Here is a 40,561-nt window from a genome sequence, read left to right on the forward strand (position 1 = left end):
ACGCCCTAACGGGCGCTAAAGGGGCCTATCCATCCCATGACTAAAGTCACGGGATTTCCGGCCAAACATCATTAAATTGGCTCCATTAATTTAATTATCACGTTATTTGAGATAACTGGATAATATTATAATTTATTAACGTTGTTTGCAACAAGCATTTCGGAACTTTTTTCGTTAAGTAAGACATTTTGCCCTTAGAGTTTGACCCGCTGGTTGACCTCTTCCGCTCCCGGATCGATCTCAGCCAGGTGACTGCGGGTTCCCCACCAGTAGAAAAGCAGGGAGCAGACGATGATCACCACGAAGTCCCACGGGTACTTGATCCAGTTCCGGCCACCGAAGCCCTCGCTGCCCACATAGGACATGAGCGAGATGAAGACCAGGTAGCACAGCAGCCAGGCACTGCTCTTCAGCTGCGGGCCCCAGGCGGTGTGGTGGTAACGGGCCTCATAGTAAAGGTAGATTGGCAGGCCCAACGCAATTACCAGAATCACCTGAATCGTCGTCGGCCACATCGTCCAGTAAATAGCCAGGCTGGTCAGGACAAAGGCGACCGGCGCCAGCCATGACATGTAGGCGGGTGCAAACGGCCGCTTGAGGTCCGGCCGCATCTTCCTCAGGGCGATCACGGTCACCGGACCGGTCAGGTAGGCGATCAGGGTCGAACCAGTAATGACGGTTGCCAGCAAGCTCCAGTTCCGGAAGGTATTGACCAGAATGACAGCCAGAATGAAGTCGGTCACCATGGCAAAACGCGGAATCATGTACCGCCGGGCGAGCCGGCCCAGCCATTGCGGCAAGTGTTTGGTATAGGTCATTGCCGCCAGGGCCCGGGAAGCGGTGGCCACAAACGCCACCCCAGTTCCGAATGGCGAGACAAAGGCGTCCATGTAGAGCAGGATGGCCAGCCAGTTCATGCCGAGCAGGATGGCAATGTCGGCAAACGGTGAGGTGAAGTTGATCCCGTGCCAGCCGTCCTTGGCCAGCATTGCCGGATCAATAGCACCGATAAAGGCCACCTGCAGCATGATGTAGATTGCGGCGGTGATGATCATGGAGATCAGGACCCCGCGGACGATGTTCTTGTGCGGATTGACCATCTCACCACCCATGTTGATGATCGTCTGGAAGGCATCGTAGGACATGATGATCCCAGAAACTGCGGCGGCTTCAAAGATTGACCGACTCCCGTAAGGCATAAAGGTCCCAACGCTGTGACCAAAGTTGGCCGGGTGGAAACCGCTGATGATTAGCATCAGGATGGTCAGCGTTGGCAGGACAATCTTGAAGACCGAAATCAGGTTGGTAAACCGGGTCATCAGCTTAACGGACCAGAAGTTGATCAGGGTAAAGACCAGCATGAAGAGGACCACCACCCACATTCCGTTGGCCGTGATGTTGCCATCTTTCATGAAATGATGAGTCCAGTTGGCCCAGGACCACGGCCAGGAACTCATGTACTGAACCGAGGCCACCGCCTCCATCGGGACCAGGGTGATCAAGGAGATCCAGTTGGCCCAGGCGGCAATGAAGCCCAACAACTGCCCATGGCTGTACTGGGCATACCGGCTCATGCCCCCGCTCTCGGGAAACATTGCTCCCAGTTCAACATAGGTCAGGGCAATGCTGATGATGATCACGGCCCCGAGAATCCAGGAAATGATGGCGGCCGGACCGGCAACCTTTGCGGCGGTCCCGGCACCAAACAGCCAGCCGGAGCCGATCAAGGAGTTCAGCGCCAGCATGATTCCCGAAAAGAGACTTATCTTCTGTACTTTTAATTTATTCATCGTTACTCCCCTCTGCCAAGGTATTTTAAGTAATACATATTCTACTTTACCACATCGCAGTCGCCGCGCGTTGCTAAAATGATTGGCTGAAAATAATATTCCCCGGGAAATATTTCTCGCCACAAGGGCCAATAGCAAAAAGGGGCTGTGACATAAGTCCCCAAAAATAAGCGGAGTTAGATGAAATCTTCGGATTTCATTTAACTCCGTTTTCCTTTAAAATTAGTAAAGGAAGAAAACCATTCAGAATTTCTTTGGAAATTCCGCATGGTTCTTTTATTTCAAGGGACTTTTGTCACAGCCCTCAATAGCAAAAAAATAACCATGAAGGAAATTCCCTCATGGTTATTTTTTTACTTTAATATATCTCAGTTATTCAGCTGGGCAGATTACATCATGCCGCCCATGCCGGCGCCACCTTGTGGAGCAGCAGGAGCGTTGTTCTTGCTGTCATCTGGCTTGTCAGCAACAACTGCTTCAGTGGTGAGCAGCAGTGCTGATACAGAAGCGGCGTTTTGCAGAGCAGAACGGGTAACCTTGGTTGGGTCAACGATTCCGGCCTTAACCATGTCTTCGAACTTGCCGTCAGCTGCGTTGTAACCAATACCAGGCTTTTCGCTCTTCAATTGGTTAACAATGACGGAGCCTTCAACACCGGCGTTTTCAGCGATTTGACGTACAGGTGCTTCCAGGGCGTCCTTAACGATGTTAACACCAGTAGCTTCGTCGCCAGTAGCTTCAACGTCGTCCAGAGCAGGCAGAACGTTAACTAATGCCGTACCACCACCAGGAACGAATCCTTCTTGGACAGCAGCCCGGGTAGCGTTCAGGGCATCTTCAATCCGGTACTTCTTTTCCTTCATTTCAGTTTCGGTAGCAGCACCAACCCGAACAACGGCAACACCGCCAGAAAGCTTTGCCAGACGTTCTTGGAGCTTCTCCTTGTCAAAGTCAGAAGTTGCCTTGGAGATAGCTTGCTTGATTTGGTCAACCCGTTCAGCAATGGCTTCCTTAGCACCGGCACCGTCAACGATCGTGGTGGAGTCCTTCGTAACCGTTACCTTGTTAGCTTGACCAAGTTGTTCAACCGTAGCATCCTTCAGGTTCATGCCCAGGTCGTCAGAAATGACGGTACCACCAGTCAATACGGCGATGTCTTGGAGTTGAGCCTTACGACGGTCACCGAAGCCAGGGGCCTTAACAGCAACCACGTTGAAGGTACCACGAATCTTGTTCAGAACAAGGGTTGGCAGAGCTTCACCAGTGATGTCATCAGCGATGATCAACAGAGCCCGGCCTTCCTGAACAACACTTTGCAGCAATGGCAGAATGTCTTGGATGTTGCTGATCTTCTTGTCAGTGATCAGGATGTATGGGTTGTCGAGGTCGGCTTCCATCTTGTCGTTGTCAGTTACCATGTATTGTGACATGTAACCACGGTCAAAGCTCATCCCTTCAACAACGTCAACACTAGTGTCAACACCACGGGAGTCTTCCAAAGTGATAACCCCATCGTTGCCAACCTTTTCCATAGCGTCGGCGATCAGCTTACCAACTTCCTTGTTGTCAGCAGAAATGGAAGCAATTTGGGCAATGTCATCCTTGGTCTTAACGTCGTGTGACATCTTCTTCAATGCTTCAACAGCGGCCCGGGTAGCCTTGTCGATCCCACGACGGATACCAACGGGGTTAGCACCGGCAGTAACGTTCTTCATCCCGGCGTTAACAATTGCTTGCGTCAAAACAGTGGCAGTCGTCGTACCGTCACCGGCAATGTCGTTGGTCTTGGAAGCAACTTCGGAAACCAGCTTAGCACCCATGTTTTCAAAGTGGTTTTCCAATTCAATGCTCTTAGCAATCGTAACCCCATCGTTAGTGATGGTTGGGTTGCCGTAGCTTTGTTCAAGGACAACGTTGCGACCCTTAGGACCCATCGTCGTCTTAACAGTGTCAGCTAACTTGTCAACACCACGGAGCATTTCGTTCCGTGCATCTTCAGAAAACTTAATTTCCTTTGCCATTTATTGTCACCTCATTAAATGAAAGTAATGATTTTTAACGTTTGATTTCTTAATTGGTTAAGCTTAGTCGATTACCGCAACTAAGTCCTTTTCGTGGACAACCAGGTACTTTTCACCGTTGTATTCCACTTCGTTGCCGGCGTACTTGTCAAAGAGTACCCGGTCACCTTCCTTAACAGCTGGAGTAAGCTTTTGTCCGTTGTCTAAGGTCCGTCCTTCACCAACAGCAATAACCTTTCCAGTAGTTGGCTTTTCCTTCACATTGGAAGCAAGGACAATCCCACCAACCGTCTTTTCTTCTTCAGTCTCAGCCTTAAGAACAACGCGATCTCCTAATGGTTTTAACACGTTAATCCCTCCATCTTGTTAAAATTAGTTTGTCATTTTAGCACTCAGTGTTCCTAAGTGCTAACCACATTTATTACTATAACATCTTTTTACTGAATTGCAACAAGAAAGTTTGACCAACTTTGACTATTTTTTATTCTTCATTTATTTAAAACGAAAACGAGCCGAAAAGGCATGCGTCTTTCTGGCTCATTTATCATTACTTATTATCTTCTGAGTAGTTCTTGATGAAGTAGATCAAGGTCTGCAGTTCGTTTGTCAGATCAATGTTTTGGACCTGAACATCCTTCGGCACGGACAGCCGCACGGGCGTGAAGTTCAGGATCCCCTTCACACCAGCCTCCACCAGCTGGTCGGTGACCTTCTGGGCCTTGTCACCTGGCACCGTCAGGATAACGACATCGATCTGCTGCTCCTTGAGCTGGGTCGTCATCTCTTCAGCTGGATAGATCGGGATACCGCTTTTGACCGTATTGGCGAATTCCGGCTTCGTGTCGAAGGCCGCACTGATCCGCAGGTTAGTGTCCTGGTGGAAGTTGTAGTTCAAAAGGGCGCTCCCCAGACTACCGACACCGACGAGGGCCACGCTGACCAGGGAGTCCTGGTGCAGGATTCCCTTGAAGAACTTCAAGAGGTTGGCAACATCGTAACCGTAACCCCGCTTCCCTAGTTCACCGAAGTAAGAGAAGTCCCGCCGAATAGTGGCGGAGTCGACCTGGACGGCTTCAGATAATTCCGTGGATGAAACCCGCTGCTTGTTGGCGCTCAGCAGCACCGTCAGGTAACGGTAATAGATTGGCAACCGCCGGGCAGTAGCGCGTGGAATCTTTTTGCTTAGCATACATATTCCTCCTAATATTACTTTAACAATTGCTTGTTTTAACGCTCACGCTTATTATTGAGCAAATTATTAATTTCAATTTTTCAATGCTTGTGAAGTTCACATTACAATATATTCTAGCAACTTTACCTGTTTTTGTGAACCAATATACAATAAAAATCTCATTTTTTATAATTTAACCAAAATCTGCTAAAATGGAAAATGATTTAACAACAATTATCAATGAGGTTTCGTTTATGATACTTTTACAAACCAATGACGTCATGCGCCGTTTTGGGGCTGACGTCTTATTTCACAATATTGATCTCCAGATCCAGGACCACGGACGGACGGCCCTCGTCGGTCGGAACGGGGCCGGGAAGACGACCCTACTGAAGATGATCGCTGGGATCACCCAGCCGGATGAGGGAACCATCAGCAAGGTCAAGGACCTGACCATCGGCTACCTGGCCCAGGATCAGGGGCTTGATAGTCAAAATAACATCTGGGCAGAGCTCGACCTGGTCTTTGCGCCCCTCCACGAGATGGAGAAGGAAATCCACCAGTTAGAGGACCAGCTCGGCGACCTTGATTCAGATAGCGACCAGTACCAGCAAATGCTTAACAAGTATGACCGGCTCCAGGATGAATATAAGAAGCAAGGCGGCTTTGAATACGAATCCCGGATGCGGGGAATCCTGCACGGCTTCGGCTTTGGTGAGGAATACTACGACACCCCCGTCGATGCCCTCTCCGGTGGTCAGAAAACTAAGCTGGCGCTCGCCAAGATCCTTCTGCAGGAACCCAACCTCTTGATCCTAGACGAACCGACCAACCACCTCGACATGAACGTCCTGGCCTGGCTCGAAGACTACCTCAAGAGTTACCGGGGCGCCCTGCTCGTTGTCTCCCACGACCGTTACTTCCTCGACCACGTCGTCAAGGATGTCTATGACCTCGACAACCGGACCCTGACCCACTACACAGGCAACTACACCCAGTTCGTTGCCCACAAGCAGGAACGGCTCAAGGCCGAATGGAAGCACTACGACCAGCAACAGAAGAAGATCGCCAAGCTGGAAGACTTTGTCAACCGTAACATCGTCCGGGCCTCGACGACCAAACGTGCCCAAGCCCGGCGCAAGCAGCTGGAGAAGATGGACCGACTGGAGCGGCCCGAAACCGATGACCGGTCCATCCACTTCCAGTTCCACAGTGACAAGGATAGTGGGACCGAGGTGCTCGACGTGGAAAATGCCAAGGTCGGCTATGACGAACAGGTTCTGGCCGGTCCCCTCTCCTTTACCGTCCGCAAGCCCCAACGGATCGGGATCATCGGACCCAACGGGATTGGGAAGTCGACTCTGCTGAAGTCCCTGCTCCACCAGATTCCCCTGGTCAGTGGGACCGTCAAGTTCGGGGCTAACCTCGAGATCGGTTACTACGATCAGGAGCAGCAACAGCTCCACCCTGAAAAGACCGTCCTCGATGAAGTGTGGGATGACCACCCCGAGGTTCCCGAAAAGGACATCCGGTCCCTGCTCGGCAGTTTCCTCTTCGTCGGCGATGACGTCTACAAGCCCGTTCACGACCTCTCTGGTGGTGAAAAAGCCCGGCTGGAATTAACCAAGCTTTCCTTCAAGCCGATCAACTTCCTGATCTTGGATGAACCGACCAACCACCTTGACATTGACAGCCGGGAAGTCCTGGAAAATGCCATCAACGAGTTCACGGGCACGGTCCTCTTCGTTTCACACGACCGTTACTTCATCAACCAGGTGGCTACCGACGTCCTCGATATGCATAAGGATGGAATTACCCACTACGAAGGAAATTACGATGACTTCCTTGCCGAGCAGACAAAACGCCAGTCCAGCATCCCAAGTGATAATACGGACAAGCAGGCAACGCCTTCGACCGGTAAGCAATCTTACCAGCAGAGCAAAGAACAGCAGAAGGCCCGGCGGAAGCTCCAGCGGCAGGTTGACAAGCTGGAACAGGAGATGAGTGAGCTGGAGGACCAGCAGACCCAGCTCCAGGAAAAGATGAGTCAGCCGGAGATCGCTACCGACATTGGTAAGCTCACCGACCTGCAAAAGGACCTTGATGCTACCAAAGATAAGGCCGAAGAAGTCGAGCTCGCCTGGACTGAGGCTGCTGAAAAGCTTGAGGAATTTGACCAGCAGAACTAACCCGACTGGTGCTTGACAAACAATTCACCGTGAAGTTAAACTTAAGGTATGGTCATAGTAGGTCAGTTCAGAGAACGGGGTCACCGGCTGCAAGCCCCGCCGTAAGACCGAATCCAAGCCAGTTTAACCTAACATCTAAATATAATTGATAAAAAGAGTAAAGCACGTCTTTAAACGAGAATGGTAACGCCGTAACGGGTGTCTCGATTAAAGACGTGCTTTTGTTTAAGGAGGGATCTGCGTTATGGCAGCAAAGAAACAACGAATTGTCGTCAAGGTCGGGACCAGTAGTCTGATCCTCCCCAACGGGCAAACCAACCTGCACGCAATCGATAGGTTGGCATTTACCCTAGCCACGCTTAACCACCAAGGCTACGAGATGGTGCTCGTTTCATCCGGGGCCATGGGGGTCGGCCTGGCGAGTTTAGGGTTGAAGAAACGGCCGAGTGAGATTGCCAAGCAACAGGCACTGGCAGCCATCGGGCAGACCGAACTGATGCGGATCTACTCCCAGCGCTTTCTCGACTACCAGACCAAGGTCGGCCAGCTCCTCTTAACCCGGGACGTCCTGCACTTCCCGGTCAGCCGTCAGCACGTTCTCAACACCATCACCACCCTACTGGCAGATGGCGTTGTCCCGATCATTAACGAAAACGACCCCGTCTCGGTTGACGAATTAGACCACCACACCACCTTCAGTGACAACGATGAGCTATCCGCCCTGGTGGCTACCCGGATCCACGCTGACCTGCTCGTGGTCCTCTCCGACATCGACGCCTTCTATGATAAGGACCCCCACAAGTTCCCGGATGCCCAGCCGATTCGCCGGGTTGCCGAAATGACCCCTGAATTAGAGGCCGCCGCCAGCGGGTCCAGTACCCGTTTCGGTACCGGGGGAATGGTCACCAAGCTCCACGCCGCCACCACGGTGATGAAGGCCCATCAGAAGATGATCCTCTGCAACGGTGCCGACCCCAAGATCATCTTCCGGATCATTAACGGTGAGGAAGTTGGTACCCAGTTTGGTAAGTAATATATAAGGAGGAAACACTATGAATGAAGCATTAATCAAGATCGGTCAACGGGCCCAAACTGCTGCGGACCAGGTTGCCCTACTCGACACCACCACTAAGAATCAGGCGCTGGTCGCCATGGCCGACGCCTTAGAAGCTCACCAGAAAGACATTGTCAACGCCAACAAGGCAGACCTCGCGAATGCGGTGGACATGCCAAAGAAATTCACTGACCGCCTGATGGTCGATCAACAACGAATCACCGACATGGCCAACGGGCTGCGGGCCATTGCTAACCTGGCCGACCCGACCGCCCGGATCGACCGGGGCTGGATCAACGCCGACAGGCTTCAGATCCTGCAACGACGGGTTCCGTTGGGCGTCATCGGCATCATCTTCGAAGCCCGGCCAAACGTCACCGTCGATGCCACTGGCCTGACCTTCAAGAGTGGCAATGCGGTGATCCTCCGCGGGGGGAAGGAAGCCATTCGAACCAACACCACGCTTGCCGACGTCCTGCGGTCCGCACTAGAGGAGCAAGGGCTACCGGCCGATGCCGTTCAACTAATCAGGGACACCAGTCATGAGCTCGCCCAGGAGATGATGAACCTCACGGACTACATCGACGTCCTCATCCCCCGAGGTGGCCAGGGCCTCATCCAACGGGTTGTCAAGACGGCCACCGTCCCGGTAATCGAGACCGGGGCCGGCAATTGCCACGTCTATATTGACAAGGATGCCGACCTCAAGATGGCTACCGACATCACCGTCAACGCCAAGGTCCAGCGGCCGTCCGTCTGCAACGCGGCCGAAAAGCTCCTGATTCATCAGGACGTGGCGGCCAAGTACCTGCCAACCATTGCCCAGGCTCTAATCGATCACGGCGTTCAGCTCCGGGGAGATGACCGGGCCCGAGCAATCGTGCCGCAGATTCAGGCCGCAACCACGGAAGATTGGGATACCGAGTACAACGACCTGATCATGGCGGTCAGGGTGGTTGACTCCCTCGATGATGCCATCCACCACATCAACCATCACAGTACTCACCACTCTGAGGTCATCATCACCGATAACATTGAGCGCGGCCGGGCCTTCCAGCAACGGATCAATTCCGCCTGCGTCTACGTCAACGCCTCCACCCGGTTTACCGATGGCGGGATCTTCGGCTTCGGCGCCGAGATCGGCATCAGCACGCAAAAGCTGCACGCCCGCGGACCGATGGGACTCGATCAGTTGACAACAATTAAGTACGAGATCACCGGTAACGGTCAGGTCCGTCACTAGGATTTATAAACAAGGAGGAAACTAATATGAAAATTACAGTTGTAGGTGTCGGCAGCATGGGCGGCGCTATCATTAAGGGACTTGCTAGCAGCAGTGCTGATGAGGTCAGCGGCCTTAACCCCACCAATCCCCGGGTCAGCAGGCTGGCGGACTACCTCCACTTCAAGCTGTTCAACACGGCTAGTGAGGTCGTTGAATATCAGCCAGATGTTGTAATCCTGACCACCCCGGCCAACATCACCGTGGCGGTTGCCAAGGAACTCGACGGGCTGCAACCGAATACGATCATCATCTCGGCAGCCGCCGGGGTTCGGCAATGCGAGCTCAAGGCGGTCCTACCAAATAATCCGGTGGTGACAATAATTCCCAACACCCCGGTTGCCGTCAACGATGGGACGATTGGCCTGGCCCTCCCCGCCGATGTTACGGGCGCTACCAGAGACAACATCATTTACGTTCTCAACCAGCTTGGCGACATCATCACGGTCAGTGAAGACCAGCTTGACATTGTGGGCGTCATTGGCGGTTGTGGTCCCGCCTTTGTTGATATCTTCATGGATGCCATGAGTGACGCGGCCGTCAAGCACGGTCTCGACCGCCAGACCGCTTACCAACTGATTGCTAGCATGGTCAAGGGAACCGGGGCCCTGGCTTACGACACCGAGAAGAGTCCATCTGCCCTTCGTGACGAGGTAACCTCCCCGGCTGGCACGACGATCAAGGGAGTCGAAGCCCTGGAGAAGCACGGTTTCCGCTTTGGCGTAATCGATGCAGTAAACAAAGCCAACGGCGAAGACTAAATCATATTAAATTATATACCAGAAAGGGTAGCGACACTGTGTTGCTACCCTTTCTTTAACCTATTATGACTTTCTTTACCACCGTAATCGTTAACCCCATGTTATAATTTAAACAGTAAGTAAGCGGATTCAAAATCATTAAGGAGAAGGAAGATGAGAAGAAAAAATCACCGCCGCCGTTGGGGATGGTGGCTAATCGGTACTCTGGCCGTCCTCACCCTGGTCTTGGGAACATGGGGTGTCATGCGATCAAGCACCAACAGTGAAGACGTGGCCGAACCAAAGACCGCCGCTCCCAAGAAAGCCAAGAAGAAAACTACCGATAAGAAAGATAAAAGGAGCGCCGACCGTGCCGAAAAGGCGAATACCAAGTCTGCGGATCCCGGTACGTCGCCAGCAACCAATACCCAAGGGAACCCGGGGACCCCTGCTGATAGTACTGACAATCCGTCAACTGGTTCTATCACCACGACCACTCCTGATCAGGGGACAACGAACGGCAACACTGAGAACCAGGCCGATAATGATTTGTCCTACGATGACCCTGCCAGCACGGCCACCGGAACCACGGTGGGCGCCGAGCTCAATTACCTGGTGGCCAACAAGCTGGCCGGCCAGTACACGGAATACCAGGACGTTGCTGCCTTCAACAGCGGCCTCGCCAGCGTTCAGGCGCGCAATAATCAGCTGATGGCCCAATCAACGACGTGGGCCGACCGCAACCTGGCCACCAAGATCAACGGGACCATTGAGCGGATGCGGGCCGATCCGGAAAATACAAAGAAGCCGTCATGAAATCACCCTATGAAGTGAACCCATGACGGCTTTTTAAGTATCAATTAATTATTCGACTTCCATCCGCTTGAACATCAGGCTCGGTACCGCGTTAAGGTCCCAGCCGCCCCGATCGCCATTCTGGTAGTCAATGTAACCGGCGGCGCCGATCATGGCGGCATTGTCACCACACAACTTCAGTGGCGCCTGAAGCATCCCCACTTCTGGATGGTACTTGGTCATATCGTGGTCCAACCGGGTCCGCAGGCCGTGGTTGGCGGCAACCCCACCAGCCAGAATCAGTTGCTTAACTGGGTAACGATCCAGGGCCCGCATTGTCTTCTCCGCCAGGACGTCAACAACGCTCTGTTGGAAGCTGGCTGCCAGGTCATACTTGTCCAGCTTCTCCCCCCGCTGGTCGGCATTGTGAACAGTGTTGATGAAGGCACTCTTCAGCCCACTAAAACTGAAGTCGTAGTTGGCCTCCTTCTCCATGGCGCGGGGGAACTTAAAGGTATCGTGACCCTTCGCTGCCCACTCGTCGATCGTCTTACCAGCCGGGTAGTTGACCCCTAAAACTCGACCGATCTTGTCGTAGGCTTCACCAGCCGCGTCGTCCCGGGTCTCACCGATGATTTCATACTCGTGTTCCTTTGGCATGTAGACCAACTCGGTGTGGCCGCCGGAAACCAACAGGGCCATCTGCGGATACATGAACTCGCCGACGTAGCGGGCCGCGTACAGGTGGCCCGCCATATGGTTGACCGGAACCAGTGGTAAGTGATGGGCCCAGGCGATGACCTTGGCTGCGGTTACCCCAACTAGTAGGGAACCGACAAGGCCTGGGCCGTAGGTGACGGCCACGGCCGCGATGTCATCATAACCAACCCCGGATTCATCCAGGGCCTGGTCCACACACCGGGTAATCCATTCAATGTGGTGCCGACTGGCCACTTCGGGGACGACCCCACCAAAACGCTGGTGGCTGTCAATCTGGGTGGCCACCACGTTGCTAAGGATCTTGGTGCCGTTTTCGACCACGGCCACACTGGTTTCATCACAACTGGTTTCAAACGCTAAAATGAGCGTACGTTCTGCCATAACTATTTCTGCTCTCCTTTATTTAATAGGTCCGCCGCCATGTCGATTGCATCCTCGTGATTATCGAGGTAGTAGCGGTGTTTTATCTCCCGTTCCCGGAAGCCAAGATGTTCATATAATTTTCGGGCCACCAGGTTATGGACCCGGACCTCCAGACTGACCGACCGCAACTGGGTATGACGGGCATAATTAAGGGCGGTACTAATCAGATAGGTGCCAATCCCCTTCTTCTGATAGCCGGGGGTGATCCCAATATTGGTAATATGCAGGTCGAGCTGGTACCAATCGACGGCCATCCCGATAAAGCCGACAACCTGACCATCATCGACGATCACCAGGTAGAGACGGTCGTGGGGCCGCCGCAGTTCAATCTGAAAGGCCGCATAGCTCCATGGTGCGTCACCATAGATGGCCCGCTCAATGTCTACCATTGCCTTGATGTCCTGCTCTGTTGCCATCCGCACCACATATTGGTGGCGCTTGATCATCACGACACGGCGCGCAAAATCAAGCAGCGGCCACTTGCGGCCATTGATGTTGATCCGGCACCAACTCTTAAACTTCTCGAACATAGTTCTTTCTGGTAACTCCGGGGTGCAGCTTCTGCCAGTTGGCTTCCGCCTCGGTAATCCGCAGATAGTGCGGTACGAATGGGTCAATTTCCTTGACCGCTGGCCGCTTTTCACCCGCCAAGGCCAGCTGATAAGTCGAAGGAATCCCATAGGCCCGTGGTGCCAAAGTAACATTGTCCGGTAACTTTTCAAACTGGTCGGCAATCTTCTTCGTCATGTGACCAACCAAAACCACGGGTTGCTCGATCTTTGCCAGCTGGGTAAGGAGGTCCTTCATCGCCAGGTGTTGGTCAGCGATCTGGTTCTTCAGCTGACCATCCTGCCACTGGTAGGCACCGGCGAAAACGTTCCCCCGCCGGGCATCGAAAAGTGGCACAATGATAGCCGTCGTTGTCGGCAGGACGTTGTAGGCTACCACTTCCAAGCTCGATACCCCGACCAGGTCGATGCCCAGTGTATCAGCCAGGACTTTAGCCGTCGTTGCCGCAATCCGAATTCCCGTGTACGAACCCGGTCCCTGGGCCACTACAACCCGGTCAAGGTCACTCGGTTGCCACTTAACCAGCTGACAGAGCCGGTCGATCGTTGGCATCAGGTAGATACTGTGGTTCCGCACCATGTTAAGCGTGGTCGTTGCCAGTAGCTGGTCATCTTCGACCAGGGCCACACTCATTGGGTGGTTCGATGTATCAATTGCTAATACTTTCATTCTTTCGTCCATCCTTTCAAATCACACCTAACATCTTATCACAACCGGCACCATTAGTCCCAGTACCAGGACTTATTGGTCCAGATCCTGGACATTCAACAGCTGTCCCAAGGCCTGGTAGTCAATTGGTCCATCCTGGTTAAAACCCGCAACCAATTTATCCTGGTGTCGTGGGAAGTTGAGATACTGGTGGTGCTGCAATGCCAGTAACTGCAAGAAGACCTTGGTGCTGCGTCCGTTTCCCTCGCGGAAGGGGTGGTACTCGTTAATGTTGTCCAACAGTTCGGCATAGGCACTGGCGGCAATCTGGTCGTTTTGATTGGCATTATCCAGCAGACTATTAATCCAACTGGCGGCCTCCCGGAAGGTTTGAAAGTCCTGGAAGAAGTGGTTTCCCTTGGTCAGGTTGTAGTCACGCACCTCTCCCGCCCACTCATAGACCTCATCGAATAGGAAGCGGTGGACCCGATTGAGCTGGTCAATCTCCCGAATCTTGGGCAACTCATTGGCATGCCGCAAGAGGGCAATCGCATTCTCGTTGACGATTTGAAACTCCCGCCGCGCCAGGTCAGTGGCGTCGGTAATCCCCAACTTATTTTTGAGGGTGCCATTTGGGTAGTTAAAACGGTCAGCTAGTTCTTGATCAGTCATCAGAATTCCTCCTTAAATTTCTGGTTACCGTGACTATTGGGATCCTTGGCCTTGGCAATTGCCTGCTGGACATCGGCAACGGTCGGCTGCCAGCCCTCATAGACGTTAAAAAGCATTGCATCCCGAACACAGCGGTAAAGCTGGCGGTCGGAAACAGCGACCCCCATGGTCGTTTGCCGTTGATTATCAAAGTTAAACTGCATATTAATCTCCCCCAATTTTAAAACACTCTCAATTATAAGCGCATCTACAAGCAATAAAAAACCTACCAGCTAATAATATCAGCACGGTAGGTTTTCCAATTTATTATTCGTATTAACTAGTCGCGGTCATCATAGCCCTTTGGGTGGGTTGAGTGCCACTTCCAGGCCGTGGCGATGATGTCATGAACGTCATCGTACTTTGGCTTCCAGCCCAGGATCGTCCGCGCCTTATCACTAGCGGCAACCAGTGAGTCAGGGTCCCCAGGACGGCGTGGTGCCATCTTGGCCGGAATTGGCTTGCCAGTAACTTCCCGAGCAGCTTCCAGCATCTGCTTGTTGGAGAAGCCAGTTGAGGAACCAAGGTTGAAGGCGTTGGACTTGTTGCCGGCTTCCAGGTACTTGATGGCCAGGATGTGGGCATCGGCCAGGTCCATGACATGAACGTAGTCACGAACGTTAGTACCATCTGGGGTGTTGTAGTCGTCACCGAAGATGCTCAATTCCTTACGCTTGCCTTGGGCAACTTGCAGGATGATTGGTACCAGGTGGGTTTCTGGACCGTGGTCTTCACCGATCGTGCCGTCAGGAGCAGCCCCGGCAACGTTGAAGTAACGCAGCGCTACGAACTTGATGCCGTAAGCCTTATCCGCCCAGGCCATCATCTTTTCCATCATCAGCTTGCTCAGGCCGTATGGGTTGATTGGGTTTTGCGGATCAGTTTCCTTGATTGGCATGTGTTCAGGAACACCATAAGTAGCGGCGGTTGAACTGAAGACGATGTACTTGATGTTGTGGTCACGCATGGCCTCCAAGAGGGTGATCATACCACCAGTGTTGTTGTCAAAGTACTTGAGCGGCTTGCTCATTGATTCTGGAACAATTGAGAAGGCCGCAAAGTGAACAACGGCAGTGATGTCTTCATTATCGAAGACCTTGTCCAAGAACTTCCGGTCCCGGATGTCCCCTTCATAGAATTTTGCTTTAGGGTTAATTGCGTCCCGGTGACCCGTTGAAAGGTTATCGGCAACGACCACGTCTTCACCGTGTTCAATTAAATCCTTAACCATGTGTGAACCGATGTATCCGGCACCACCAGCAACTAAAATTGCCATACCAAATTCCTCCTTGTGTCAACTAGCTAAGCACATAATCGGCTTATCTGATTTATCCTTCAATTGGCATTGTAGCACAGTTTACCCACCAGGGCGAGTAAATTTTAGTAAAAATTACGTAAAATTGTAATCGCTTTATTTACCGCCTTTTCCCGGGGTCAGGTCAGGCAGGTCCTTGGCATGTTCGAGGTACTTGACCAGGACCCCCTCCCGCAGGCCGCTGTTGCTGAAGCAGACCTCGTCGATGGCCAGCTGACGCATCAAGGCTAAGAGCGGCAGGAGCCCGCCAATCACTACATCGGCCCGTTCCTTCATGACGCCCCGGATTTTGGCCCGGGTCGCCTGGTCGACCTCCAGGAGCTGGTGCATGATCGCAAAGGCGGTTTCTGAACGCAGCGTCAGCCCTTGGACCGGCGCGGCCTTGCCGTCAACCGCATTCCGCCAGCGGTAGATCTTGGCCAGGGCTCGGTTACTCCCGCCGAGGGCAATGATCTTGGTCCGCCGGAACCGATTCAGCCAGCGCTGGTGGGACAGGACCTCGTCGACCTCCACCATGGCATCAAACAGGTCGGCCGCGTTCACCCGGTCGCCCAGGTGGTAACGCTGGGACAGGGTTACGGAGCCGAAGGGAATGCTGACGGTTTCCTCGGCTGCCCCGTCTTCAACGGCAATCAGCTCCATGCTGGCCCCACCGGTGTCAATAATGATTCCCCGCTTCAGGGGCAGGGCATTGGTAACCCCGACATAGTCCAGGTAGGCCTCCTGCTCACCGGAGATTACCTGAATATCGAAGCCGCTGGCCGCCTTGGCCCGCTTCAAGAAGTCCTGCTGGTTCTTGGCCTGGCGAACCGCGGCCGTAGCCACCGCCACGACCTTCTTGTCCTGGTACTGGTCGCAGATCTGACGAAAGTCACGCAGGGCTTCCAGGGTCCGCTCAATCGGTTCCGCTTTCAGAATCTTCTCCGACCCCATCTGCGAGGACAGCCGGACGTAGCGCTTCTCGTAGTGCTTGGTCACCGCCTGGCCGTCCTTTTGCAGCTCACTGATCTTGAGACGGATCGAATTGGATCCCAGATCAATCACCACGAGGTACTTATTCATCGGCATCACCTTTTTCATTATTGAGGTGCAGGGATGGAACGTGCTTAGACAGGGTCTCAAAGACCGAAGTAAAGTGCCGCTGGTTCTTGTGCTGGTGGAGTTCCTGTTTGTTCATCTTCTCCGCTTCTTCCACGAAGTATTCCTGGGAGTTGAACGGTGCCGCGTCTCCACGGTCGATCCGCTCGTAGTGGTCGCCTTCCAGGATCCGGGCCTTAGTGTTGTCCTTCCACATGATGTTGAAGATCTGAATAGCCCGGGCTTTGGTATCAGCCTGCTTGACTGGGTAGAGCTCCTCGACCCGCCGGTTAAGATTCCGGGTCATCATGTCGGCACTGGCCAGGTAGATCTCTTCATTCCCGTTGCTCTTAAAGTAGTAGATCCGGGAGTGCTCCAGGAAACGACCGACGATCGAGTGCACCTCGATGTTGTCGTGCAGCTCCAGCAGGTCGTTACGCAGGCAGGTAATCCCCCGCACGAGCAGCTGGATCTTGACCCCATTGGCGGCCGCGTCGTACAGCCGGGCAATGATCTGCTTGTCAGACAGGGAATTCATCTTCATCCGAATCAGGGCTGAGCCGCCGCTCTTGGCAACCTCAATCTGCTCATCAATCTTCTTGTTGATGAACTCCCGGATACCATCTGGAGAAACCCGCAACTGGTGGAAGTACGGCGGTCGGGCGAACCCAGACAGCATGTTGAAGAGGTTCGTCATGTCAATGCCGAGCTCATGGTCGCAGGTGAAGAGCCCCATGTCGGTGTAGAAGTGGGCCGTGACATCGTTGTAGTTCCCGGTTCCCAGGTGCATGTAGCGGCGCAGGCCGTCTTCGTCCCGCCGGATGACCAGGGCCACCTTACAGTGGGTCTTCAGGCCAACCAGTCCGTAGATAACGTGGCAGCCCATCCGTTCGAGCCGTTGAGCCCAGCGGACGTTGTTCTGCTCATCGAACCGGGCCTTGACTTCGACCAAGACCGTGACCTGCTTGCCGCGCTGGGCCGCCATCCCCAGATACTTGATGATCGGCGAATTGCCGGAAACCCGGTAGAGGGTCATCTTGATCGCCAGGACTTCTGGATCCAGAGCTGCCTGATGGATGAAGTTGACCACGGCGTCGAAGTTATCGTACGGGTGCTGGACCAGGTAGTCCTTCTTCCGGATCGACTGAAAGATGTTGTGGTCCATGTCCAGGGCCGGGTTGAGGTACGGCTTGAACGGCTTGTAACGCAGGTCGTCGTGACCATCGACCATTCCCGAGAGCTTCTTCAAGAAGGTCAGGTCGACCGGCCCGTCCACCCGGTAGAGGGAACGCTCGGTGACGTGGAGGTTATCGATCAGCTGGTCCTCCAGCCAGGGGTCGATGTCGTGCTCAACCTCGAGCCGCATCACCTGCCCGTGTTCACGTTCCCGGAGCTGGTGCTTGACTGCCCGCAAGAGGTCGGAGGTATCTTCCTCGGCCACATCGAGGTCCATGTCCCGCATTACCCGGTAGGTCGCCGTCTTGATGATCTGGTAGCCAGGGAACAGCAGGGACAGGAACTCCTTGATCAGGTCATCGATCAGGATGAAGTTGTTCTCACCCGGCAGCCGGACCAGGCGCTTGTAGATCTCCGGTACCCGGACCGTGGCGAACTTGATGTCAGCTTCCTTGGAATCATCGTGCGGCTCGTTCTGGTGCCGTTCGACTTCCTGGTCCCCTTCCAGGATCTCCTTGGTCTTCATCGACATCGCACGCTGAGCGGGGTCCCGCCGCAGCTGTACGGCAATGTTTAAGGAGTTGTTGGAGATAAACGGGAACGGCCGGGAACTGTCATCGGCCATCGGGGTCAGGACCGGCATCAGTTCATCGTTGAAGTACCGGCGGATGAACTCGTACTGTTTGTCGTCGAGGTCCTTGACGTGAAGGATGTTGATCCCCTGCTTGGCCAGTTCGGGGATGATCTGCTGGTTGTAGACCGTGTAGCGTTCCTCAACCATCCGGTGTTCCTTGGCGTTGACTGCATCCAACTGTTCCTGGGGAGTCAGTCCCGAGGCGTCCGTCGTGGTAACGTTGGCCGCGGCCAGCTTATGCAGCGAAGCCACCCGGACCATGAAGAATTCGTCAACGTTACTCTGGGTGATTCCCAAGAAGTTGGCCCGTTCCAGCAACGGGTTATTGACATCCGTTGCTTCGCCGAGGACCCGGCCGTTGAAGTCAATCCAGCTGAGCTCCCGGTTCACATAATTTTCTGGTTTGTAAAAATCCTTATACATAATTAGTGTCCGCCCCTTTCAATCAATACTGGCTTAACGCCGAATACATAGTTAAACAACTGTGACTTCTTACTGAAGGACCACTTCTCCAAAACGAGGTCATCATTGGCGGTGGCCTTGATCTTCAAGAGATTATCATTAGTCAGCTTGAGCTTGATAGCCGAAATCTTCTGCTGACGTGAATCATCCAGGGAATCAACCAGCCGCAAGATCGCTGCCAGCTTGGCCACCACCAGCTGAATGTCGTCATCCATGTGCCGGTAGTGCTCCTGGGTTGCCGATGGGCTCTCCGCACTGTGGTAACGGGCTACCTCGGCAATGATCTGATTATCGGCATCGGAAAGGCCGATCAGCGGGTTGGACTCCAGAATGTAGGCCGAGTGCCGGTAGTGGCTCTCCTGATTGATGAAGTTCCCAATGTCGTCCACCTTGCTGGCGATCTCCAGCAGCAGCCGGGCATGGTTGTCCAGCCGGTGGAGGGGTCGCAGCTGGTCAAAGAACTGGCAGGCAAACTTCGTCACGAAGTCCTTGTGGGCCGCATCGACGCCATAACGCTGGGCGATGTCGTCCGCTGACGTCCGGATCATCGTGTTGATCTGGCTCTGGGCCTGGCTGTCCGCAAAGCCGTTGACCAGCCCGTCCATCATTGAGATGTCGGTTACGTAGATGTTCAGCGGGTGAACCAGGTAAGCCGTCCGGGCAATAATCAGGTAGTTTGGCATAAGCAGCCGCCGTTCCTGCTCGTTGGTAACACTCTGGGCCCAGGGATGCTGGTCATAAATTTCCGGTCCCATTTCCCGGTTGGCCTGTTTCAGCGGCTCCAGCGGGACCTTGGCCAGGTGCTCGCCCTGCTTGATGTAATGATTGCTCAGGACCGGGGCGTTTTGGATCAGCAGGACGGTCTTCTTCTTCCGCTTGAGTTCGGGCGCAATGTACTCCAGCTTGCTGCTGATGTAGTCCTGGATGATTTCCTGCGGGTTCGTGGTTGTCTGCCGCAGCCGCTGAACCAGCCGGCTGATCTTGACCCCACCGAGGTCGATCTCCCACTGTTTCTCGAAGTTGCCGTGGTGGAAGAAAGCCAGGGTCATCGAATCCAGCCCCAAGGTCAACAGGTACAGGCAGTGCTTGCTCAGGGTCTTGAACTCTGCCAGGTGGGTCACAACACAGCCCATCGTCTTGGCCATCAGCTGGTTGTTGTTCAGCCACTGAATCTTCAGTCCGGTCCGGACCTCCAGCTGGTCGGCAACGTAGCGAGCATCAATCGGCGCCAGGTCCTCGATGGCCCCGTAGAAGTGCACGTCAGTAACCTGGTAGTCCTTCAGCTGCTGCTTGAAGCCCTCCAGGTTATTAACAATCGTTCCCATGTTCTGAGCATAATTAGCGATCTTCCCATCACCGAGCGCCAGGACACCAGAGCGGACATCATTGATCACCCGACCCTTGGGCAGCTCAATTATTCGCAGGCTGACTTGATCAGGCTCCAAATAGATCACTGCAGTCAATGAATTTTTCACACTAACCACTCCTCTTCTTCATAAAATGTTTACTCTATTTATAATTATAAGACATTTCGCTTAGCGCCCAATGGATAAATGCCGTTAATTTTATAAAAAAGGAGTGTAATGGACGATTTATGGTTCTACAATTTTAAGTACTGATAGATTTAACATCAGTACTTATTTTGGTTTAAATTTAAAATAAAAAACGAAAGATGGCTTGACCCCCGTCTTCGTTTAAGAAAGGACCATCTTTCATGGATCATTCTATCAAAACTGCTCTTGGAATTAAAGACGTTCATCTCGAACTTGATACCAATACCAAAGAAGACCCAATTACCGACCACGGCGACTATATCGTGGTCCATCTTATTCAATCCTACCCTATGCATTGTCCTCACTGCGGTCATTTAATGTACAAGAATGGTTTTAGAATCGTTAACTATCATGGGGCAGACCTTCACTACAAGCCAACTATTTGGTCGATTAAAAAGCAGAAATATCTCTATCCGGCTACACCTCAGTGCCCACAAACAGTGACGAAACTAGCTCCGGTCAAGGATGTCCAATATCGTCACCACATTGCCACGAGTATTAAGCAACGGATTATGATGCAGCTAGCTAAGAATGAATCTCAAACTGATATCGCCGATGATTTCTCCGTTTCGGACTGGACTGTCAGACGTGTAATTAATCATCTTGATCATGTCTTTAAACCTAACTATCATTGGCTTCCCCGTCACATTGCCTTTGATGACTTTCGCTCTGGCCGCTTTGCGCCCAGTGGAATGAGTATGATCCTCGTAAATATTGAGAACCATCGAACCCCTTGGCATCATTCTTTCACGCCGGAGTAGTTTTCTTCGTAACTACTTCCTGCGTTATAGTCATAACGCTCGTTTAGCGGTTCAAACCGTCACGGTGGATCTTTATACTCCTTATCGCCATTTTATTCAGGAAATGTTTCCACGTGCCCTAATTATCGCGGACCACTTTCATGTCGTGGCCCAGGCTTATCGTGCCCTAAACCAAACTAGAATCAAGGTGATGAACCGTGCCGGAAAAGGTACTAGACGTTGGCGCACTCTTAAGCATTTTGGGAAGCTGCTTCTAACCCCAAGTGCGCTTCTTCAATACGACAATTTCTGGGCTTGTCGTAATTTTGGTTATGCCCAACTAACTGTTATTGAGGTCATTCACCGGTTATTAGATTTCGATGATGAGCTTAAGCAGGCCTATCAATATTATCAAAGCCTTATTCTAGCAGTTAATCATCGTAGTAAGTCAGCCTTCAACCAACTATTAGCCATCAAATGGACTGTGCTTCCCCAAGCATTCCAAAAGGTTCAACGCACTCTGCGAACCCACCACTAAGAAATCATTACCAGTTTTAAATATGACCATTATACAAATGGTCCCGTTGAAGGTACGAATAACAAGATTAAAGTTATTAAACGGACTGCCTATGACTTTCGCAATTTCTTCTACTTCCGCGTTCGTATCCTAATTGCCCTGCCTAATTCCTATATTGCCATTAATTGGCATAATAAAACAGCTCATGCCCAAAGTCAGGTAAGAGCTGCTTAGAAATCATTCAATTTTTCTTTTCAGTACTTCTTGACAAAGAACCTGAATAGTAGTGAGGTGTTTCTCTTTAATCGCGTTAGGCCTATACGCCGTGCCAACCGATCTCAGCCGTGGCACAGACCTGACCGCTCACCAGAAGCGCATGCCGACTGGATAGGCCGCCCGTGTCCTCCACCAGCTGATATTGGCTGGTGACCGTGGCGCCTTCACGAACCTCGTGCTGGTACCTGATCACGAGGCTAACGGGACGATGGGTCCGCAAGAATTCCCCGCCCAGCGGATCCAGCAGCCAATCCAGGTAGCGGGCATTATTGACGTGGTGGTTGACGTCAATGTCGAAGTACCGCACCTGGTACTCCTTGCTGGCCGGATCATCACTGGTAATCGTCGCCGGATTGGCCAGGCGCGGCAGGCGTTTTTGTTCCGGCGAATCAAACGGTTCGATCAGCTGCTTGGGGATCGACATCAATCGCCGCTTTTCCAGGTTCATGAACACGAAGGTGGCCCGCAGGTGAAGGTAGCGTTTCTCATGACTGGCATCCGTCATCCAGAACTCCCGCAAGGCAAAGAAACGGTTGTACGCCAGGGCCCGGGTTCCCAGGATGACCTGGTCGCCAAAGGTCGGCTGGTCGGCCGCCACTTCCCCGTCATATTCGGTGATTACCCACGCGCCGCCGGTCTGCTGGATCGTCGCCGTGTCCATCCCCAGTGAGATGCAGTGGGCATCCGACACCATCGTCATCATACTCAGCATCATGCTCATGGTGGGGTGGCCGGTGTCGTCACATTCATAATATGTCAGCTGGTACGGCATCTCATATGCCTGTTTCTCTTGCTTGAGCTCCATCTGCTGTCTCCTATAGGTTATGGTACTGCTTGTACAAATCTTGACGTTTGAAGTGATTGCGCTTGGCCACCAGCTTGATCGCCGCGTTGGTCGAAAGGCCGCCGACAATCTCACGGTCCACCTGTTCGGTCAGGGAAAGATCCTGGGCATCATCATGCTCTGCGGCCGCTGGGTCCGGATTTCCGGCAACCAGAACCACAAACTCTCCCCGGGCCTGGTGGTCATCAAACCAGTCCCGCAATTCGCCCAGGCGGCCCCGGCTGAATTCTTCGTAACGCTTCGTCAGTTCCCGGGCCAGGACGGCGGGACGATCATCGCCAAAGACCTCGGCCATCGTCGCCAGGGTCTTCTTCAACCGGTGCGGGGCCTCGTAGAAGATCATTGTCTCCGCCCGGTTTTGCAGCTCTTCAAGCGCCGTTACCTGCTGCTGGTGCTTTCGTTCCAAGAAACCATAGAAGTAGAAGGGCTGGGGAACCAGTCCCGAGGCGATCAGCGCGGTCAGTCCTGCATTGGCCCCGGGCAATGGAATTACCGGAATCCCGGCCTGAACCGCCGCGGCGACCAGTTCCTTCCCCGGGTCGGAAATAGAGGGCATCCCCGCGTCGCTGCACTGGGCAATATCCATTCCGGCTTGCAGCTTCTCCAGCAGCTCAGGGATCCGCTGCTCAGTGTTGTGCTCATGAAAGCTGATCTGACGGGTATCGATCTCAAAATGGTTCAGAAGCTGCTGGGTGTGGCGCGTATCCTCGGCCGCGATCAGGTCAACATCACGGAGGGTCTTGATCGCCCGAAAGGTCATGTCATCGAGGTTGCCAATCGGGGTCGGCACCAGGTAGAGGTGGCCTGTCTCCTGATTATTAAAACTGCTAATCTGTTGCATCTCTTCACCTACTTTGCTTTGTCCGGATCATGACCGAAGATGACGTCTGTACAGAAGGCACAGGACTCCCCTGGGGCCAGCCGCTTGCCGAAGTATTCGCTGCAAACGTGAAAGCCCTGCTGGTAGAGCTCCTTGAGGTTCTGCCGCGAACCCGACAGCTTCGATTCGCCATTCTTGTCCTTCATCTTCTTGATTACCCGCCGCAAGTGGTCATTTTCAATGGACAGCTCAGCATTCTGCTCCAGCAGTTCCGTCACCTGGTTTTGCAACTGCTCCATGTTGTCAACCAGGTCGCGGGTTTGCTTGGTCACCTGGGCAAAGCGGTCATAAATATTTTCGTTTGCTTGTTTCTCACTCATTTATTCTGCCCCCACTGCATGCAATGTCTGCACAATTCGAATGGTCAGCTGTTCGACAATATTCTGAAAGTTGATGTTCTGGCCAAGCAGGTGCCGGATCTCCAGGGTCAGCTGACTAACTGCCAGCAGCTGCTCCATCGAATATTGACCGGCCAGAGCTTGCATCTGTCCCTGCTCGCTGACGAAGTGCAGCCGAGCAGGATCCGTGACCCCGTTGGCAACCAGGAGGGCGTCGCGCCAGATCAGGGTGATCAGGTCAAGCAGAACCTGCTGCTTGCCGCGATCGGTAGCCAGCTTGACCAGCTTGGTCTGGACCTCGACAAAGGCCAGCATGTTCCCCTGGCTGACGTTGTTGAACCACTGACAGACACCGGTGATTGCCTGCTTGAACCAGTCATCGGCGCACCAGTCTTGGACCTCCTGAACAGAATCGGTGAGACCGACTGCCACGTTGCCCAGCCCCTTGGGAACATCCGCCTGGGCCAGCTGCTCCAGCAATTTTACCCGGTTGAGCGGCTGCATCTCAATGACCTGCGTCCGTGACCGAATTGTCGGCAGGACGGCACTCTTATTGGTGGTCAACATCAGGATGTAGACCCCCGGCCCCGGTTCCTCGATAAACTTCAGCAGGCTGTTTGCTGCCCCCGTGGTCATCTTGTCAGCGTCCTGGATGATGAAGAACTTCTGGCTCCCCTCCATGGCGCTCTTGGTAAACTCGGCCTTCAGGTGGCGAATCTCATCCACCTTGATCTGCCGTCCCTGCGCGGAGGCCGTCACAATATCCGGGTGGTTGCCGGACAGAATCCGCTGACACTCTGCACAGGTCAGGTCCGGTTCCCCATTCTGCGGGTGCAGGCAGAAGAGACGGAGGGCCAGCCAACGGGCAATTTCCAGCTTGCCGGATCCGGTGGGCCCGACGAGCAGGTAGGCATGGGCCAATTCATGGTTATTAAGGATTCGCTTCAGCCGTTCAATAATCTGCGGCTGAAGCTCCTCAGCTCGTTCTCGTGCTTCCTCTGCCAAATTAATCCCCCGCTTGCTTAGAACTTGATAAAGTCGTCAACGGGCAGGACAAAGACCGTCGCCCCGCCGACCTTGACGTTGACTGGAAAGGCTGAACCGCCCTCGACATCCATATGCATCTGAGAAGTAATGTATTGCTCACGCGACTTGGCATTCTTCTTGATGACATCCAAAACGTCCTGAACCCGTTCGTCCTGGATCCCAATCAGAAAGGTAGCGTTCCCTTCGCGCAAGAAGCCTCCGGTAGTGGAGAGCTGGGTCACCTGAATATTGGCAGCCGTAAATGCCTTCCGCAGGCGGCTGCTGTCTTTTACTTGAACAATGGCCACAATCATCTTCATTATAATCACCTCTGCAATTAGTTAAAAAGTTCTGGATAACGGGCGTTGATTACCTGCTTGACGTCGGCCACCACTTTGGCGAGCGGCTGGCTGGCATCCACCAGCTTGATCCGGTCCGGATGGGCCTGCTGCAGGCGCAAAAAGGAGTGACGAACCAGGTGGTGGAAGGCCAGCTTCTCCTTATCCAGGCGGTTGACCTGGTCAGACCGGTGCTCAGCAATCCGCCGCAAGCCCACTTCTGATGGCACATCCAGGTAAACAGTCAGTTCTGGGAGAAGGCCATCGATGGCAAACCGATTCAGCTGCCAGATTTCCTGCTCACCCAGATGCCGGCCCGCCCCCTGATAGGCAATCGAACTATCGACGTAGCGGTCACACAGGATCACCTTGTCCTCCTGCAATGCCGGCAGGATTTCTGAAACAATGTGCTGGCGACGGGCCGCAGCGAACAGGAGAGCCTCCGTCCGGGCATCCATGTCGGTGTTATCGGCATTAAAGAGCACGCGGCGAATCTGCTCCGAAATGTGGTTACCGCCAGGTTCGCGCGTATACATCACCCGGTCGGCTCCAAATTGCTCCTCCAGGTCTGCCTTGATCTGGCGCATCACGCTTGTCTTGCCGGCGCCATCGGGTCCCTCAAAAGAGATAAACTTTCCACTCATTCTTCGTTTCCTTTCTATTGGCTGACAATGCCCTGGTTGAGTTGGCCGTGAACGTGATAGCGGCGGGCAATCCGGTACAGGTACAGGTACTTCTGCTCTTGCAGGTGGGCCCGATCCTGAAGCTCGCTGCTGACGTTGGCCTCATAGACCGCCCGCTCGGTCTCCCGAGCGTGGTCCCAGCTGGCCTTGGTTTCGTAAATTGTCGCCAGGAGCCGCTGGTTGCGTTTCTTTTCTACCTCATGTTTTGGCTGCCGTCTGAATAACATCTTCTACATCTCCGTTCGTCCTTGCACCGCCTTGAACAGGGTCATCTCGTCGGCATAGTCGATATCAGCACCCACTGACAGACCGTGCGCCAGGCGGGTAACCTTGATGCCCGCCGGCTTGATCAGCTTGGCCAGGTAGCCGGCCGTCAGTTCCCCGTCCGAGGAAGCGTTGGTGGCGATGATGACTTCCTTGACCTCATCGCTCTTCTGCAGACGTTTCAGGAGGCTGGTAATGTTAATATCCTCGGGACCAGTCCCGGCAACGGGGGAAATAACCCCCTGCAGGACGTGGTAGAGCCCGTGGTACTCGTGCATCCGTTCCATGGCCATGATGTCCTGGGACTGTTCAACCACCAGGATCTTGGAGCGGTCTCGGGTCTTGTCCCGGCAGATCGGGCAAGGATCGTCCTCGGTGATGTTGCCGCAGATGCTGCAGCTGTGCAGGTCCCGCTTAGCCGACAGGAGGGACTTGGCGAAGTTGGTCACGTCGTCTTCTTCCATCCCAAGAGTATAGAAGGCCAGCCGGGTCGCCGTCTTCTGCCCGATTCCCGGCAGCTTGGTGTAGCTTTCGATCAGCTTGGCAAGTGGTTCTGGGTACTGCATTACATCCCCATCCCCCGGGTGTACTTGCCGAGGGTCTGCTGCGTTGCCTCGTTGACCTTGGTCATGCCGTCATTGATGGCAGCCACAACCAGGTCCTGGAGCATGTCGATGTCGTCAGGGTCAACGGCTTCCTTATTGATCTTCAGGTCCACCAGCTTGTTGTCGCCGGTGAAGGTTGCCGTCACCATGTCATCGGGGGCCTTGCCGACGAATTCCTGCTTGGCAAGTTCTTCGTGCTCGGCCATCATTTTCTTTTGCATTGCCTTGGCCTGCTTCATCATCTGTTGCATATTCATTCCACGCATCATTTTTCTATCCATCCTTTACATTTAATTATCTTCTATTTTAACAATATCATCGCCAAAAAGCTGCTTGGCTGCCGTGACGGGGTCCTGACTGTCTGTCGACTGGTCTGCCGGTGAAACTACATTCCCCTCATCATCTTCGACCGGCGGTTCCTCAGGCAGGGGCGGTTCGGCCAGGGCCGGAGATGTTGGCGCCGTGGCTGCCTTATCCTGCGGTGCCGGGGCCGCCGTTTGATGCGGCTGCGGTTGCGTCGATGCCGGTGAAGACGAGGCAGCGTGCTTCCGGTGACCAAGGCCGTGCTCCTTAATGTAGTTCTTCCTGATTTGCGGCCACTTGTCCTGCGGTACAAAGACCACCTTGTAATCGCTGCCCATCAGCTGTTGCAGGGCACTCTCCATCGCCGTGATCAGGTTGTCGTCCGTCGTGGCCTCCTGGAAGAGGAAAGCGTAGTTAAAGGCGACAATCACCCCGGTGGCACTCGCCGCCACCGGTTTGGAGACGTGGAGCAGCGAACGCTGGGGAACTGTCAGATGATTAAGCATATCTCCCCACAGGTTCTGGAGGTTGACCAGGTCTTTCCTAGTAGCTGCCCCGAGGACCGGGTAGATCTGCCCCAGGTTGACCTGGACCTTCCGCTGTTTGACCCGCGGCTGGGCCGGCTTCTTGGCTGGGCCGGCACCATTGGCCCGCAGTTGCTGAACCGTCTGCTGCAACTGCTGAATCTCCTGCTGCAACTGTTTGATCGTCGTGTTGGCGGCCAGGTTCGGCTGCGCTGCTTGGGCCGGAGCCGGCTGCGGGGCCGCCGCAGTCCCCCCATCCTTGATCTGGCAGAGTTTAACTGTCAAGACCTCCAGGTAGACATCCGGGTGGGTAGTAAACCGCATCTCCTCTTGAATGTCATTGAGTTCGTCGATCATCTGGTAGAGGCTGGCAGCTGAAACCGCCGCACTGAGTTCTTTGAAATCCTCGTCCTTGAGGCCAGTAGCGGCCACGCTGATCAGGTCCGGTGATTCCTGGTAGAGAAGGACATCGCGGATAAAGGAAATCAGGTCTTCAATGAAGCGTTGACCATCCTTCCCCTCGGCCAGGATATCCTTCATCGTATCAAGGGCCTGGGCGCTCTCGTGGTGGGCCAGCTCCAAGAAGTACTTCTTCAGCAGCTGCTTGGTCACGCTGCCGGTCACCAGGAGGGCGTCGTCAAGCTTGACCTCGTTGTCACTGAAGGAAAGAACCTGATCCAGGATACTTAAGGCATCCCGCATTCCCCCCTCGGCAGCGTTGGCAATCACCCAGAGGGCCTTCTCCTCGTAGTCGACATTCTTCTGGTCCAGGATGTACTTCATCCGGTCAAAGGCGTCCTGGGCACTGATGCGGTGAAAGTCAAAGCGCTGAACCCGCGAGATGATCGTCAGCGGGATCTTGTGCGGCTCAGTCGTCGCCAGAATAAAGATGACGTTTGCCGGCGGTTCCTCCAGGGTCTTCAGCAGGGCGTTGAAAGCCCCGGTCGAGAGCATGTGAACTTCGTCGATGATGTAGACCTTGTAGTCAGCCTGGGTCGGCGCATACTTGGCCTTATCCCGAATATCTCTGATCTCTTCGACCCCGTTGTTGGAGGCCGCATCGATTTCAATCACATCGTTAAGCTGTCCCTTGGTGATCGCTTGACAGATCTCACACTGGTTGCAGGGCTCGCCATCCTTGGAATGGTGACAGTTGACCGCCTTGGCAAAAATCTTAGCGGCCGAGGTCTTCCCCGTTCCCCGGGGGCCTGCAAAGAGGTAGGCGTGACTGATCTGATTAGTAATGATTGCGTTCTTTAAGGTCTGGGTAACAATCTGTTGGCCGACCAGCTCGTCAAAGCGCTGGGGCCGCCAAACCCGGTATAAAGCCTGATAACTCACGCTAACCTTCCTTTCTGATAACAAAGTGCTAGTAAATATTATACAAGTTTTCCCCAGCAATTTGTTACCAATTTGTTTGGCAATTTATAATTAAAGAGGCCCACAACGAGAAAAATCTCGCTATGGACCTTGAGTTGATTATCAATAAAACTTAGAGCACAAGCTGCTTCATACTTAGTGCTGCTTCCTTCCGGACCTGACACGGTTCGTAAGTGCAACCTTGCTCTAAGGCCTTGCGGCAATATTTATAGTACACTACTTCGCCGTGAAATGCTAGTCCTTTGACCGACGTTTTTTACGGGCCAGCTTTTTCTTCTTCCGAATTGCCCGGAAGAAATCCTTCAGCATTTGGCTGCACTCCGCTCCCAGCAGGCCGCTTTCGACATTGACCTGGTGGTTCAGTCGCTGATCACTCAATAAGTGATAAAGGCTGTCCACGGCCCCGGCCTTGGGGTCCTTAGCACCGTAGTAGACATTTTTGATCCGGGCATTGACGATGGCCCCGCTGCACATGATGCACGGTTCCAGGGTGACGTAGAGGTCGCAGTCCTCCAGCCGCCAGCTGCCCAGGTTCGTGCACGCCTCCATGATCGCCAGGATCTCCGCATGGTAGGTCACGTCCTGGAACTGCTCGCGCATATTGTGCCCCCGGCCGATGATCTGCCCATCGTGAACCACCACGGCGCCAATCGGGACCTCCCCTAAGATCTCTGCCTGGTGGGCTTCCGCGATGGCCGCCCGCATGTACTTTTCATGAGTTTTCTCTGTCATAAAATTTCTCCATAAAATCAAAACACTTTTCGCTATTTCCAGTGTATAATAGTTAATTGAGTTTTACCTAGTGATCACCTGATCACCCAAAAAGTTTCACAAAGTTAATCGCCGTCATCATTACCATATATCGTGTTTCACTAATTTGTGTGACACAATATATGGTATTTTTAATTGATTTTTCCATTTTTCCCGCTATACTAGAAAGCATCAGCAAACGATAACTTTAGTAAGGGGAGATTATCATGGTAACCGTCTTTTCTAAGCATAATTGCATCCAATGCAAGATGACCAAGAAGTTCTTAACGCAACACAAGATTGACTTTGTTGAATACAACATTGACGAACAGCCCGAATACGTCGCTAAGCTGAAGGCCGAGGGTTTCATGGCCACTCCGGTTGTGAAGCTTCCTAACGGTAACGCATTTTCCGGCTTCCGTCCAGACCGTCTTCAACAATTAGCATAGTCGTTGAAAGCTACTAACCAGCCAGGCAGAAAAGCGCGATTCGCCCCCTTCTTCCTGGCTTATTTATTGTCACCAACAGCAATTAGAAAGCGAGCACACCAACATGGCATTATCTGACATTGACCTGACAAAAGTTCGTTACTTCGATCTTAACAATGAGGTGAACATCCCCCGCAACGGGCAGATTCAACTCGATAAGGATAAAGAAGCCCTGACAGACTTCATCGAGCACAACGTTAAGCCCAACACCAAGCGTTTTTCTTCATTAAAGGAGCGGTTCACCTGGCTGGAGGATCACGACTACATCGAACGCGGCTTCATGGATAAGTATAGCCTGAAGTTTATTGAGAAAATGTACGACTACCTCAAGACGCAAAACTTCCACTTCCACTCTTTCATGGCCGCCTACAAGTTCTACGCCCAATATGCCCTGCGGACCAACGACAAGGAATACTACCTGGAGAACTACATTGACCGGGTCGCCATGAACGCCCTCTACCTGGCTGACAGCGACCAGGACCTGGCCATGGACCTGGCTGATGAGATCATTCATCAGCGCTACCAGCCCGCAACACCAACCTTTTTGAACGTGGGCCGCAAGCGCCGGGGCGAGTTCATCTCCTGCTTTGCCATCCAGACGACTGATGACATGAACACCATCGGCCGGACGATTAACTCCGCTCTTCAGCTCTCCAAGATTGGCGGCGGGGTCGGCATTAACCTCTCCAACCTCCGGGAAGCCGGGTCCCCAATCAAGAAGATCAAGGGGGCTGCCAGCGGGGTTGTCCCGGTCATGAAGCTCCTCGAAGATAGCTTCTCCTATTCTAACCAATTAGGCCAGCGGCAAGGGGCCGGCGTGGTCTACCTGAGCGTCTTCCACCCCGACATCATCGAATTCCTGGGGGCCAAGAAGGAAAACGCCGACGAAAAGATTCGCCTAAAGACCCTCTCCCTAGGGGTCACCGTTCCGGACAAGTTCTATGAGCTGGTCGAAGCCAACAAGGATATGTACCTCTTCAGTCCCTACGACGTTGAACGCGTCTATGGCGTGCCGTTCTCCTACGTGGACATCACGAAGGAATACGACAACATGGTCGCCAACGACGAGATCCACAAGAAGAAGCTCAACGCCCGTGACCTGGAAGATGAGATCAGCAAGCTCCAGCAGGAATCCGGCTACCCATACATCATCAACATCGACACGGTCAACCGCGCCAACCCGATTGACGGTAAGATCGTCATGAGCAACCTCTGCTCCGAAATCGCCCAGGTGCAGGTGCCATCCCGGGTCAACGATGACCAGACTTACACCAAGCTGGGTCAGGACATCAGCTGTAACCTCGGTTCGACCAACATCGCCAACATGATGGACAGCCCCGACTTTGGCAGGTCTGTCCGGGCCATGGTCCGCGGCTTGACCCGGATCAGCGACGTTGAGCAGATCGACACCGTTCCAACCATTAAGCACGGTAACGACCTCACCCATTCCATCGGTCTGGGGGCCATGGGATTGCACGGCTACCTGGCCAAGAACCACATTCAATACGGCAGTCCGGTGGCCATCGAATTTACCGGGGTCTACTTCATGCTGCTGAACTACTGGTCTTTGGTCACCTCCAACGAAATCGCCAAGGAGCGGGGCGAGTCCTTTCATGATTTCGACAAGAGTGCCTACGCCGACGGTTCCTACTTCGATAAGTACGTCAACAAGGACTGGCGGCCGCAATCCGATGTCGTCAAGGACCTCTTTAACGGGATCTTCCTCCCTGGTCCGGATGACTGGAAGAAGCTCCGCGATCAAGTCATGAAAGACGGCCTCTACAACGCCTACCGCCTAGCCGTGGCTCCGAACGGTTCGACGGCCTACATCAACGACTCGACAGCCAGCCTGACCCCCATCGTCAACCGGATCGAGGAACGGCAAGAAAAGATGATTGGGAAGATCTACTACCCGGCACCGTACCTGTCCAACGACACCATGCCGTACTACAAGTCCGCCTACGACATGGACATGCGCAAGGTCATCGACACGTACGCTGCCGCCCAGCAGCACGTTGACCAATCCATGTCCCTGACCCTCTTCATGCGGTCCACCATCCCAGATGGTCTCTACGACTGGAAGGCCGGCCGGACTAACAAGATGACGACCCGGGACCTCAACCTCCTGCGGCACTACGCCTACAAGAAGGGAATCAAGTCGATCTACTACATCCGGACCTTTACCGATGACAACGACGAGATTGGTGCCAACCAGTGCGAAAGCTGTGTCATTTGATTCGCTACCGGGCACTTGTTAAACTTAAGAACGCTAGTACGATACTTGTTGAATTACGATAAAGGAGTCCCATACATATAATGAAGTTTGAAGAAAAATTTAAGCCGCTAGAGAGTTACAAGGCGATCAATTGGAACGAGGTTTCCGACATGATCGACAAGGCAACCTGGGAAAAGCTGACCGAGCAATTCTGGTTGGACACCCGGATTCCTGTTTCCAACGACCTTGACGACTGGCGGGAACTCGACGATGATCACCGTTGGACCGTCAGTCATGTCTTCGGGGGCTTAACCCTCCTGGACACCGTTCAATCCGAGGCCGGCATGACCGCCTTGAAGCAAGATGTCAAGACCCAGCATGAGACCGCCGTCTTGAACAACATCCAATTCATGGAATCGGTCCACGCTAAGAGTTACTCCACCATTTTCTCCACTCTGAACACCCCTGACGAGATTGAGGAAATCTTCAAGTGGTCAGACTCTGAGGAGTACCTGCAAAACAAGGCGACACGGATCGCCAACATGTACCTTGACCCTGAAGAAGACCCATTGAAGAAGAAGGTCGCCAACGTCTTCTTGGAAACCTTCCTCTTCTACTCCGGCTTCTACACCCCACTCTACTACCTGGGGCACAATAAGCTGAATAACGTGGCTGAAATCATCAAGCTGATCCTCCGTGACGAATCCGTCCACGGTACCTACATTGGCTACAAGTTCCAGGTAGGGATGCATGACCGGACCGAGAAGCAGCAACAGGATATGAAGGACTGGATGTACAACTTCCTCTATGACCTCTACAGCAACGAGGAGGACTACACCCACCTCCTCTACGACCAGGTTGGCTGGACCAACGACGTTTTGACCTTCATCCGTTACAACGCCAACAAGGCCCTGATGAACCTCGGTCAGGAACCGCTCTTCCCCGACACTGCGGCTGATGTTAACCCGGTGGTCATGAACGGGATTTCAACCTCGACCTCTAACCACGACTTCTTCAGCCAGGTCGGTAATGGCTACCGCCTTGGTGAGGTGGAAGCGATGAGTGACGATGACTACAACATCAAAGACCCTAACGCCGGTAAAGATAAGAACTCACGTGAATAATTAGACGAGCCCCGCCAGCTGATTGCCAAGCTGGCGGGGCTTTTTTATATCCGCTTATGTGAAGCTTAACTCAAGCAATGAATGAACCAAATTTTATACAATCTGCGGCCGCAAAAATTATACCAATGTTTTTATTAATTGGCCGCGCCTTTACGGGATAATGATGTAAGCGAATTCACCAGCATAACCATTGTTCAAACCGTCACAAAGTGCTTGATTTCTTCCTGGGCATATATTACTATTAATCATGTTCAAAACATAACAAACTTATTAAAAATCAAAGGAGCAATTTGTTATGGCTAATCAAAAGAAACAAACTACTGAATCTAAAGAAACCAAGCAGCAGCAAGCTCAAGCCATGGTCGATGACCTGATGAAAAAGAGCTTGGCTGCCTTTGAGAAATTAAGATACTATTCACAAGAACAAGTTGATAAGATCTGTCAAGCAATGGCCCTGGCTGCCGAAGAACACCACATGGACTTAGCCGTTGACGCCGCTAAGGAAACTGGCCGTGGGGTTGCCGAAGATAAGGCAATCAAGAACATCTACGCCAGTGAATACATCTGGAACAACATCCGCCACGACAAGACGGTCGGCATCATCGAAGACAACGATGAGGACCAAACCGTCACCATCGCGGACCCGCTGGGGGTCATCGCCGGGATCGTTCCGGTTACTAACCCAACGTCCACCACGATCTTCAAGTCCATCATCTCTGCTAAGACGCGGAACACGATCATCTTCTCCTTCCACCCGCAAGCACTGCAATCTTCCATCAAGACTGCTAAGATCCTGCAGGAAGCCGCTGAAAAAGCTGGGGCACCAAAGAACATGATTCAATGGATCCCACAATGCAGCATCGAAGCAACGACGGCCCTGATCCAAAACCCGAACACCGCCACTATTCTGGCAACTGGTGGTCCCGCCATGGTTAAGGCTGCCTACAGTTCTGGTAACCCAGCATTAGGGGTTGGTCCTGGTAACGGTCCGGCTTACATCGAAAAGTCTGCTAACATTGCCCGTTCCATCTACGACATCGTGCTTTCCAAGACCTTCGATAACGGGATGATCTGTGCTTCCGAAAACTCCGTCGTAGTTGACGATGAAATCTACGACCAAGTTAAGGAAGAATTCAAGAAGTGGAACTGCTACTTCATCAAGCCAAACGAAATCAAGACCTTCACTGACGGCTTCATTGACCCTGAACGTCACCAGGTCCGGGGACCAATCGCCGGTCGTTCTGCTAACGCCATCGCTGAGATGTGTGGTCTGAAGAACGTCCCAGCCAACACCAAGGTTCTGATCGCTGAATACGACGGTGTCGGTGACAAGTACCCGCTTTCTGCTGAAAAGCTTTCACCAGTGCTGACGATGTACCGGGCAAGCTCCCGTGAAAACGCCTTTGACATCTGCCGTCAACTGCTGCACTACGGTGGTGAAGGTCACACGGCTGCCATCCACACCCTGGATGACGACCTGGTTACCAAGTACGGTCTGGAGATGCGGGCATCCCGGATCATTGTTAACTCCCCATCCGGTATCGGTGGGATTGGTAACATCTACAACAACATGACGCCTTCCCTGACCCTGGGGACTGGTTCCTACGGTGGTAACTCTGTTTCCCATAATGTTACCGACTGGGATCTCTTGAACATCAAGGTAATCGCTAAGCGGCGGGAGAACCGTCAATGGGTCAAGATCCCCCCAAAAGTATACTTTCAACGGAACTCACTAAAAGAATTGCGGGATATCCCAAACATTGAACGGGCCTTCATCGTTACCGGCCCAGGGATGAGCAAGCGGGGTTACGTTCAACGGGTAATCGATCAACTGCGGCTTCGTCAAAACCGGACTGCTTACCTGGTATTCGATGACGTTGAAGAAGATCCATCAACAAACACCGTTGAAAAGGGTGTTGCAATGATGAACGACTTCAAGCCGGACACTATCATCGCCCTCGGTGGTGGTTCACCAATGGACGCTGCCAAGGCAATGTGGATGTTCTACGAGCACCCAGAGACTTCCTGGTACGGTGTCATGCAGAAGTACCTCGATATCCGGAAGCGTGCTTACCAGATCAAGAAGCCGGTTAAGGCCCAAATGATCGGGATCCCAACCACTTCTGGGACTGGTTCTGAAGTAACGCCATTCGCCGTTATCACCGACTCCAAGACCCACGTTAAGTACCCACTGGCCGACTACGCCCTGACACCAAACATCGCGATCGTGGACTCCCAATTCGTTGAAACGGTCCCAGCCAAGACCACGGCTTACACTGGTCTGGACGTTATCTGCCATGCCACTGAATCATACGTTTCCGTAATGGCAACTGACTACACCCGTGGTTGGTCAATGCAGACCGTCAAGGGTGCGATGGAATACCTGCCAAAGTCTGTCCGTGGTGACAAGCTCGCCCGGCGGAAGATGCACGACTTCTCCACGATGGCCGGAATGGCATTCGGTCAAGCCTTCCTGGGAATCACCCACTCACTGGCCCACAAGATGGGTGGTGCGTTCGGTCTTCCTCACGGTCTGCTGATCGCCATCGCAATGCCGCAGGTAATCCGCTTCAACGCTAAGCGGCCGCAAAAGCTTGCCCTCTGGCCACACTACGAGACTTACCACGCAACCAAGGACTACGCCGACCTGGCACGGTTCATCGGCCTACAGGGGAACTCAGACGAAGAGCTGGCTGAAGCCTACGCTAAGAAGTACATCGAAGTGGCTCATGAATGTGGTGTTAAGTTAAGCTTGAAGGACAACGGGGTTACCCGTGAACAATTCGACAAGGTCGTTGACGAACTCGCCGTCCTGGCTTACGAAGATCAATGTACTACTACCAACCCGGTTGAACCACTGGTCAGCCAACTCAAGGAACTCCTTGAACGCTGCTACGACGGTACCGGTGTTGAAGACAAGTAATGACAATTCAATTTGATTATAAGAACGCCGCCTGGCAGTTGCCGGGCGGCGCTTTTAGTTATCTTAAGAATTTTTTAAGTCCGTCTTCCCCCGCCATTTTGCTTCCCCGGATCTGATAAAATTAAGGTAAACATCAATGAAGGAGGCTTATATGCTCAAAGAGTTCAAAGAATTTATCGCCCGCGGAAACGTGATGGACATGGCCGTCGGGATCATCGTCGGGTCCGCATTCACCACCATCGTCAAGGACCTGGTCGCCTACCTAATCAACCCCCTGATCGGGCTCTTCATCGGGAAGATCGACCTCTCCAACATCGTCTTTACCGTCGGCGCGGCCCAGTTCAAGGTCGGCGCGTTCCTGAACGCCGTGATCAACTTCCTGATCATCGCCTTTGTTGTCTTCCTCCTGGTCAAGGGGGTCAACCACTTCCGGAGCAAGAAGGAAGAAGCACCGGAAGAGGTGCCGAGTGCCGAGGTACAGTACCTCAAGGAGATTGCTGAAACCCTGAAGCAGCAGGGTTCGTCCACTACTGTTAAAAATACTGAGAACGTAAAAGATCGATAACTAATAAAAGCAGGTACCCCGCTAGGCACCTGCTTTTATTAGTTATCAAATTCGTTATCACCGGACTGGGTGATCAGCTCCAGGGTATTATTAGCGGTCATGTTATCTTCAACCGTGTCCTGGTCCCGGTCACGACCATTGACAGCATTGTCGCCACTGGTGGTCTGCAGCCGGTAGCCATCGATGCCAGCGGTATGGACCTCGTTATCACCAGAATCATTGTTGACCCGGTAGTAGCCGTTGACTCGCAGCTGGTGGGCCGTGAAGTCACCCGAATTCAGTTCGGCCTGGCCCCCATTAAGGACTAGGTTAGTCAGGTCAACGTCCCCGCTGGCCACATCAATTTTAGTATTAGTCAGGTCGACCCCGTCAACATCGAGATCGCCGCTGCCCAGCTTGATCGTGCCCCCGGTGATCTGGGCATCGCGAGGCAGCGTAATCGTCAGCTGGTCATCAAAGCCGTTGACATTGAAGAAGAAGCCGCCGCTGCTAGTCGACTGCTTGATTACCAGAGTCTGCCCCTTCTTCACCACAAGCGGCTTATTCTTGGTCAAGCCATGGTAGCTCACCCGAAAGGCGGCCCCGCGCTTGATCCGCACATTGGCGGTCGTCACGTCCAGGTTAACCTTATCAAAGCGACGGTTGGTCAGCCGCCAGCTGGCCTGGCGCTGAACCTGCGGCCGCCCGTTGTGAAAATCAACGTCCCGGTCACCATGATTCAGGTAACCGACCATGAGAGCAACTAGGCCGACCACTAAGACCAGCCAGCCGATCTTAAACATCCGTTTCATCATCAGGCTTCCTCCCTTCTGGACTGGATCTTCCGGTAAACAAACTTAGCAAAGTTGGCAATTGCCTGAGCCAACAGGCGCACTAGCCAGTACAATAGCGGCAGGCAGACCATGAAGCTCCCGATGGCACTTAATCCAATCCCGCCGTAGAAGAGACCAGTCAGCGGTTCCGTGGCGATAAGACCAATGCCCACATACAAAGCGGCAATGGCAGCCACTGCCAGTGAGGCTACCAGGGCCAGGGCCCCAATAATCACCCCAAACAGGCAGGCTGCCAGGGCAATCAGGGTGACCACCGCCACCAGGCCAATGCCAAAGGTCAGCGGCGAGGTGATGATGGCGACCAACACCCACCAGAAAACCCGCCAGCTGGAATGAGGACTAGCCGGGCGGCCCGCCTTCTTCGACTGGTCGTTGGCCTTGATCGAGTAGTCCACCAAGATCTTCCGGCTCAATTGCCGCGGGGTCCCGAGACGCTTCTCAATGGCCTGCCGGCTGTCCAGTCCCCCGTCAGCAATAAACTCGTCGTAAAACTCCAGCGCATCCTGGCGCTCTGCCGTCGTCAGCGGGCTGAGGTAGCTGGCCAGGTCACTGATGTACTTCTCACGCTCATTCATTTTCATTTCCCTCCCCCGTTGGATTGAATAATTGATCGAGGCTGTTCTTATAGTCATTCCAGAGTTTCCGCACCCGCTCCAGGTGGGCTTCCCCGTCAGCGGTAATCTGATAGTAACGGCGGTTACGTCCCTGGTAAGGCTGGTCGTAGGTGGTCACAAAGCCATCCCGCTTCAGCCGGCGCAGTACTGGGTACATCGTTGACTCTGAGACCGTGATGACCTCCTGAACGCGCTGGGTCAGTGCATAGCCGTAATAGTCATCCTGTTTGAGAATGGCCAGCACAATCCCATCCAGCAGGTCCGCGGTGATCTGAATTTTCATTTTATCCTCCTCCTTCGTCTTATATTATATTGTATATAGTATTATACTTAATTTCCTTTAGGAAAACAACCACTTTAGTTGCGTGAACAGTCTCCATCTTATGTGCCAAAAAGGAACGGCTATCTTCATATTCCCATTCACTAACTAATTACCCCAGCATGTCCATTAACTGGCCATTTATCAATACACAATGCTTAACGACGGCCCGATACTGACCTACAATAAGGGTGATCGATGAGGAAAATCATTGATCCGTTGTCACAATGCAAACTCTAAGGAGGGGTGTCTTATGTTTAACTTTGTATTTTGGGTTTTAGCCATTTGGTTTGTCGTCAATGTGGTATGGATGTGGTTCAAGCTCGATGATCAAACGTTACAAAAGACCTTCGCTTGGATTAATGTTTGTGCAATTGTAATTGGATTCTGGGTATACTACGGTGTTACCCACGACGCCAGCGGAATTGACGGCTGGTTCATCACCATGAATTGGGTCAACATCGCTGTCGCTGCTATTCAGTTCTACTTCGGCTACCGGAACTTAACGAACACCCACAGTGCTCACAACATTCACCACAAGGCTGCCTAAGTTAGAATCAATAATCCAAAACGGCTCCCCAAACTGCTGCTGGTAGTTGGGAAGCTTTTTTACTTTTTAGTAAAAAAGATTATTAAACGCTACACAGTCAGCTATGAGCCAACTGGGCGTTATTACCTGTCACTACAAGTTGAATCACCAGCACCGCAGGCTTTACCCAAAACAGGCAAGGCCGTTGGCCTCGATGTGGGTATCGCCGATTTAGTGATCAGTTCTGACGGCATTAAGTATCAAACATTCAATGCCAAGTGGTTAGAGAAACAAGCCATACAGTGGCAGAGCAAGTACAGTCAACGGCGGCACCGGGCTGAAGTAGCCGTACGTCAATGGAACTATAACCATAAGACCCTTAAAAAAGAACTGGCTGATTATCAAAACTGGCAACGGGCCAGAGTTCAAAAAGCACGTTACCAGCTGAAGATCGCTAATAGGCGCAAAGACTACTTGCATAAGCTAACCACTAGTTTAGTTAAGTAGTATGACGTGATTGTTATTGAAGATTTGAAAACCAAGAATCTGCAACACAACCACCACTTAGCTAAAGCCATTGCCAATGCTAGCTGGTACACGTTTAGGGCCATGTTGGAATATAAATGCGCCTGGTATGGTAAACGGCTGATTGTCGTCAAGCCCAACTATACCAGTCAAATCTGTTCCAATTGTGGGTACCATAGCGGGCCGAAACCTTTAGCAGTTCGGGAATGGACCTGTCCGCAATGCGGTACTCACCATGATCGGGATATTAATGCGGCAGTTAATATTCTCCATAAAGGATTAAAAGCCGTTGGTTAGGGACTAGCCATGGTAAAAGAACGAAGTTCTGTAAGTTAGGTTTTCAGAATACTGATATAACATCCTAAATACTACTTCGTGTTCCCAGAAGCTCGGTCATTTATGGCCGAGTAGTTCACCAATGTATTCTTCTTGAGTGCTCCTAAGCCACTAGGTCTCAATGATGTATTGTATACCATGCACTACTAGCCAAATGAAAAACCTGCGGCAACTATTCCGAACTGAACTGTTAAAAATGCCACCCGCTTCTATACTAATAGCCGGGTGGCATTCCTGTTTAATATAAATTTTTCGGGTGTGGCAATCCCTTGATTTCGTGACGGACGTGAT

General features: G+C 52.9%; 38 protein-coding genes, 1 other RNA gene and 2 pseudogenes. 13 read left to right on the forward strand and 28 right to left on the reverse strand.

The genetic code is table 11. The features are described 5' to 3' along the window. Positions 1 to 194 precede the first annotated feature (194 nt). From QOS10_RS04365 to QOS10_RS04380, 4 genes are all read right to left on the reverse strand, one after another. On the reverse strand, positions 195 to 1,790 hold the full coding sequence (locus tag QOS10_RS04365; RefSeq protein ID WP_283593971.1) for an APC family permease: 1,596 nt from the start codon (positions 1,788 to 1,790) through the stop codon (positions 195 to 197). Positions 1,791 to 2,179: 389 nt separating this feature from the next. Further along, positions 2,180 to 3,811, reverse strand: coding sequence for a chaperonin GroEL (gene groL / locus QOS10_RS04370; RefSeq protein WP_283593973.1), 1,632 nt, complete (start codon positions 3,809 to 3,811; stop codon positions 2,180 to 2,182). 63 nt (positions 3,812 to 3,874) lie between these two features. Next, positions 3,875 to 4,159, reverse strand: coding sequence for a co-chaperone GroES (gene groES / locus QOS10_RS04375; protein ID WP_265891344.1), 285 nt, complete (start codon positions 4,157 to 4,159; stop codon positions 3,875 to 3,877). A 199-nt stretch (positions 4,160 to 4,358) separates the two neighbouring features. Continuing rightward, positions 4,359 to 5,000 (reverse strand): redox-sensing transcriptional repressor Rex, encoded by a 642-nt coding sequence (locus tag QOS10_RS04380; RefSeq protein ID WP_283593976.1) that lies wholly within the window; start codon positions 4,998 to 5,000, stop codon positions 4,359 to 4,361. A gap of 236 nt (positions 5,001 to 5,236) precedes the next feature. Between QOS10_RS04380 and QOS10_RS04385 the strand changes: the two genes are divergently transcribed. The 5 genes from QOS10_RS04385 to QOS10_RS04405 all read left to right on the forward strand — a co-directional run bounded on the left by QOS10_RS04385 (position 5,237) and on the right by QOS10_RS04405 (position 11,063). Beyond that, complete coding sequence (locus QOS10_RS04385) at positions 5,237 to 7,171, forward strand: ABC transporter ATP-binding protein (protein ID WP_283593977.1); 1,935 nt, start codon at positions 5,237 to 5,239, stop codon at positions 7,169 to 7,171. A 235-nt stretch (positions 7,172 to 7,406) separates the two neighbouring features. After that, on the forward strand, positions 7,407 to 8,204 hold the full coding sequence (gene proB / locus QOS10_RS04390) for a glutamate 5-kinase (protein WP_408621582.1): 798 nt from the start codon (positions 7,407 to 7,409) through the stop codon (positions 8,202 to 8,204). A gap of 19 nt (positions 8,205 to 8,223) precedes the next feature. Further along, positions 8,224 to 9,468 (forward strand): glutamate-5-semialdehyde dehydrogenase, encoded by a 1,245-nt coding sequence (locus tag QOS10_RS04395; protein WP_283593982.1) that lies wholly within the window; start codon positions 8,224 to 8,226, stop codon positions 9,466 to 9,468. A gap of 26 nt (positions 9,469 to 9,494) precedes the next feature. After that, entirely contained in the window at positions 9,495 to 10,268 is a 774-nt protein-coding gene (proC, locus tag QOS10_RS04400; RefSeq protein WP_283593985.1) for a pyrroline-5-carboxylate reductase, read from the forward strand. A gap of 153 nt (positions 10,269 to 10,421) precedes the next feature. Beyond that, positions 10,422 to 11,063, forward strand: coding sequence for a hypothetical protein (locus tag QOS10_RS04405; RefSeq protein ID WP_283593987.1), 642 nt, complete (start codon positions 10,422 to 10,424; stop codon positions 11,061 to 11,063). Between the two features lie 48 nt (positions 11,064 to 11,111). On the opposite strand, the gene tsaD is transcribed toward QOS10_RS04405, so the two are convergent. From tsaD to QOS10_RS04450, 9 genes are all read right to left on the reverse strand, one after another. Continuing rightward, the gene (gene tsaD / locus QOS10_RS04410; protein ID WP_283593988.1) at positions 11,112 to 12,143 is read right to left on the reverse strand and encodes a tRNA (adenosine(37)-N6)-threonylcarbamoyltransferase complex transferase subunit TsaD; all 1,032 of its coding nucleotides are present in this window, start codon (positions 12,141 to 12,143) and stop codon (positions 11,112 to 11,114) included. A gap of 2 nt (positions 12,144 to 12,145) precedes the next feature. Continuing rightward, entirely contained in the window at positions 12,146 to 12,715 is a 570-nt protein-coding gene (gene rimI, locus QOS10_RS04415) for a ribosomal protein S18-alanine N-acetyltransferase (protein ID WP_283593989.1), read from the reverse strand. Beyond that, positions 12,699 to 13,424: a tRNA (adenosine(37)-N6)-threonylcarbamoyltransferase complex dimerization subunit type 1 TsaB gene (tsaB, locus tag QOS10_RS04420; protein WP_283593990.1), complete on the reverse strand. Its 726-nt coding sequence runs from the start codon at positions 13,422 to 13,424 to the stop codon at positions 12,699 to 12,701. Before tsaB ends, rimI begins: the two co-directional genes overlap by 17 nt. Before the next feature lie 72 nt (positions 13,425 to 13,496). Next, positions 13,497 to 14,075: a Fic/DOC family protein gene (locus QOS10_RS04425; RefSeq protein WP_283593993.1), complete on the reverse strand. Its 579-nt coding sequence runs from the start codon at positions 14,073 to 14,075 to the stop codon at positions 13,497 to 13,499. Next, on the reverse strand, positions 14,075 to 14,278 hold the full coding sequence (locus tag QOS10_RS04430; RefSeq protein ID WP_283593994.1) for a hypothetical protein: 204 nt from the start codon (positions 14,276 to 14,278) through the stop codon (positions 14,075 to 14,077). The genes QOS10_RS04425 and QOS10_RS04430 overlap by 1 nt, the downstream gene beginning before the upstream one ends. Before the next feature lie 116 nt (positions 14,279 to 14,394). Continuing rightward, positions 14,395 to 15,390, reverse strand: coding sequence for a UDP-glucose 4-epimerase GalE (galE, locus tag QOS10_RS04435; RefSeq protein WP_283593996.1), 996 nt, complete (start codon positions 15,388 to 15,390; stop codon positions 14,395 to 14,397). Positions 15,391 to 15,525: 135 nt separating this feature from the next. Beyond that, positions 15,526 to 16,497 (reverse strand): Ppx/GppA phosphatase family protein, encoded by a 972-nt coding sequence (locus QOS10_RS04440; RefSeq protein ID WP_283593997.1) that lies wholly within the window; start codon positions 16,495 to 16,497, stop codon positions 15,526 to 15,528. Continuing rightward, positions 16,484 to 18,739, reverse strand: coding sequence for an RNA degradosome polyphosphate kinase (locus QOS10_RS04445; RefSeq protein WP_283593999.1), 2,256 nt, complete (start codon positions 18,737 to 18,739; stop codon positions 16,484 to 16,486). The genes QOS10_RS04440 and QOS10_RS04445 overlap by 14 nt, the downstream gene beginning before the upstream one ends. A 2-nt stretch (positions 18,740 to 18,741) precedes the next feature. After that, complete coding sequence (locus QOS10_RS04450; protein ID WP_283594001.1) at positions 18,742 to 20,253, reverse strand: exopolyphosphatase; 1,512 nt, start codon at positions 20,251 to 20,253, stop codon at positions 18,742 to 18,744. Between the two features lie 239 nt (positions 20,254 to 20,492). On the opposite strand from QOS10_RS04450, the pseudogene QOS10_RS10360 reads away from it, so the two are divergent. Next, positions 20,493 to 21,822, forward strand: a pseudogene (locus tag QOS10_RS10360) (ISL3 family transposase). 82 nt (positions 21,823 to 21,904) lie between these two features. Here QOS10_RS10360 and QOS10_RS04465 read toward each other — a convergent pair. The 12 genes from QOS10_RS04465 to tadA all read right to left on the reverse strand — a co-directional run bounded on the left by QOS10_RS04465 (position 21,905) and on the right by tadA (position 29,781). Next, entirely contained in the window at positions 21,905 to 22,669 is a 765-nt protein-coding gene (locus QOS10_RS04465; RefSeq protein ID WP_283594004.1) for an acyl-[acyl-carrier-protein] thioesterase, read from the reverse strand. Between the two features lie 10 nt (positions 22,670 to 22,679). Beyond that, positions 22,680 to 23,549, reverse strand: coding sequence for a 16S rRNA (cytidine(1402)-2'-O)-methyltransferase (gene rsmI / locus QOS10_RS04470; protein WP_283594006.1), 870 nt, complete (start codon positions 23,547 to 23,549; stop codon positions 22,680 to 22,682). An 8-nt stretch (positions 23,550 to 23,557) separates the two neighbouring features. After that, entirely contained in the window at positions 23,558 to 23,908 is a 351-nt protein-coding gene (locus QOS10_RS04475) for a DNA replication initiation control protein YabA (protein ID WP_283594007.1), read from the reverse strand. Then, positions 23,909 to 24,931, reverse strand: a complete 1,023-nt coding sequence (gene holB / locus QOS10_RS04480) for a DNA polymerase III subunit delta' (RefSeq protein ID WP_283594009.1) — start codon at positions 24,929 to 24,931, stop codon at positions 23,909 to 23,911. A 17-nt stretch (positions 24,932 to 24,948) separates the two neighbouring features. Further along, on the reverse strand, positions 24,949 to 25,272 hold the full coding sequence (locus QOS10_RS04485) for a cyclic-di-AMP receptor (protein ID WP_283594011.1): 324 nt from the start codon (positions 25,270 to 25,272) through the stop codon (positions 24,949 to 24,951). Between the two features lie 17 nt (positions 25,273 to 25,289). Further along, positions 25,290 to 25,934, reverse strand: a complete 645-nt coding sequence (gene tmk / locus QOS10_RS04490; RefSeq protein WP_283594012.1) for a dTMP kinase — start codon at positions 25,932 to 25,934, stop codon at positions 25,290 to 25,292. 14 nt (positions 25,935 to 25,948) lie between these two features. After that, positions 25,949 to 26,200 carry a YaaL family protein gene (locus QOS10_RS04495; RefSeq protein ID WP_283594014.1) on the reverse strand — a complete coding sequence of 84 codons (252 nt, stop codon included), beginning with the start codon at positions 26,198 to 26,200 and terminating at the stop codon, positions 25,949 to 25,951. 3 nt (positions 26,201 to 26,203) lie between these two features. Then, positions 26,204 to 26,803: a recombination mediator RecR gene (recR, locus tag QOS10_RS04500; RefSeq protein ID WP_283594016.1), complete on the reverse strand. Its 600-nt coding sequence runs from the start codon at positions 26,801 to 26,803 to the stop codon at positions 26,204 to 26,206. After that, positions 26,803 to 27,111 carry a YbaB/EbfC family nucleoid-associated protein gene (locus QOS10_RS04505; RefSeq protein ID WP_283594017.1) on the reverse strand — a complete coding sequence of 103 codons (309 nt, stop codon included), beginning with the start codon at positions 27,109 to 27,111 and terminating at the stop codon, positions 26,803 to 26,805. The genes recR and QOS10_RS04505 overlap by 1 nt, the downstream gene beginning before the upstream one ends. 21 nt (positions 27,112 to 27,132) lie before the next feature. Continuing rightward, positions 27,133 to 29,010 carry a DNA polymerase III subunit gamma/tau gene (gene dnaX, locus QOS10_RS04510; protein ID WP_283594020.1) on the reverse strand — a complete coding sequence of 626 codons (1,878 nt, stop codon included), beginning with the start codon at positions 29,008 to 29,010 and terminating at the stop codon, positions 27,133 to 27,135. Between the two features lie 140 nt (positions 29,011 to 29,150). Continuing rightward, positions 29,151 to 29,248, reverse strand: an RNA gene (gene ffs, locus QOS10_RS04515) — signal recognition particle sRNA small type. Positions 29,249 to 29,283: 35 nt separating this feature from the next. Further along, the gene (tadA, locus tag QOS10_RS04520) at positions 29,284 to 29,781 is read right to left on the reverse strand and encodes a tRNA adenosine(34) deaminase TadA (RefSeq protein WP_283594021.1); all 498 of its coding nucleotides are present in this window, start codon (positions 29,779 to 29,781) and stop codon (positions 29,284 to 29,286) included. A gap of 245 nt (positions 29,782 to 30,026) precedes the next feature. Between tadA and nrdH the strand changes: the two genes are divergently transcribed. The 5 genes from nrdH (at position 30,027) to mscL (ending at position 37,114) form a co-directional block, all read left to right on the forward strand. Further along, entirely contained in the window at positions 30,027 to 30,248 is a 222-nt protein-coding gene (gene nrdH, locus QOS10_RS04525; protein WP_283594024.1) for a glutaredoxin-like protein NrdH, read from the forward strand. Between the two features lie 103 nt (positions 30,249 to 30,351). Beyond that, positions 30,352 to 32,523 carry a class 1b ribonucleoside-diphosphate reductase subunit alpha gene (gene nrdE, locus QOS10_RS04530; protein WP_283594027.1) on the forward strand — a complete coding sequence of 724 codons (2,172 nt, stop codon included), beginning with the start codon at positions 30,352 to 30,354 and terminating at the stop codon, positions 32,521 to 32,523. An 80-nt stretch (positions 32,524 to 32,603) separates the two neighbouring features. Beyond that, complete coding sequence (gene nrdF / locus QOS10_RS04535; RefSeq protein ID WP_283594029.1) at positions 32,604 to 33,626, forward strand: class 1b ribonucleoside-diphosphate reductase subunit beta; 1,023 nt, start codon at positions 32,604 to 32,606, stop codon at positions 33,624 to 33,626. 295 nt (positions 33,627 to 33,921) lie between these two features. Next, positions 33,922 to 36,549, forward strand: a complete 2,628-nt coding sequence (gene adhE / locus QOS10_RS04540; RefSeq protein ID WP_283594031.1) for a bifunctional acetaldehyde-CoA/alcohol dehydrogenase — start codon at positions 33,922 to 33,924, stop codon at positions 36,547 to 36,549. A gap of 151 nt (positions 36,550 to 36,700) precedes the next feature. Next, entirely contained in the window at positions 36,701 to 37,114 is a 414-nt protein-coding gene (gene mscL, locus QOS10_RS04545) for a large-conductance mechanosensitive channel protein MscL (protein ID WP_283594032.1), read from the forward strand. A 38-nt stretch (positions 37,115 to 37,152) separates the two neighbouring features. Here the strand turns inward: mscL and QOS10_RS04550 are convergent, their stop codons facing one another. From QOS10_RS04550 to QOS10_RS04560, 3 genes are read right to left on the reverse strand one after another with little or no spacing between them, the layout of a single operon-like run. Beyond that, a complete protein-coding gene (locus QOS10_RS04550) occupies positions 37,153 to 37,905 on the reverse strand; it encodes a DUF4097 family beta strand repeat-containing protein (protein ID WP_283594033.1) in 753 nt (250 codons plus the stop codon). A gap of 2 nt (positions 37,906 to 37,907) precedes the next feature. Then, positions 37,908 to 38,522, reverse strand: coding sequence for a DUF1700 domain-containing protein (locus QOS10_RS04555; RefSeq protein WP_283594035.1), 615 nt, complete (start codon positions 38,520 to 38,522; stop codon positions 37,908 to 37,910). Next, complete coding sequence (locus tag QOS10_RS04560; RefSeq protein WP_283594037.1) at positions 38,515 to 38,844, reverse strand: PadR family transcriptional regulator; 330 nt, start codon at positions 38,842 to 38,844, stop codon at positions 38,515 to 38,517. The genes QOS10_RS04555 and QOS10_RS04560 overlap by 8 nt, the downstream gene beginning before the upstream one ends. Positions 38,845 to 39,133: 289 nt before the next feature. On the opposite strand from QOS10_RS04560, the gene QOS10_RS04565 reads away from it, so the two are divergent. Both QOS10_RS04565 and QOS10_RS04570 read left to right on the forward strand, forming a co-directional pair. Then, positions 39,134 to 39,430, forward strand: coding sequence for a hypothetical protein (locus tag QOS10_RS04565; protein ID WP_283594039.1), 297 nt, complete (start codon positions 39,134 to 39,136; stop codon positions 39,428 to 39,430). A 21-nt stretch (positions 39,431 to 39,451) separates the two neighbouring features. Beyond that, a pseudogene (locus QOS10_RS04570) lies at positions 39,452 to 40,231 on the forward strand (RNA-guided endonuclease TnpB family protein); the annotation flags it as partial. Positions 40,232 to 40,561: the final 330 nt, after the last annotated feature.

The organism is Limosilactobacillus galli (genome assembly GCF_947381495.1).
In the GTDB taxonomy this organism is placed as follows: Bacteria; Bacillota; Bacilli; order Lactobacillales; family Lactobacillaceae; genus Limosilactobacillus; species Limosilactobacillus galli.

Bases quoted from the DNA above. Each gene is read 5' to 3' on its own strand.
- QOS10_RS04395 (WP_283593982.1), top strand. From the start codon at position 8,224: ATGAATGAAGCATTAATCAAGATCGGTCAACGGGCCCAAACTGCTGCG.
- QOS10_RS04405 (WP_283593987.1), top strand. From the start codon at position 10,422: ATGAGAAGAAAAAATCACCGCCGCCGTTGGGGATGGTGGCTAATCGGT.
- rimI (WP_283593989.1), bottom strand. From the start codon at position 12,715: ATGTTCGAGAAGTTTAAGAGTTGGTGCCGGATCAACATCAATGGCCGC.
- QOS10_RS04385 (WP_283593977.1), top strand. From the start codon at position 5,237: ATGATACTTTTACAAACCAATGACGTCATGCGCCGTTTTGGGGCTGAC.
- tadA (WP_283594021.1), bottom strand. From the start codon at position 29,781: ATGACAGAGAAAACTCATGAAAAGTACATGCGGGCGGCCATCGCGGAA.
- QOS10_RS04425 (WP_283593993.1), bottom strand. From the start codon at position 14,075: ATGACTGATCAAGAACTAGCTGACCGTTTTAACTACCCAAATGGCACC.
- proC (WP_283593985.1), top strand. From the start codon at position 9,495: ATGAAAATTACAGTTGTAGGTGTCGGCAGCATGGGCGGCGCTATCATT.
- nrdH (WP_283594024.1), top strand. From the start codon at position 30,027: ATGGTAACCGTCTTTTCTAAGCATAATTGCATCCAATGCAAGATGACC.
- QOS10_RS04555 (WP_283594035.1), bottom strand. From the start codon at position 38,522: ATGAATGAGCGTGAGAAGTACATCAGTGACCTGGCCAGCTACCTCAGC.
- QOS10_RS04365 (WP_283593971.1), bottom strand. From the start codon at position 1,790: ATGAATAAATTAAAAGTACAGAAGATAAGTCTCTTTTCGGGAATCATG.
- nrdF (WP_283594029.1), top strand. From the start codon at position 32,604: ATGAAGTTTGAAGAAAAATTTAAGCCGCTAGAGAGTTACAAGGCGATC.
- QOS10_RS04565 (WP_283594039.1), top strand. From the start codon at position 39,134: ATGTTTAACTTTGTATTTTGGGTTTTAGCCATTTGGTTTGTCGTCAAT.
- groL (WP_283593973.1), bottom strand. From the start codon at position 3,811: ATGGCAAAGGAAATTAAGTTTTCTGAAGATGCACGGAACGAAATGCTC.
- QOS10_RS04430 (WP_283593994.1), bottom strand. From the start codon at position 14,278: ATGCAGTTTAACTTTGATAATCAACGGCAAACGACCATGGGGGTCGCT.
- QOS10_RS04550 (WP_283594033.1), bottom strand. From the start codon at position 37,905: ATGAAACGGATGTTTAAGATCGGCTGGCTGGTCTTAGTGGTCGGCCTA.
- adhE (WP_283594031.1), top strand. From the start codon at position 33,922: ATGGCTAATCAAAAGAAACAAACTACTGAATCTAAAGAAACCAAGCAG.
- QOS10_RS04465 (WP_283594004.1), bottom strand. From the start codon at position 22,669: ATGGAGCTCAAGCAAGAGAAACAGGCATATGAGATGCCGTACCAGCTG.
- nrdE (WP_283594027.1), top strand. From the start codon at position 30,352: ATGGCATTATCTGACATTGACCTGACAAAAGTTCGTTACTTCGATCTT.
- QOS10_RS04445 (WP_283593999.1), bottom strand. From the start codon at position 18,739: ATGTATAAGGATTTTTACAAACCAGAAAATTATGTGAACCGGGAGCTC.
- mscL (WP_283594032.1), top strand. From the start codon at position 36,701: ATGCTCAAAGAGTTCAAAGAATTTATCGCCCGCGGAAACGTGATGGAC.
- QOS10_RS04475 (WP_283594007.1), bottom strand. From the start codon at position 23,908: ATGAGTGAGAAACAAGCAAACGAAAATATTTATGACCGCTTTGCCCAG.
- QOS10_RS04560 (WP_283594037.1), bottom strand. From the start codon at position 38,844: ATGAAAATTCAGATCACCGCGGACCTGCTGGATGGGATTGTGCTGGCC.
- rsmI (WP_283594006.1), bottom strand. From the start codon at position 23,549: ATGCAACAGATTAGCAGTTTTAATAATCAGGAGACAGGCCACCTCTAC.
- QOS10_RS04495 (WP_283594014.1), bottom strand. From the start codon at position 26,200: ATGTTATTCAGACGGCAGCCAAAACATGAGGTAGAAAAGAAACGCAAC.
- galE (WP_283593996.1), bottom strand. From the start codon at position 15,390: ATGGCAATTTTAGTTGCTGGTGGTGCCGGATACATCGGTTCACACATG.
- QOS10_RS04485 (WP_283594011.1), bottom strand. From the start codon at position 25,272: ATGAAGATGATTGTGGCCATTGTTCAAGTAAAAGACAGCAGCCGCCTG.
- QOS10_RS04440 (WP_283593997.1), bottom strand. From the start codon at position 16,497: ATGCCGATGAATAAGTACCTCGTGGTGATTGATCTGGGATCCAATTCG.
- tmk (WP_283594012.1), bottom strand. From the start codon at position 25,934: ATGAGTGGAAAGTTTATCTCTTTTGAGGGACCCGATGGCGCCGGCAAG.
- tsaD (WP_283593988.1), bottom strand. From the start codon at position 12,143: ATGGCAGAACGTACGCTCATTTTAGCGTTTGAAACCAGTTGTGATGAA.
- QOS10_RS04380 (WP_283593976.1), bottom strand. From the start codon at position 5,000: ATGCTAAGCAAAAAGATTCCACGCGCTACTGCCCGGCGGTTGCCAATC.
- recR (WP_283594016.1), bottom strand. From the start codon at position 26,803: ATGCAGTACCCAGAACCACTTGCCAAGCTGATCGAAAGCTACACCAAG.
- QOS10_RS04505 (WP_283594017.1), bottom strand. From the start codon at position 27,111: ATGATGCGTGGAATGAATATGCAACAGATGATGAAGCAGGCCAAGGCA.
- tsaB (WP_283593990.1), bottom strand. From the start codon at position 13,424: ATGAAAGTATTAGCAATTGATACATCGAACCACCCAATGAGTGTGGCC.